The 48,097-nt window shown below is 59.9% G+C and carries 36 protein-coding genes and 2 riboswitches; of the genes, 19 read left to right on the top strand and 17 right to left on the bottom strand.

The genetic code is table 11. The features are described 5' to 3' along the window. Positions 1–843: 843 nt before the first annotated feature. A complete protein-coding gene (gene metH / locus ACRC4F_RS03355; RefSeq protein ID WP_438658078.1) occupies positions 844–4,554 on the bottom strand; it encodes a methionine synthase in 3,711 nt (1,236 codons plus the stop codon). A gap of 155 nt (positions 4,555–4,709) precedes the next feature. Here metH and ACRC4F_RS03350 point away from each other — a divergent pair, with 155 nt between their 5' ends. The 3 genes from ACRC4F_RS03350 (at position 4,710) to nfuA (ending at position 8,869) form a co-directional block, all read left to right on the top strand. After that, positions 4,710–7,007 carry a fatty acid cis/trans isomerase gene (locus ACRC4F_RS03350; RefSeq protein ID WP_438658077.1) on the top strand — a complete coding sequence of 766 codons (2,298 nt, stop codon included), beginning with the start codon at positions 4,710–4,712 and terminating at the stop codon, positions 7,005–7,007. 185 nt (positions 7,008–7,192) lie between these two features. After that, on the top strand, positions 7,193–8,227 hold the full coding sequence (locus ACRC4F_RS03345; RefSeq protein WP_438658076.1) for an acyltransferase family protein: 1,035 nt from the start codon (positions 7,193–7,195) through the stop codon (positions 8,225–8,227). Between the two features lie 57 nt (positions 8,228–8,284). Continuing rightward, positions 8,285–8,869 (top strand): Fe-S biogenesis protein NfuA, encoded by a 585-nt coding sequence (nfuA, locus tag ACRC4F_RS03340; protein WP_007898222.1) that lies wholly within the window; start codon positions 8,285–8,287, stop codon positions 8,867–8,869. A gap of 171 nt (positions 8,870–9,040) precedes the next feature. Here the strand turns inward: nfuA and cobM are convergent, their stop codons facing one another. From cobM to ACRC4F_RS03320, 4 genes are all read right to left on the bottom strand, one after another. After that, positions 9,041–9,787, bottom strand: a complete 747-nt coding sequence (gene cobM, locus ACRC4F_RS03335) for a precorrin-4 C(11)-methyltransferase (RefSeq protein ID WP_438658075.1) — start codon at positions 9,785–9,787, stop codon at positions 9,041–9,043. A 96-nt stretch (positions 9,788–9,883) separates the two neighbouring features. Next, a complete protein-coding gene (locus ACRC4F_RS03330; protein ID WP_438658074.1) occupies positions 9,884–10,297 on the bottom strand; it encodes a cobalamin biosynthesis protein in 414 nt (137 codons plus the stop codon). Then, entirely contained in the window at positions 10,294–10,998 is a 705-nt protein-coding gene (locus tag ACRC4F_RS03325; RefSeq protein ID WP_438658073.1) for a CbtA family protein, read from the bottom strand. The genes ACRC4F_RS03330 and ACRC4F_RS03325 overlap by 4 nt, the downstream gene beginning before the upstream one ends. Positions 10,999–11,009: 11 nt before the next feature. Then, on the bottom strand, positions 11,010–11,201 hold the full coding sequence (locus ACRC4F_RS03320) for a CbtB domain-containing protein (RefSeq protein ID WP_438658072.1): 192 nt from the start codon (positions 11,199–11,201) through the stop codon (positions 11,010–11,012). Positions 11,202–11,320: 119 nt separating this feature from the next. After that, a riboswitch (cobalamin riboswitch) is annotated at positions 11,321–11,548 on the bottom strand. Between the two features lie 266 nt (positions 11,549–11,814). Beyond that, positions 11,815–12,029: riboswitch (cobalamin riboswitch) on the top strand. 98 nt (positions 12,030–12,127) lie between these two features. Between ACRC4F_RS03320 and cobW the strand changes: the two genes are divergently transcribed. The 4 genes from cobW to ACRC4F_RS03300 all read left to right on the top strand — a co-directional run bounded on the left by cobW (position 12,128) and on the right by ACRC4F_RS03300 (position 18,902). Continuing rightward, positions 12,128–13,189 (top strand): cobalamin biosynthesis protein CobW, encoded by a 1,062-nt coding sequence (cobW, locus tag ACRC4F_RS03315; protein WP_438658071.1) that lies wholly within the window; start codon positions 12,128–12,130, stop codon positions 13,187–13,189. A 3-nt stretch (positions 13,190–13,192) separates the two neighbouring features. Then, the gene (gene cobN, locus ACRC4F_RS03310) at positions 13,193–17,086 is read left to right on the top strand and encodes a cobaltochelatase subunit CobN (RefSeq protein WP_438658070.1); all 3,894 of its coding nucleotides are present in this window, start codon (positions 13,193–13,195) and stop codon (positions 17,084–17,086) included. Between the two features lie 152 nt (positions 17,087–17,238). Continuing rightward, the gene (locus ACRC4F_RS03305; RefSeq protein ID WP_438658069.1) at positions 17,239–18,237 is read left to right on the top strand and encodes an ATP-binding protein; all 999 of its coding nucleotides are present in this window, start codon (positions 17,239–17,241) and stop codon (positions 18,235–18,237) included. A gap of 2 nt (positions 18,238–18,239) precedes the next feature. Then, positions 18,240–18,902, top strand: coding sequence for a vWA domain-containing protein (locus ACRC4F_RS03300; protein ID WP_438658079.1), 663 nt, complete (start codon positions 18,240–18,242; stop codon positions 18,900–18,902). 136 nt (positions 18,903–19,038) lie between these two features. Here the strand turns inward: ACRC4F_RS03300 and poxB are convergent, their stop codons facing one another. Next, positions 19,039–20,763 (bottom strand): ubiquinone-dependent pyruvate dehydrogenase, encoded by a 1,725-nt coding sequence (poxB, locus tag ACRC4F_RS03295; RefSeq protein ID WP_438658068.1) that lies wholly within the window; start codon positions 20,761–20,763, stop codon positions 19,039–19,041. Between the two features lie 59 nt (positions 20,764–20,822). After that, entirely contained in the window at positions 20,823–22,061 is a 1,239-nt protein-coding gene (locus tag ACRC4F_RS03290; protein WP_438658067.1) for an NADH:flavin oxidoreductase/NADH oxidase family protein, read from the bottom strand. Between the two features lie 77 nt (positions 22,062–22,138). On the opposite strand from ACRC4F_RS03290, the gene ACRC4F_RS03285 reads away from it, so the two are divergent. Next, complete coding sequence (locus ACRC4F_RS03285; protein ID WP_438658066.1) at positions 22,139–22,543, top strand: MerR family transcriptional regulator; 405 nt, start codon at positions 22,139–22,141, stop codon at positions 22,541–22,543. Here the strand turns inward: ACRC4F_RS03285 and ACRC4F_RS03280 are convergent. Beyond that, a complete protein-coding gene (locus ACRC4F_RS03280; protein WP_438658065.1) occupies positions 22,540–22,797 on the bottom strand; it encodes a DUF2790 domain-containing protein in 258 nt (85 codons plus the stop codon). The two genes, ACRC4F_RS03285 and ACRC4F_RS03280, sit on opposite strands and share 4 nt — an antisense overlap. 63 nt (positions 22,798–22,860) lie before the next feature. Further along, entirely contained in the window at positions 22,861–24,399 is a 1,539-nt protein-coding gene (locus ACRC4F_RS03275) for an MFS transporter (RefSeq protein ID WP_438658064.1), read from the bottom strand. A 164-nt stretch (positions 24,400–24,563) separates the two neighbouring features. On the opposite strand from ACRC4F_RS03275, the gene ACRC4F_RS03270 reads away from it, so the two are divergent. Then, positions 24,564–25,430: a LysR family transcriptional regulator gene (locus ACRC4F_RS03270; RefSeq protein ID WP_438658063.1), complete on the top strand. Its 867-nt coding sequence runs from the start codon at positions 24,564–24,566 to the stop codon at positions 25,428–25,430. Between the two features lie 117 nt (positions 25,431–25,547). On the opposite strand, the gene ACRC4F_RS03265 is transcribed toward ACRC4F_RS03270, so the two are convergent. Further along, positions 25,548–25,991 (bottom strand): thioredoxin family protein, encoded by a 444-nt coding sequence (locus ACRC4F_RS03265; RefSeq protein ID WP_438658062.1) that lies wholly within the window; start codon positions 25,989–25,991, stop codon positions 25,548–25,550. A 67-nt stretch (positions 25,992–26,058) separates the two neighbouring features. After that, positions 26,059–26,478: a hypothetical protein gene (locus tag ACRC4F_RS03260; RefSeq protein ID WP_438658061.1), complete on the bottom strand. Its 420-nt coding sequence runs from the start codon at positions 26,476–26,478 to the stop codon at positions 26,059–26,061. Positions 26,479–26,910: 432 nt separating this feature from the next. On the opposite strand from ACRC4F_RS03260, the gene ACRC4F_RS03255 reads away from it, so the two are divergent. The 8 genes from ACRC4F_RS03255 to ACRC4F_RS03220 all read left to right on the top strand — a co-directional run bounded on the left by ACRC4F_RS03255 (position 26,911) and on the right by ACRC4F_RS03220 (position 33,679). Then, on the top strand, positions 26,911–27,759 hold the full coding sequence (locus tag ACRC4F_RS03255; RefSeq protein ID WP_438658060.1) for a transporter substrate-binding domain-containing protein: 849 nt from the start codon (positions 26,911–26,913) through the stop codon (positions 27,757–27,759). 52 nt (positions 27,760–27,811) lie between these two features. Continuing rightward, positions 27,812–28,474: an amino acid ABC transporter permease gene (locus ACRC4F_RS03250; RefSeq protein ID WP_010460889.1), complete on the top strand. Its 663-nt coding sequence runs from the start codon at positions 27,812–27,814 to the stop codon at positions 28,472–28,474. An 8-nt stretch (positions 28,475–28,482) separates the two neighbouring features. Continuing rightward, entirely contained in the window at positions 28,483–29,145 is a 663-nt protein-coding gene (locus ACRC4F_RS03245) for an amino acid ABC transporter permease (protein WP_438658059.1), read from the top strand. After that, on the top strand, positions 29,142–29,933 hold the full coding sequence (locus ACRC4F_RS03240) for an amino acid ABC transporter ATP-binding protein (protein WP_438658058.1): 792 nt from the start codon (positions 29,142–29,144) through the stop codon (positions 29,931–29,933). The genes ACRC4F_RS03245 and ACRC4F_RS03240 overlap by 4 nt, the downstream gene beginning before the upstream one ends. Before the next feature lie 30 nt (positions 29,934–29,963). Beyond that, positions 29,964–30,353, top strand: a complete 390-nt coding sequence (locus ACRC4F_RS03235; protein WP_438658057.1) for a RidA family protein — start codon at positions 29,964–29,966, stop codon at positions 30,351–30,353. 226 nt (positions 30,354–30,579) lie between these two features. Further along, entirely contained in the window at positions 30,580–31,344 is a 765-nt protein-coding gene (locus ACRC4F_RS03230; protein WP_438658056.1) for an IclR family transcriptional regulator, read from the top strand. Positions 31,345–31,383: 39 nt separating this feature from the next. After that, complete coding sequence (locus ACRC4F_RS03225; protein ID WP_438658055.1) at positions 31,384–32,601, top strand: amino acid deaminase; 1,218 nt, start codon at positions 31,384–31,386, stop codon at positions 32,599–32,601. Positions 32,602–32,743: 142 nt separating this feature from the next. Further along, the gene (locus tag ACRC4F_RS03220; RefSeq protein WP_438658054.1) at positions 32,744–33,679 is read left to right on the top strand and encodes a sugar kinase; all 936 of its coding nucleotides are present in this window, start codon (positions 32,744–32,746) and stop codon (positions 33,677–33,679) included. A gap of 122 nt (positions 33,680–33,801) precedes the next feature. Here ACRC4F_RS03220 and ACRC4F_RS03215 read toward each other — a convergent pair whose 3' ends face one another. Both ACRC4F_RS03215 and ACRC4F_RS03210 read right to left on the bottom strand, forming a co-directional pair. Further along, a complete protein-coding gene (locus tag ACRC4F_RS03215) occupies positions 33,802–34,077 on the bottom strand; it encodes a peptidylprolyl isomerase (RefSeq protein ID WP_007898282.1) in 276 nt (91 codons plus the stop codon). A 53-nt stretch (positions 34,078–34,130) separates the two neighbouring features. Further along, positions 34,131–36,668: a PAS domain-containing protein gene (locus tag ACRC4F_RS03210; RefSeq protein WP_438658053.1), complete on the bottom strand. Its 2,538-nt coding sequence runs from the start codon at positions 36,666–36,668 to the stop codon at positions 34,131–34,133. Between the two features lie 121 nt (positions 36,669–36,789). On the opposite strand from ACRC4F_RS03210, the gene ACRC4F_RS03205 reads away from it, so the two are divergent. Next, complete coding sequence (locus ACRC4F_RS03205; protein WP_438658052.1) at positions 36,790–37,899, top strand: PilT/PilU family type 4a pilus ATPase; 1,110 nt, start codon at positions 36,790–36,792, stop codon at positions 37,897–37,899. A gap of 125 nt (positions 37,900–38,024) precedes the next feature. Then, complete coding sequence (locus ACRC4F_RS03200; protein WP_438658051.1) at positions 38,025–41,897, top strand: hypothetical protein; 3,873 nt, start codon at positions 38,025–38,027, stop codon at positions 41,895–41,897. Positions 41,898–41,903: 6 nt separating this feature from the next. Here ACRC4F_RS03200 and ACRC4F_RS03195 read toward each other — a convergent pair whose 3' ends face one another. The 4 genes from ACRC4F_RS03195 to ACRC4F_RS03180 all read right to left on the bottom strand — a co-directional run bounded on the left by ACRC4F_RS03195 (position 41,904) and on the right by ACRC4F_RS03180 (position 47,913). Next, entirely contained in the window at positions 41,904–43,859 is a 1,956-nt protein-coding gene (locus ACRC4F_RS03195) for an acetoacetate--CoA ligase (protein WP_438658050.1), read from the bottom strand. 178 nt (positions 43,860–44,037) lie between these two features. Beyond that, entirely contained in the window at positions 44,038–44,811 is a 774-nt protein-coding gene (locus ACRC4F_RS03190) for a 3-hydroxybutyrate dehydrogenase (protein ID WP_438658049.1), read from the bottom strand. A 7-nt stretch (positions 44,812–44,818) separates the two neighbouring features. Continuing rightward, positions 44,819–46,210, bottom strand: a complete 1,392-nt coding sequence (locus ACRC4F_RS03185; protein ID WP_438658048.1) for a GntP family permease — start codon at positions 46,208–46,210, stop codon at positions 44,819–44,821. 287 nt (positions 46,211–46,497) lie between these two features. Next, the gene (locus tag ACRC4F_RS03180; protein ID WP_438658047.1) at positions 46,498–47,913 is read right to left on the bottom strand and encodes a sigma-54 interaction domain-containing protein; all 1,416 of its coding nucleotides are present in this window, start codon (positions 47,911–47,913) and stop codon (positions 46,498–46,500) included. Positions 47,914–48,097 lie beyond the last annotated feature (184 nt).

The following is a 48,097-nucleotide window of genomic DNA, read 5'->3' as shown; positions in this document are numbered from 1 at the left end:
TGATTGGGTTGAATGCGGTATTGGTGAACGCCCCAAAACACCTGTGGGAGCTAGCCTGCTAGCGATGGCGCCATAACATTCAACATCTTGGTTGACTGTCACACCGCCATCGCGAGCAGGCTCACTCCCACATTTGATTGGGTTGAATGCGGTATTGGTGAACGCCCCAAAACACCTGTGGGAGCTAGCCTGCTAGCGATGGCGCCATAACATTCAACATCTTCGTTGACTGTCACACCGCCATCGCGAGCAGGCTCACTCCCACTTTTGATTGGGTTGAATGCGGTATTGGTGAACGCCCCAAAACACCTGTGGGAGCTAGCCTGCTAGCGATGGCGCCATAACATTCAACATCTTGGTTGACTGTCACACCGCCATCGCGAGCAGGCTCACTCCCACATTTGATGGGTTGAATGCGGTATTGGTGAACGCCCCAAAACACCTGTGGGAGCTAGCCTGCTCGCGATGGCGCCATAACATCAACAACTTCGTTGACTGTCACACCGCCATCGCGAGCAGGCTCACTTCCACACTTGATCGGGTTGAATGCGGTATTGGTGAACGCCCCAAAACACCTGTGGGAGCTAGCCTGCTAGCGATGGCGCCATAACATTCAACATCTTGGTTGACTGTCACACCGCCATCGCGAGCAGGCTCACTCCCACACTTGATCGGGTTGAATGCGGTATTGGTGAACGCCCCAAAACACCTGTGGGAGCTAGCCTGCTAGCGATGGCGCCATAACATTCAACATCTTCGTTGACTGTCACACCGCCATCGCGAGCAGGCTCACTCCCACAGGGGATCTCTGTTGGCCACAAGTACTGTGGCAAGGAGTCTGGGTTAGTTGTCGTACCCGAGGTTTGGCGCCAGCCAGCGTTCGGTCACGCTTAACTCCTGGCCCTTGCGCGACGTGTAGCTCTGCACCTGGTCCTTGTCGATCTTGCCTACCGCAAAGTATTGCGCTTGCGGGTGGGCGAAGTACCAGCCACTGACCGCTGCAGCCGGGAACATCGCGTAATGCTCGGTGAGGAACACGCCGCTGCGGCCGGCCTGCATCTCGCTGGCTTCAGGGTCGAGCAAGGCAAACAGGGTGCTTTTCTCGGTGTGATCCGGGCAGGCCGGGTAGCCAGGCGCCGGACGGATTCCGGTGTATTGCTCTTTGATCAGCGCCTCGTTGTCGAGGGTCTCGTCCTTGGCATAACCCCAGTGTTCCTTGCGGACCTGTTGGTGCAACCATTCGGCACACGCCTCGGCCAGGCGGTCGGCCAGGGCCTTGACCATGATCGAGTTGTAATCATCGCCAGCGTCTTGATAAGCCTTGGCCACTTCTTCGGCACCGATACCGGCGGTGGTGATAAAGCCACCCACGTAGTCGGTGATTTCGCTGTCCTTCGGCGCAACGAAGTCGGCCAAGGAGAAGTTCGGCTTGCCGTCGGTCTTGATGATCTGCTGGCGCAAGTGATGCAGCTTGGCAATCGGCTTACCGTCATCGCCGTAGACTTCGATGTCATCCTCACGCACCTGATTGGCTGGCCAGAAACCGAACACCGCACGCGCGCTGATGAGTTTCTCGTCGATCAGCTTGGCGAGCATTTCCTGGGCATCGGCGTACAGCGCGGTGGCGGCTTCACCGACCACTTCATCGGTGAGGATGCGCGGGAACTTGCCAGCCAGGTCCCAGGAAATAAAGAACGGCGTCCAGTCGATGTACTCGGCCAGGACTTTCAAGTCGATGTTGTCCAGCACACGGGAACCGGTGAAGGTCGGTTTGACCGGCGCGTAGCTGCTCCAGTCGAACTGCGGCTTCTTCGCGATGGCGGCCGGGTAGCTCAGGCGTTCGGTGCGGGCGCTGCGGTTGGCGGTGCGCTCGCGAACGTCGATGTACTCCAGGCGGGTCTTCTCGACGAACGCCGGTTTCAATTCCTTGGACAGCAACTGCGTCGCCACGCCCACGGCGCGGGAGGCGTCGGTGACGTAGATCACCGCATCGTTGCTGTACTTCGGCTCGATCTTCACCGCCGTGTGTGCCTTGGAGGTGGTCGCGCCACCGATCATCAACGGCAAATGGAAATCCTGACGCTGCATCTCGCGGGCCACGTGGACCATTTCATCCAGCGAAGGCGTGATCAGGCCGGACAGGCCAATGATGTCGCACTTCTGCTCCTTGGCCACCTGCAGGATCTTCTCCGCCGGCACCATCACGCCGAGGTCGACGATGTCATAGCCGTTGCAACCCAGCACCACGCCGACGATGTTCTTGCCGATGTCGTGCACGTCGCCTTTCACCGTGGCCATCAGGATCTTGCCCTTGGCTTCGGGCTTGTCGCCTTTTTCCAGCTCGATGAACGGGATCAAGTGGGCCACGGCCTGCTTCATCACGCGGGCGGATTTCACCACCTGCGGCAGGAACATTTTGCCGGCGCCGAACAGGTCGCCAACGATGTTCATGCCGGACATCAGTGGGCCTTCGATGACTTCGATCGGCCGGGCGAACGACTGACGGGATTCTTCGGTGTCTTCGACAATGTGCGTGGTGATGCCCTTGACCAGCGCATGTTCCAGACGCTTGTTGACCGGCCAGCCGCGCCATTCTTCGGTCTCGGCTTCCTTGACGCTGCCGTCGCCCTTGTACTTGTCGGCAATGGCGAGGAGGGCGTCGGTGCCTTCCGGGGTGCGGTTGAGCACCACGTCTTCCACAGCGTCACGCAGTTCGGCCGGGATCTGGTCGTAGATCTCCAGCTGACCGGCGTTGACGATACCCATGGTCAGTCCGTTGCGGATCGCATAGAGCAGGAACACCGAGTGAATCGCCTCACGCACCGGGTTGTTACCACGGAACGAGAACGACACGTTGGACACGCCGCCCGAGGTCAGCGCGTACGGCAGTTCGTCACGGATGTAGGCGCAGGCGTTGATGAAGTCTACGGCGTAGTTGTTGTGTTCTTCGATGCCGGTGGCCACGGCAAAAATGTTCGGGTCGAAGATGATGTCTTCCGGCGGGAAGCCGACTTCGTTGACCAGAATGTCGTAGGAGCGTTTGCAGATCTCTTTCTTGCGCGCTTCGGTGTCGGCTTGGCCGGCTTCGTCGAACGCCATTACCACGACTGCAGCGCCGTAGCGCTTGCACAGTTTGGCGTGGTGAATGAACTGCTCGACGCCTTCTTTCATGCTGATCGAGTTGACGATGCCCTTGCCCTGAATGCATTTCAGGCCGGCTTCGATCACTTCCCACTTGGAGGAGTCGATCATGATCGGCACGCGGGAGATGTCCGGTTCACCGGCAATCAGATTGAGGAAGGTCACCATCGCCTTCTTCGAATCGAGCATCCCTTCGTCCATGTTGATGTCGATCACCTGGGCGCCGGCTTCGACCTGTTGCAAAGCGACTTCCAGGGCTTCGGTGTAATTGTCTTCACGAATCAGGCGGGCGAACTTGGCGGAACCGGTGATGTTGGTGCGCTCGCCGACGTTGACGAACAGCGAGCTGCGGTCGATGGTGAATGGCTCCAGACCGGAGAGGCGGCAAGCCTTGGGAATGTCCGGAATCTCGCGCGGCGCATAACCGGCCACGGCTTTGGCGATGGCTTCGATGTGGCCCGGTGTGGTGCCGCAGCAGCCACCGACGATGTTGAGAAAGCCGCTTTGGGCGAATTCTTCGATGACTTTGGCGGTTTCCGACGGCAGTTCGTCGTACTCGCCGAATTCGTTCGGCAGGCCGGCGTTCGGGTGCGCCGAGACGTGGGTGCCGGCCTTGTTTGACAGCTCTTCCAGGTACGGACGCAACTCGCTGGCACCGAGGGCGCAGTTCAGGCCGACGGAAATCGGCTTGGCGTGGGCCACCGAGTTCCAGAACGCTTCGGTGGTCTGGCCGGAAAGAGTACGGCCGGAGGCGTCGGTGATGGTGCCGGAAATCATGATCGGCAATTCGACGCCCAGTACTTCGTAAACCCCTTGCACGGCGAAGATCGCGGCTTTGGCGTTCAAGGTGTCGAAAATGGTTTCGATCAGAATCAGGTCGGCACCGCCTTCGATCAGGCCTTTGGTCGCCTCGGTGTAGTTCTCCACCAGCTCATCGAACGTCACGTTGCGGTAGCCGGGGTTGTTCACGTCCGGTGACAGCGAGCAGGTGCGGCTGGTCGGGCCGAGCACGCCGGCGACAAAGCGTGGTTTGTCCGGGTTCTCGAGGGTTTTCGCATCGGCGACCTTGCGCGCCAGGCGGGCACCTTCTACGTTCAGTTCGTAGGCGAGTTCTTCCATGCCGTAATCGGCCATGGAAATCCGGGTGGCGTTGAAGGTGTTGGTTTCCAGAATGTCGGCGCCGGCATCCAGGTAGGCTTTCTCGATGCCACCGATCACGTCCGGGCGCGTCAGCACCAACAGATCGTTGTTGCCTTTGACGTCGCTTGGCCAGTCAGCAAAGCGTTTGCCACGATAATCCTGCTCTTCGAGCTTGTAGCTCTGGATCATCGTGCCCATGCCGCCATCGAGAATCAGAATGCGCTCTTTGAGGGCGTGCTTGAGAGCTTGAAGGCGAACACTGCGATCGGACATTGGGACTACTCGAAAAGACCATGACGAAGGGCCGGGATGATAGCAAACCTGTGCTGTTTTAGAGCATGTCCCGGTTTTGCATGAATATCGCTCATGTTGATGCCAGTGCCGGACCGGTAGAATCGCGGCGTTTTTTCAGGATCAGGACCAGGGACATGTCGTATCGCGTCATCACCAGCATTTTTATGCTGCTTTTAAGCTGGGATGTCGTTGCGCAAGACGCGGCCGTTGCCCCTGCCATTTCCTACAGCCGGGACATTCAGCCGATCTTCACTGAAAAGTGCGTGGCTTGCCATGCCTGCTACGACTCTGCCTGTCAGCTCAATCTGGGCAGCGGCGAAGGCGTAGCGCGTGGTGCGACCAAAACTCCGGTCTACGACGGCGAACGCAGTCAGGCCGCTGCGCCGACCCGGCTGTTTTATGACGCCTTCGGCAAACGCGCCTGGCAGCAGAAGGGCTTCTACTCGGTGCTCGACGCCCAAGGCAGCCAGGCCGCGCTGATGGCGCGAATGCTGGAGCTGGGCCACAAAACGCCGCTGACGCCCAACGCCAAACTGCCGGAAGACATTGTTCTGGGCCTGAACCGGGAAAACATGTGCGCCATGCCGGCAGAGTTCGGCGGCTACGCCAGTACCCACCCGAAAGAAGGCATGCCGCTGGCGGTCACCGGCCTGACCGACCAGCAATACCAGACGCTGCAACGCTGGCTGGCCTCGGGTGCACCCATCGATGAGCAAGGCCTGGTCCCGAGCGCCAAGGAAACCTTGCAGGTGGTGCAGTGGGAAAATCTGCTCAACGCCCCGGGCGCACGGCAAAGTCTGGTGGGCCGCTGGTTGTTCGAGCATTGGTTCCTCGCCCATATCTATTTCAAGGACGGCGAACCGGGGCATTTCTTCCAGTGGGTGCGCTCGCGGACCCCGACCGGGCAGCCTATCGACCTGATCAATACCCGACGTCCGAACGACGATCCAGGCACTCAGGTGTATTACCGTTTGTGGCCGGTGCAAGGCGTGATCGTGCACAAGACCCACATCACCTATCCGCTGAGCGCGGCGAAAATGGCACGCATCAAAAGCCTCTTTTATAACGGCAACTGGCAGGTCGACGCCTTGCCGGGGTACGGGCCGGAACGACGGGCCAATCCGTTCACCACGTTCGAAGCGATCCCGGCGCAGGCGCGTTATCAGTTCATGCTTGATAACGCCGAATACTTCGTGCGCACCTTCATTCGCGGCCCGGTCTGCCGCGGTCAGATCGCCACCGATGTGATCCGCGATAACTTCTGGGCGCTGTTCCAGGCGCCGGAACACGACCTCTATATCACCGACCCGAACTATCGCGGCCAGGCCACGCCGTTGTTGGCCATGCCGGGGCAGAATGACGACGTCGGCAGCGTGCTGAGCCTGTGGCATGACTACCGAAACAAGCGCAATGAGTACGAAGCGCTGCGCCGGGACAACTACGCCGATCTACCTGCGCCGAGTTGGTCGACCCTGTGGGCGGGCAATGACAACGCGCTGCTGAGCATCTTTCGGCATTTCGACAGTGCTTCGGTGAACAAGGGCCTGATCGGCGACGTGCCGCAAACCCTGTGGCTGTTCGACTTTCCACTGCTGGAGCGCACGTATTATCAGTTGGCGGTCAACTTCGACGTGTTCGGCAACGTGTCTCACCAAGCGCAGACGCGGCTGTACTTCGACCTGATCCGCAACGGTGCCGAGCAAAATTTCCTGCGCCTGATGCCGGCCGATTCCCGAGACGATTACCTCGACGATTGGTATCAGAGCGGCGGCCAATTCAAGATGTGGCTGGATTACGAGGCCATCGACAACGACAAGCCGACGGCGCTGAAACTCGACGAGAAAGACCCGAAGCGCGACTTCGCCATGCAGTTGCTGGCCCGTTACGGCGAGCTCAATGCCAGGCCCGATCCGATCAATCGTTGCGAAGGTGCTTATTGCTCGCGGCCGAATATCGACCCGGACTTGCAGAGTGCCGAGCAGGCGCTCAGTCGTCTGACTTCACGCCCGGCGGCGGGTTTGAAGGTCATCGATCAATTGCCGGAAGCGACCATGCTGCGCATCGAAACCGCTGGCGGCAAGCGCGAGGTCTACAGCCTGTTGCGCAACCGCGCGCATAGCAATGTGGCGTTCCTGCTCGGTGAATCGCTGCGCTATCAGCCGGGACTCGATACGTTGACCATTTTCCCGGGTGTGCTCAGCAGCTATCCGAATTTCATGTTCAACATTCCCGCCGACCAGGTGCCGGCGTTCGTCGATGCGATGGAAAATGCCAAGGACGCGCACCGTTTCGAGAAAATCGTCGATCGTTGGGGCATTCGCCGCAGCCATCCGCAGTTCTGGTTTTACTTCCACGACCTGAGTCGCTACCTCCACGAAACCGAGCCGGTGGAAGAGGGCGTGCTGGACATGAACCGGTACGAGAATCTTTGATCGACCTTTAAGGGTGGGCAGGTGTCGGATTTCATAGGCACTGCCAATCCCCTGTGGGAGCGAGCCTGCTCGCGATAGCGGTGTTTCAGGCAAATCAATGTCGACTGACACGCAGCCATCGCGAGCAGGCTCGCTCCCACAGGGGATGTGTGGTGATTTGGAGATTAGCGATCGGAGGGCCGCCCATGTTGATTTCAGTACAGGCACTGCGCGCCATCGCGGCCTGGACGGTGGTCTGCCACCACTTCATGCAGATTTTCTTCGACTTCAAGGCCCGTGGCCCGGTGGGGCAGATGTTCATCGACAAGGGCGCGGTGGGCGTCGACATTTTCTTCGTCATCAGCGGTCTGGTGATCTTCCTGTCCACTGAAGGAAAATCGCTGCCGCCGATGCGGTTTCTGTTGTACCGCCTGTTTCGAATCGTTCCAGCGTACTGGCTCTACACGGTATTGATGGCACTGGTGGTCGTGTTCGCAAAGCCTGTGTTGCCGGACCAGACCGTCGACTGGTCGCATTTCCTGCTGTCGCTGTTGTTTATTCCCACGGAAAATCCCGGCGGCTACGGGATTTATCCGACGCTTAATGTCGGCTGGACGCTGAACTACGAAATGCTCTTTTATGTGCTGTTTGCCTGGGCATTGTTGTTCCGCTTGCAGGTTCGGCTGCTGATCGTAGCGGCGCTGCTGTTTGCGGTGTGCCAGGCGTGGACCGGTTATGGCTGGATCAGCGAGTTTTACCGTTCGGACATTGTTTATGAGTTTCTGCTAGGGATTGCCATCGGCATGGTCTACCGGCGCGGTTGGATCAAGCCCGGTTTCTGGCTGCCTTTGCTGGGGATTGGCGGTGCGTTGCTGGCCATTTATAACCTGGCGCCGCAACCACGTTTCCTGGCCTGGGGCGTGCCCAGCGCGGTACTGGTGATGGCGTGCATGGCGCTGGAACGCTTTTTCGAAAACACCCGGCTGTTCAAAGTGCTTGGCGATTGTTCCTACTCGGTGTACCTGATGCACGTGCTGGTCTTGTCTGCCGGTGGATTTGTCGCACAGCGCTATGGTCTGAATCCCTACGTGATGTTCGCGGTTTGTGCAGCGACTATCGGTCTGGCGTCCTGGGCAAGTTACGAATGGGTAGAAAAACGCAGCTATCTGTGGCTTAAAGCCAGGATTGACGGCGAAACGGATGCTCAACCGGTGACGGCTCTTTCCCGACAAAAATACTAGGACTTTGTGCGGCGCGATGATTGGCGTAAACTGCGCCCAAGCCTGCGAGGAGTTTCCATGACCGCTATTACCATCACCGACGCCGCCCACGATTATCTGGCAGATCTGCTCTCCAAGCAGAATACCCCGGGTATCGGCATCCGCGTCTTTATCACCCAGCCTGGCACCCAGTACGCCGAAACCTGCATTGCTTACTGCAAGCCGGGCGAAGAGAAACCTGAAGACACCGCGTTGGGGCTGAAAAGCTTCACCGCTTACATCGATTCGTTCAGCGAAGCCTTCCTGGACGACGCGGTAGTCGACTACGCCACCGACCGCATGGGCGGCCAGCTGACGATCAAGGCGCCAAACGCCAAAGTCCCGATGGTCAACGCCGACAGCCCGGTCAACGAGCGCATCAACTATTACCTGCAAACCGAGATCAACCCGGGGCTCGCCAGCCACGGCGGTCAGGTCAGCCTGATCGATGTGGTCGAGGACGGCATCGCCGTACTGAAGTTCGGCGGCGGTTGCCAGGGCTGCGGCCAGGCAGACGTCACCCTTCGCGAAGGCATCGAGCGCACCTTGCTTGAGCGCATTCCCGAGCTCAAGGGTGTTCGCGATGTGACTGACCACACGCAGAAAGAAAACGCCTACTACTGAGTAAGGTGTTCGCTGCGTAATGAAAAAACGGCACTGTGGCGAGGGAGCTTGCTCCCGCTCGATTGCGAAGCAATCGCAATACAGCCAATGCATTTTCCGTGATGAATGCGTTGGCTGATGTTGGGACCGCTTCGCGGTCCAGCGGGAGCAAGCTCCCTCGCCACAGGTGCTTTAGGGTCGGTATAGATGCGCATGCCCCGCGCGATACAGCGACGACTCGCTGAACTGATCGCTGCCCAACACCCGACCCACCAAAATCAACGCCGTCCGTCGAAACCCCTTCGCCGCCACCTTCCCGGCAATGTCCGCAATCGTCCCCACCACCCAATCCTGATCCGGCCAGGTCGCTCGGTGAATCACCGCGATCGGGCAATCCGCGCCGTAATGCGGCAGCAACTCGGCAAGGATTTTTTCCAGATGATTGACCCCCAGATGAATCGCCATGGTCGCCCCATGCTGCGCCAGGCTTCCCAGTTCTTCACCGGCCGGCATCACGGTTTTGTCGGCATAACGAGTCAGAATCACACTCTGTGAGACGTCGGGCAGCGTCAGCTCAGCTCCCAAAAGCGCTGCACACGCGGCAGTTGCCGTGACCCCGGGAATGATTTCAAACGCAATCCCGAGTTCGCGCAGATAACGAATCTGCTCGCCAATCGCCCCGTAAAGACTCGGATCGCCCGAATGCACCCGTGCCACGTCCTGGCCGTTGGCATGGGCAGTCTTGATCAGTTCAATGATCTGTTCCAGATGCAACTCGGCGCTGTTGACCACCTGTTCGGCACGATGGCCTTCCAGTACGGCGGCGGGCACTAAAGAGCCGGCATAGATGATAACCGGGCAACTGCGAATCAGTCGTTGGCCTTTGACGGTGATCAGTTCCGGGTCGCCGGGACCTGCGCCAATGAAGTAGACGGTCATCGTCCGTTCCTTTGAAAAAAATCTGTCAGAAAAAGGGCGTGGGCAAGGCTTCAGATGAAGATTGCTCATGATCGAAGGCGGGGATTATCGAGGATCTTATGCCACGCAGGCCAATGCCAAGGTGGCCTGGGCATACTTTTGTCGCGAGATCAGCAATTTTGCCGGGGCCTGGGCCAGTTGTTCGGCGAGGGCCAGGGCGGCACTTTCGGCGACGCCGTAACAGCCGGTGCGTTCGAACGCGATGTCCGAATGATGGCTGAGTTGCGGTTTGTAACCTTGCAATTGCTCGCTGCTGAAATACATCAGCGGTAACGCGAGTTGTTCGGCGAGTTCGACCAGGCCAGGCTCATTACGCTTCAGGTCGATGCTGGCCAGGGCCTTGATCTGGTGAAGTCCGATTTGATGAGCCTGCAATGCCTGGTCGATCAGCGCTCGCAGCGTGCTGACGGGGCAGCCGCGCTGGCAGCCCAGGCCGACCACTAAAGTCGGCGCTGTGCCGGTATCAGTCATGCGTGGTATTGGCCATCGCTCTTGCGACGGAACAACCACGCGCTGATCAGGCCCAGGGCCAGCCAGAACGCGACGTTGGTCAGCTGCGAAGCGATTTTGAACTGCGCTTCCAGGGCTTCTGGAGCCAGCATCGAGTGCACTTCCGGTTGCGGCGCGCCGATCACGTGCGGAACGGCGAGGATCGCCACGCCCAATACCTTCATCAACCAGTGACGGCTGAACACGATCAGCGCGATGCCGACAGCGGTGGAAGCGGCGGTGCCGATCCACCAGAGTTGCCGTTGAGCCAGATCAGCCGCGGCGGTGCCTGGCAACTCAGGCGGCAAGCCAAGGGTCGGCGCCAGCACGAAGGTTGCGTAACCGGCCAGGCCCCAAAGCAGACCCTGCGAAGTTTTGGTCGGTGCTCGCAAGGTGTAGAGACCGGCCAGCATCAAAGCGAAGCCGACGGCCACTACCAGATTGCCGCCCGTGGTCGACAACACGCGCTGCCAGCCGTCTTCCGGTTCCCAGGCTTCGGCATCGTGAGTGTGAGCAGCGACACCGGCGGCGTGTTCGTGAACTTCAACAGCGGCCGGTTCGGATTTTTCGTAGGTTTCGGCCTGCAGAATCAGCGGGGCGACCCAGAAGCTTTGCAGCAGAGTCAGCAACAGGGCGGCCAGCAGCCCGGTGAAACCTGCGGTTTGCGCAATACGCTTGATCATGTCGGCAGGTCTCAATGGCACGGAAAAGCGGAGCTGTGACGGGTGTCGTGCGCGGCGTTGTGCACGGCTTCGATGTGCGAGAAACCGGCGAAATACACCAGGCACGCGCCAAGGATCGATGCGCAAACGGCAGCGGTCAGGCGTTGGGTCAGGGTCGTGGTGGTGCTGGCGGTGCTGTGGCCGGTGCTGCTGATGATCGACATGGCGCTTCCCTCTGGTCTGTCAGCGGGTGAATAGAGCGCATGGAAGACCCCTGCGAGTCGGGCACGCAGAGGTACAACAGCGCCCGCCCACCGCGGGTTTGTTATTCAGTGATCGTAATGGTCACTGTGCGTTGCGGGCCGGTCTCCGGGCTCACGAGGGGCCAAGGCTTGCGCCTGAACCTGCAAGCATCACCTTCCCATGCCGAACTGCTGGCACAGTGGATCTGACGCTTCGCTCGCTTACCGTTGCGGGGGCAGCACCGGACTGACATGGCTTTGAGTAAAGCACATGATTCACCGGTTTCCCGTTTCACCCTGTGAAGGGCACCCGTAACAAGGCGTGTAGGAGAGCATGGGCGAGGGTTTGGCGTCAATTGGCATGGGTTCTCAACTATGAGGTGAGGTGAACTCATGTGGCGAGGGGATTTATTTGTGGCGAGGGGATTTATCCCCGTTCGGCGGCGAAGCCGTCGTAATTTCTGACAACTTGGAGTCGCTAGAAAAATGCAGGGGCCGCTTCGCAGCCCAACGGGGATAAATCCCCTCGCCACAGGTAAGCCCCCCACAGGGGCCGCAATCAGCCCAAGGACATTGACCCGCCCCAAGACGATGCGTAGCCTTGCGCTTTCGAGGTTCTTCGGCGTTTGCCGAAGCTAAGAAGGGAACGCGGTCGATGCCGCGGCTGCCCCCGCAACTGTGAACGGTGATGTTCGCTGCCACGCCACTGCAAACCCTGTCCAACGGGTTCGCGGGAAGGCGCAGCGAATGCCAGGCCAACAAGCCCGGCAAACCGTCAGCCAGGAGACCTGCCTCGACACAGATTCTCACTACAACCGGGCGGGGTGATCCGGTGGCGAACTCTTCCGCGCGCGCCCGTCGCTGCGATTGTCGTCCCGTATGCCCGCCACCTTGCCAAAGGGCATCCGATGAAAACACTGGCCAAACTCCCCGTCACCATCGTTACCGGCTTCCTCGGCTCGGGCAAAACCACCTTGCTGCGGCACATGCTCGACAACGCGCAGGGCCGTCGCATCGCGGTGATCGTCAACGAGTTTGGCGAACTGGGCATCGACGGTGAAATCCTCAAGCAATGCTCCATCGGTTGCACTGAAGAAGAAGCCAACGGCCGCGTCTACGAATTGGCCAACGGCTGCCTGTGCTGCACCGTTCAGGAAGAATTCTTCCCGGTGATGCGCGAACTCGTCGCCCGTCGCGGCGACCTCGACCACATCCTGATCGAAACCTCGGGCCTGGCCCTGCCAAAACCGTTGGTTCAAGCCTTCCAGTGGCCGGAAATCCGCAGCGCCTGCACTGTTGACGCGGTCATCACTGTGGTCGACAGCCCGGCCGTTGCCGCCGGCACCTTCGCCGCGTTCCCGGACCAGGTCGACGCCCAGCGCAAACTCGACCCGAACCTGGACCACGAATCGCCACTGCACGAACTGTTCGCCGACCAACTGGCCAGCGCCGACCTGGTGATCCTCAACAAGGCCGACCTGATCAGCCCTGAAGACCTGGCCCGCGTACGCCTGGAAGTCGCTGAAGAGCTGCCGCCAGCGGTCAAAGTCATCGAAGCTAGCAGCGGCCGCGTGCCACTGGACGTGCTGATCGGCCTCGGTGCCGGTTCCGAAGAACACATCGACAGCCGTCACAGCCATCACGATCACCACCACGAAGGTGAAGACGATCACGATCACGACGCCTTCGATTCCATCTCCATCGAACTGCCACAAGCCGACGAAAGCCTGCTGCTGGACGCGCTGACCCAACTGGTGGTCCAGCACGGCATTCTGCGCGTCAAAGGTTTCGCCGCGATTCCGAACAAGCCGATGCGCCTGCTGATCCAGGGCGTGGGCACGCGTTTCGACAAGCATTTCGACCGTCAGTGGGGCGCCGATGAAGCGCGCACCACGCGTCTGGTATTGATCGGCCAGGAACTGGACGCCGCTCTGCTCGAAGCGCAATTGCGCGCCGCGCTCAGCGTTTAAGCCATGCACCTGCTCAGGACCCAGCCTGGCGGTTTCGTCTCGGATGACAACATCGCCGACCTTGGACAAACCCCCGCCGAGCTGGTGATCCTGTGCAGCGGCGATTCCAGCCTCGCGCTGCTCGCCGAAGCGGCGCAGCAACTGCCCGACGATTACCCCAGCGTGCGCCTGGCCAACCCGATGCAGGTGCAGAATCATGCGTCGGTCGATCTGTATGTCGACGAAGTGCTGCGCCACGCCAAGGTGATCCTGATTTCACTGCACGGCGGCATTGCCTATTGGCGTTACGGTGTCGAGCGTCTGGTGGAGCTGTCCCAGCGCGGCGTGCAACTGATTCTGGTGCCCGGCGATGATCGTCCGGACCCGGAACTCAGCGACCTGAGCACCGTGACCGCCAATGAGCGCGACCGGCTCTGGCAGTTTTTGCGTCAGGGCGGCATGGCCAATGCCCTGGATTTTTTCCGCTGCCTGGCCAACCGCTGGCTGGATCGCGATTACGCCTGGGCCGAGCCGCAAACCCTGCCGCGTACGGCGATTTACCACCCGCACAAAAGCCCCGCTGACCTTCACGATTGGCAGGCCGACTGGCAGGCCGGTCAACCGGTGGCGGCGGTGCTGTTTTACCGCTCGCATCTGCAGGCGGCGAACACTGCGTTCATCGATGTTTTCTGCCAGCGCTTGCAAGCAGCGGGGTTGAACCCTTTGCCGATTGCGCTGGCCAGTTTGAAAGAGCCCGGCTGCCTGACGGTGGTCGAGGACCTGTTGGACGAAGTCGAGGCGGGGGCGATTCTCAACACCACCGGCTTCGCCCAGTCCAGCCCCGAAGCGCCGCATTTGAGACCGTTTCGCCGCAACATTCCGGTGATCCAGGCCATCTGCGCCCAGGACAACGAGCCGGGCTGGCTCGCCAGCGAGCAAGGCCTCGGCCCGCGTGATCTGGCGATGCACATTGCCTTGCCGGAGCTGGACGGGCGAATCATCAGCCGGCCAATCAGTTTCAAGGACCTGGCGTGGCGCAGCGAGCGCAGTCAGTCGGACGTGGTGTGCTATCGGGCGCAGCCGGAACGCATGGATTTTGTTGCCGAACTGGCGCGGCGCTGGATAGATCTGGCGCGTGTGCCGAACAGTGAAAAACGCATCGCGCTGATTCTCGCTAACTACCCGACCCGTGACGGGCGCATAGGCAATGGCGTGGGGCTCGACACCCCGGCCGCCGCGCTGAACATCCTGCGTGCGCTACTCACCGAAGGTTATCCGTTGCCCGCCGAATTACCGGAAAGCGGCACGGCGTTGATTCAACAATTGCTCGGTGGCGTCAGTAACGACCTCGACACGATCGACCAGCGTCCTTGTCAGCAAAGCCTGGCGCTCGACGACTATCAGCAGATGTTCGACGCGTTGCCTGAAGCCAATCAGCAAGCCGTGCTGGAGCGCTGGGGCACGCCCGACAGCGATCCGATGTACCGTGACGGACGCATGATGATCGCCGGGCTGCGCTTTGGCCTGACCTTCGTCGGCATTCAACCGGCGCGGGGTTATCAGGTGGACCCGAGCGCGGTGTATCACGACCCGGACCTGGTGCCGCCCCACGGCTACTTGGCGTTCTACTTCTGGCTGCGCAACACCTATGGCGCTCACGGCGTGATTCACGTCGGCAAGCACGGCAACCTTGAATGGTTGCCGGGTAAAGGCGTCGGGCTCTCCGAAAACTGCTGGCCGGACGCGCTGCTCGGGCCGCTGCCGAATATCTATCCGTTTATCGTCAACGACCCGGGCGAGGGCGCCCAGGCCAAGCGCCGCACCCAGGCGGTGATCATCGATCACCTGATGCCGCCGCTGACCCGCGCCGAAACCTACGGCCCTTTGCGCAACCTCGAACTGCTGGCCGACGAGTATTACGAAGCGCAATTGCTCGATCCGCGCCGCGCCCGGGAGTTGCAGCGCGACATCCTGCAACTGGTGCGCGACACGCACATCGACCGTGAACTGCAACTGGACGAAAAGCTCAACAGCGACGCCGATGCGGCGATCTGGTTGCCTCGACTGGACACGTATCTTTGCGACTTGAAAGAGTCGCAGATTCGCGATGGCCTGCACATTTTTGGCGAGTCGCCGACCGGGCGCTTGCGCATTGATACCTTGCTCGCACTGTTGCGCATTCCCCGTGGCGATGGTCGTGGGGCGCAGTCAAGTCTGTTGCGCGCATTGGCCAAGGCGTTCGAGCTGGGGTTTGATCCGCTGGATTGCGCGTTGGCCGAACCGTGGGTCGGACCGCGTCCTGAGGCGTTGTTGTCGATCAGCGATGAAGTCTGGCGCACTGCCGGTGACACACGCGAACGGCTGGAATTGTTCGCCGCCCAACTGATCTCGCGGACGTTGAATGCCAACCCCGAGCTCTGTGGGAGCGAGATTTTGTGGCGAGGGGATTTATCCCCGTTGGACTGCACAGCAGTCCCATTTTTTGGGGCCGCTTCGCGACCCAACGGGGATAAATCCCCTCACCACAAAAGCTCGCTCTCACAGGAGGCACGCTGGTCTGAGGTTAACGCCATCCTCGACAGCCTGCGCGAAGTGGTCGCCCCGCGCCTGGACGCCTGTGGCCCCGCAGAAATGCGCGGCCTGCTCGACGCCCTGAGCGGCCGTTTTGTCCCCGCCGGCCCCAGCGGCGCACCGAGTCGCGGTCGTCTGGACGTGCTGCCGACCGGGCGTAATTTCTACTCGGTAGATGTGCGCAACTTGCCGACCACCACGGCGTGGCGCATCGGTTTCCAGTCGGCGAACCTGATTCTCGAGCGGCATTTGCAGGACCACGGCGATCACCTGCGTCAGCTCGGCCTGTCCGTCTGGGGCACCGCGACCATGCGCACCGGCGGCGACGACATCGCCCAAGCCATGGCGCTGATGGGCGTGCGTCCGGTCTGGGCCACCGGCAGCCAACGGGTCGACGACTTTGAAATCCTGCCACTGAGCTTGCTCGACCGTCCGCGAGTCGACGTGACCTTGCGCGTGTCAGGATTCTTCCGAGATGCCTTCGCCAACCTGATCCGCCTGTTCGACGCCGCCGTGCAAGCCGTCGCCGCACTCGACGAGCCGGATGACCTCAACCCGCTGGCCGCCAAGGTGCGTGCCGAACGTGAAGCGTTGATGCAATCGGGCCTGGATGAAGAAGCAGCCAGGCGTCAGGCCGGTTGGCGAATTTTCGGTGCCAAACCCGGTGCTTATGGCGCCGGCGTGCAGGGCGCCATCGACGGTCGCCTGTGGCAAAGCCGCGAAGATCTGGCCGAGGTTTACCTGAACTGGGGCGGCTACGCTTACGGCGGGTCTGATGAAGGCACCGTCGCCCGCGAACAATTCGCACAGCGTTTGAGCCAGGTTCAGGCGGTGCTGCAAAACCAGGACAACCGCGAGCATGACTTGCTCGATTCCAACGACTATTACCAATTCCAGGGCGGCATGCTCGCCGCCGTTGAAAGCCTCAGCGGTGAAGCGGCGGCCAGTTACCATGGCGATCACAGTCAGCCGGACTTGCCGAAGATCCGCACCTTGAAGGAGGAGCTGAACCGGGTGATCCGCTCGCGCGCGGCCAATCCGAAGTGGATCGACGGCGTGAAGCGTCACGGCTATAAAGGTGCGTTCGAACTGGCAGCGACGGTGGATAATCTGTTCGCCTTCGACGCCACGACGCAGCTGATCGACGATCATCAATATGCGTTGCTGGCGGATGCGTATTTGCTCGATCCGGCGACCCGGGACTTTGTGCGTGAGCATAATCCCCATGCACTACGCGACATGACCGAGCGGATGCTTGAGGCGCAGCAGCGCGGAATGTGGCAGGAACCGGGCGCGTATCGCGAGGCGCTGGAAAACCTGTTGCTGGATATAGAAGAAGACAGCTGATGCGCCGCAAACCCCTGTAGGAGTGAGCCTGCTCGCGATAGCATTCGTTCAGCTGACAAAGATGTTGTTTGAAATGCCGCTATCGCGAGCAGGCTCGCTCCCACAGGGATCGAGGTGTTTTTGATTTCACCGACCATGACCGAGATGTAAAAATGACCGACACCCCGCATTTCCCGCTCTCCGCCGTGGTCGGCGCTGACGATCTGAAGCTCGCCCTCTACCTGACCGCCATCGACCCGAAAATCGGCGGCGTATTGATCGAAGGCCCGCGCGGCATGGCCAAATCCACCTTGGCCCGTGGTCTCGCGGATCTACTCGCCAGCGGCCAATTCGTCACGCTGCCCCTCGGCGCCACCGAAGAACGGCTGGTCGGCACCCTCGACCTCGATGCCGCCCTGAGCGAAGGCCGCGCACAGTTTTCCCCCGGTGTATTGGCCAAGGCCGACGGCGGCGTGCTGTACGTCGATGAAGTCAATCTGCTGCCCGATCACCTCGTCGACCTGTTGCTCGACGTGGCCGCCAGCGGCACCAACCTGATCGAGCGCGACGGCATTTCCCATCGGCATTCGGCGAAGTTTGTATTGATCGGCACCATGAACCCGGAAGAGGGTGAGCTGCGGCCGCAACTGCTCGACCGTTTTGGCCTGAACGTCGCCCTCAGCGGCCATACCGTACCGGCCGAACGTGGCCAGATCATCCGCCGGCGCCTGGATTTCGACAGCGATCCCCAGCGCTTTTGCGCAGAATGGGAAGGTCAGCAGCAGTCGCTGCGTGAACGCTGCCAGAAGGCGCGCAGCCTGTTGGCGAGCATTCCCCTGGATGATGACGCACTGGCGCGGATTACCGAGCGTTGTTTTGCCGCCGGTGTCGATGGCTTGCGCGCCGATCTGGTCTGGTTGCGTGCGGCCCGTGCCCACGCCGCATGGCGAGGGGCGAGCACCATTGCCGAGGAAGATATCGACGCGGTCGCCGAGTTCGCCCTGCGTCATCGTCGTCGCGAGCAATCGCCACCGGCGCCGCAACACAATCAATCACCTTCGGCGCAGCCTTCCAGCCCAAGTGAAGGCCAGGGGCAGTGGGGTGAAATGCCGGCCCAGGCGTTACCGGTCGGTGCCCGACGTGAAGTGCCGAGCTGGCCAAAAAAGCCTTAGGCATTCGCCCTCGATCTGACGCGGGGGCGAATGCCAGACCCCTCGCTGGACAGCTGGATAACGGTAAACAAGGCAAGCGTCACGCCGCGCGCAGCGGCTCGATCAATTGGCCCGGCACCTTGCTCAATGGCCGTCCTCGTCAACACAAAGATGTGCTGTTTCATTTGCGTACCCGATCCGCCCATGAGCTGTGGCTAGTGATCGTCGACGCATCGGCTTCGACCCGCCGACATCAGGCGCTCAGTGATGCCAAGGGCTTGCTCGCGCAAGTGTTCGACGATGCCTATCGCCAACGCGCGCGTCTGGCTTTGCTGACCGCCAGCGGTCCGGCGCCGAAGTGGCAGGTGCAAGGCTTGAAAGCGTCGGCGGGTTTGCGTGACTGGCTCAATGGCCTGGGCGCGGGCGGCGGTACGCCGCTTTTGGCGGCGCTGGGCGAAGCGGGGCGTTGGCTGGCGGCACGGCAAAAACGCTTTCCCGCGGAACAGCAAAGGCTGTTGCTGCTGACCGATGGGCGATTGAAGGAATGGCCGGGATTACCGGCGCTGGATTGCCCAGGGTTATTGATTGATATCGAGCGCGGGCCGATTCGGTTGGGTCGGGCCAGACAGATGGCGGCGGAGCTGCAAGCGGATTATCGGCACATTGACGAGCTGGTTTCTGGCTGACAACTGGGTTGTCTGCAAAGGCCCCATCGTCGGAACGCCGCCCGGAGCAGGCTCGCTCCCACATTGGATCTCCTTATGACGAAGATCCCTGTGGGAGCTAGCCTGCTAGCGATGGGGGCGACACAGTTTCAGCGCGTCAGCGAAACAGATTCGTGCGCGCCAACTCGATCACCTCATCCCCACGCCCGCTCATCACCGCTTTGAGCATGTACAAACTGAACCCTTTGGCCTGTTCCAGCTTGATCGTCGGCGGCATCGCCAGTTCCTGAGTCGCCGTCACCACATCCACCAGCACCGGGCCGTCATGGGCCAGCGCCCGGCGCAAGGCCGGTTCCAGCGCCTCGGATTCCTCGACACGAATCCCCAGAATCCCCATGGCATTGGCCATCGCCGCGAAGTCTGGATTGTGCAGGTCCGTGCCGGTATCCAGCAGGCCGCTGGACTTCATTTCCATGGCCACGAAGCCGAGCGAGGCATTGTCGTAGACGATGATTTTCACCGGCAGCTTCAGTTGCGCCAGCGAGATGAAATCCCCCATCAGCATGCTGAAACCACCGTCGCCGGACAGCGAAATCACCTGCCGCCCGGGAAACGCCGCTTGCGCGCCAATGGCCTGGGGCATCGCGTTCGCCATGGAGCCGTGATTGAACGAGCCGAGCAACCGGCGCTGGCCGTTCATTTTCAGATAGCGCGCAGCCCACACTGTCGGCGTGCCTACATCGGCGGTGAAGATCGCGTCGTCATCGGCCAGTTCACTGAGCAGGCGAGTAAGGTATTGCGGGTGGATCGGCCGGCCCGGCGCCGACGGTTGAGCCAGGTCATCCAGGCCCTGACGCGCCTTTTGGTAGTGCTTGAGGGATGACTCCAGAAAGCTGCGGTCGCCCCGATACGGCAGGCGCGGCAGCAACGCAGCGAGGGTTTCGCCGACATCGGCGGCGATGCCCAGATCCAGCGCGGTGCGCCGGCCGAGGGCTTGCGGGTCGTGGTCGATCTGGATGATGGTCGCGTCGGTGGGGTAGAACTGGCGATAGGGGAAGTCAGTGCCGAGCATCACCAGCGTGTCGCAGTTGAGCATCGCATGGTAACCGGAGCTGAAGCCGATCAGCCCGGTCATGCCGACGTCGAACGGATTGTCCCACTCCACGTGCTCCTTGCCGCGCAACGCATGCACCACCGGCGCGCCGAGGGCGTCGGCCAGTGCCACCACCTGATCGTGGGCGCCCGCGCAGCCGGCGCCACACATCAGTGTCACGGCTTTGCTCTGGCTCAGTAATTCGACCAGCCGATCGAGGTCTTGAGGCGCGGGCAGGGTGCGGGGTTTTGAAAGCGCCGGCCAGGGCTTGAGATTGTCTTCGACTTCTTGCAGCGCCACGTCGCCGGGAATCACCACCACCGCGACACCGCGATTGAGGATGGCACTGCGCATCGCTCGATGCAGCACCTGGGGCATCTGCGCTGGGCTGCTCACCAGTTCGACGAAGTGACTGCACTCCTTGAACAGTTCCTGCGGGTGGGTTTCCTGAAAGTAATTCAAGCCCACTTCCGAAGACGGAATCTGCGCAGCGATGGCCAACACCGGCACATGGTTTTTGTGGCAATCGAACAACCCGTTGATCAAGTGCAGATTACCCGGCCCGCAACTGCCGGCGCACACCGCCAGTTGCCCGGTGACCGCCGCGTCGGCACCGGCGGCGAATGCGGCGACTTCCTCGTGGCGCACGTGCATCCACTCGATGCTGTCCATGGTGCGCAAGGCCTCGGTCAGGCCGTTGAGGCTGTCGCCGGTCAGGCCCCAAATGCGTTTGACGCCGGCCTGTTCAAGGGTGGTTGCCAGTTGCTGGGCAAGGGTGATTTTCGCCATGGGGTGCTCCAGTAATTGTCCTCAGGGTTAGAAGAGGACAACGCTGTGGCGACCATGACTCACCCGGATGTGCGATTACTTGCCATCGCCTGCCGGTACTGCCGTGTGCGCCGGGCGATGTACAGCTGATCAACAATCAACGCCCATAGCGCCGACACCTTTGGCCGGGTCTTGCGCCCACGGCTCAGGCGATGCAGCTGGAATTTCACCACGGCCATGCTCGCCAGCGCGGCCAAAGGTTTGCGTTTCCAGCGGATCGGCGGCAATTGCGGGTGGCTGTTCTGGCCTTCGCGCCAGCGCTTGACCAGTAGCGGTTCGATGGCCAGCGCCGTGCCGATACCGGCCATGGCGATGCCGTTGTCGAGCACCTGTTCGACGATGGCCAGGCGTCGGATGCCGCCGGTCACCATCACCGGCATGCTCGCGACGCTGGCCAGTTCGCCGGCCATTTCCAGAAAGTACGCCTCCCGGGCCAGGGTCCTGCCGTCGCGGGCTTCGCCTTGCATGGCCGGTGCTTCGTAGCTGCCGCCGGAGAGTTCCAGCAGATCGATTTTCTGGTCGTTGAGCCAAAGGATCACCTGCCGGGCGTCGTCGGCGTCGAAACCGCCGCGCTGGAAGTCCGCCGAGTTGAGTTTTACCGCGACACAAAACTGTGGCGACACGGCTTGGCGGATGGCGCTGACCACGGCCAGCAGCAGACGGGCGCGATTCTCCAGGGAACCGCCCCAACGGTCCGTGCGGCGATTGGTCAAGGGCGAGAGAAACTGGCTGAGCAGGTAGCCGTGCGCCGCATGAATCTGCACACCGGTGAAACCGGCCTTTTCCGCCAGGGCCGCGCTGGTGGCGAAGCGTTGGATAACCTCGGCAATATCGCTTTCCGACATCGGTTTGGGTTCAGCGAACATCTTGGAAAAGGTACCCAGATCCAGCGCCACGGCCGAGGGCGCCCAGGCTTGCTGGCCGAGGTTGGCCATAGTCTGGCGGCCGGGATGATTTAGCTGCATCCAGAAATGCGCGCCACCGGACCGGCCGATGGTTGCCCACTGACGGAACTGCTCAAGATGCCGTTCGTCCTCCAGCACGACGCCCGCAGGGCCGGTCATGGCGCGGCGATCGATCATCACGTTGCCGGTCAGCAACAGGCCGGTTTCGCCCTCGGCCCAGGCCTGATACAGCTGAAACAGCGCGCTGGACGGCGCTTGTCCGGTGTCCGCGAGGTTCTCTTCCATCGCGGCTTTGGCGATGCGATTGCCGAGTGTCTGGCCGTTGGGCAATTTCAGCGTTTGGAAGGGCGACATGCTTGACTCCTCATCAGTGATGAGCAGAGGCTAAGCTTAAAGTTAACTTTAATGTCAAGCAGGCAAATGAGGCCCAGATGAAGATTGGTGAATTGGCGCAGTTGAGCGGGTTGAACGCGTCGCGCATTCGGTTTTACGAGGCTCAGGGGCTGATCCGGCAAGTGGAACGCCTGGCCAACGGCTATCGGCGTTACCCGCCGCAAGTCCTGCAAACCCTGAAGATCATCCAGTGCGCCCAGCAGGCCGGGTTCAGCCTTGAAGAATTGAAACTGTTGTTGCCGGACACGGTGACAGGCGAGTTCAAGCACGATGAACTGGTGGCGAGCCTAGGGCGCAAAGTCGAACAGATCGAAGCGATGCAACTGCACCTGGCTCAGAACAAGGCGCAGTTGCTGGGTTTGATCGAGAACATCCAGGCACGGCCCGAAGGGATGGCCTGCGGTGAGAATGCCGAGCGGGTGCTGGCGTCGATCAAGCATTAATTTTGACCGAGGCAGTTTTCGCCAAAAGCCTGGTAACGCAGGACATGGGTGGTGCCCGCGGTATCAATGTAGGTCATCTCTCGAGGGAGGGGGCCGCAACCATCGCTGCTGGTCATGTTGAGCACTTTGGCGATATCGAGGTGCGTCGAATACTTGTAGTTCTCGACTTTCGGCGTGCTGGAGTTGTCGACGGAAGCGGCCGCTGCAACACCGCTCAGACTGATGAAAAACAGGGCGGACAGAATGCGTTTCATGATGGGGCTCTCGTAGTGGCTACTGAACGATTTCAGTGGCAGTACGACGAGCCCCGTCGGGGTTTATTCCAGGCCCAGGGCAAAACTTTTTTGCGCGGGGATAGGATTGCGCATCAGCGTGCCGACCACTAATGCTCCCAGCAAGGCCAGCAAACCCGCAACCAAAAGCAGCAGGCTGAAGCCGCCGACGAAGGCCTGACGCGCCAGCGGTTCGACCAACGTACGCGCCGTTTCCGGAAGCAGGCTCATCGCCGCCGACATGTCTCCGGCGACCACCCGCGAGGCAATGCCCTTGGCCTGTCCGAGCCATTGCGCGTCTTGCGCCGACAGGCTGGTGCGCAACAGTAATTCGGTATGGCTGGACAACAATGCACCGAAGACGCCGATGGCCAGTACGATGGCGCTGAAACGCATGGTGGTGCTCATGCCCGAGGCCATGCCGGTACGCTCGCGGGGTACGCAGGCCATGATGTTTTTCTGCGTGTCGCCATTGAGCAGGCCGGCCCCGGCACCCGTCACGGCGATGGCCAGTGCGAAGGGCAGGTAGCCGCCGCTGCTGACCGCCCAGGCGCTGAGCAGATTGCCGCTGCCGACCAGGGTCAAACCCGCCGCCATCAGCGTTGCAGGGGCAAATCGATGGGCCAGTCGAGCGCCGATGCGCGGGCAAATCAACATGGTCACGGCAAACGGCAACATCCCCAGCCCCGACGCGATGGCCGAGAAGCCCAGACCGTTTTGCAGGTAGAACGGCAGCAGCGTCATCATCACCTGGGCGCAACCGGCGTAGGCAAACATGCCGAGCAGGGCGCCGATGAAACGCGGATGCCGGAACAATTGCAGGTCGACCATCGGCCGTTGCTGCAGCCGCTCAATCAGCACAAACAATCCCAGCAGCAGGGCGCCACCGATGAGCCGGGCGTAGGTGAGCGGATTGCTCCAGCCGATGCGGTTGGCCTCGATCAAGCCCCAGATCAGGCACAGCAAGCTCGCGCTGAATGCCAGGCTACCCCAGGGATCAAGGCGCGCAGACTGAGTGTTCCTGGATTCCGGCACGGCGCGCCAGACCATGAACATCAAGAACGCGCCCACCGGCAGGTTGAGATAGAAGATCCAGCGCCAGCCGACATATTCGGTAATCAGACCGCCGACCGTCGGTGCGGCGGTCATCGCCACGCCCATGCACGCACCCCAGAACGCCCAGGCCTTGGCCCGTTCGACTTCATCGTGAAAGGTATGGCCGATGGCGGCCAGCGCCGAGGTCAGCAACAACGCCGCGCCGACGCCCTTGATCGCCCGCGCGATGTCGAGGAACAACGCCGTCGGCGCAGCGCCGCAACCGATGGAGGCGAGGATGAAAATGCCCAGGCCACAGAGCATGGTTTTCTGCCGGCCAAAGCGATCGGCGATGCTGCCGGCGGGCAGCAACAAGGCCGCGAACGCCAGCATGTAAGCACTGACCACCCATTCAATGTCGGCAAAGTTCGCGCCCAGGTCCCGGGCGATGGTCGGCAGGGTCACGGCGACGATGTTGGTGTCGAGCACGATCAGCGAGCAGACGCCGGAGGCTGTCAGCAGGGTCAGACGAGGACTGACCCGGCTCATGGCGTGATTGCCTTTTGGGCAAGATCGTTGTCCGCCGCGGCGAAAAGGGGTTTGACGTGCATGACGTTGGCTCTCTACTGTGATTGGCAATGAGCTTATCGCGATCGATTACAGGCTTTATTAGCCTGGTATCGGGATTTCATTACCTTTGAGCTAATGCACCCATGGACATACGGCATTTCCGCTACTTTCTGGCCGTTGCCCGGCAAGGCAACTTCACCCGCGCCGCCGAACAGCTCGGTATCGCACCGCCGACCCTGACTCGGCAGATCCAGGACATGGAGAACGAACTCGGCACGCGACTGTTCGTGCGCCAGACCCGTGAGGTCAGCCTGACCGAGGCCGGTGCCGCGTTAATGATCGAGGCCGAGGCGACGGTGCGGCAATTCGAATACGCCCAGCACAATGCCAAGCGGGCCGGACGCGGCGATATCGGTCATATCGAACTCGGCTACGTGGCATCGGCGGTGTACTCGGGGTTGCTGCAAAAACAGGTGCAGGCCTTCAGTCGCGAGTGTCCGGACGTCAGCCTGAATGTTCGGGAAAGCCCCATGGCGTCATTGCCCGCCATGGTGGTCGAGGGGCGATTCGACATTGGTTATGTCCGTTCACCCATGACCCTGCCTGACGGCCTGGAGGCCATTCGCCTGGACTCGGAAGGCTTTGTGCTGGCGTTGTCCACCGAGTCCTGGCTGTGTCGTTTGCCGGACATCAGTCCGGAGCATCTGCAGAACGAGACATTCATCCTGCCGGAACAAATCAGCGGCACCTTGCAAGTCGCGGCCGAAGGCGGGTTCGCACCGAAACTGGGTGCGCAGCCGGGCGGCCTGGTGGCGGTGATTGCGCTGGTGTCGTTGGGGCAGGGCGTGGCAGTCGTGCCTGAGTCGGTGGTCGGGCATGTCGGTTCGCCCGGTGTGGTGTACCGGGCGATCAAGGGCTGCGAGGCGACGTCATGGTTATCATTGATTCACCGGCGGTTCGAGAAGTCGGCGGCGGTGGTCAGGTACATCGAGCAGGTCAAAAATCGCTAACGGCAAAAGCATCGCGAGCAGGCTCGCTCCCACAGGGATCTTATGAACACTGGCGATCCAATGTGGGAGCGGGCTTGCTCGCGAAGGCGATCTATCAAACACAACAAGTGCCGCTGGTTACCAACAAACCCGCCGATTCAGCCGCTCAGCGGCGCGAGGCACAGTGCACAGCCTGCTCAAGGTCCTTTGCAACCACATCCGATCGTGCACCGGTTTACGCTTCACCCTTGCTGGTTTCACCTTGCCAATGTGGCTGGCGAAAACCTCCTTCAACGTTTCCTCAGTCCCAATCCCCTTTAGCTTCTTCACCAGTTTCCCATCCTTGTAAAACAGCACAGTCGGTGTCCCGGTGACGTTCGAGTGTCGAGGCGATTCAGCCGTGTCCAGCATGTAGATATCCGCGTGATGCCGATAGGCCTCGGCGATCTGACGAAAGATCGGCCCGGCCCAATCGCACGCCGGACAATGCTGACTGCCGAAGTACAAAATCACTGGACGCCAGGTTTTCAGGGCTTTGCGGTAGACCGGGGCCAGCGCTTTATGAGCGGTTAGCGAGCTCATTGGAATAACCTTATTCAACTAAAGGACTCAGCTTTGATGGGAGTGCCCCCCCTGTTGCTCATCATTTCTATAAAGGAGTGAGAGCGACATCATCAAAAAACGCGCCGAACTTGTCTGGGACACCATCGTTTGCGAGCAATGTGACAATTATCTCGTTGGTACCCGCAGGCACTTTGACAATCTGTTCTTCATTTGCCCACGGATCGCCGCCACCGACTCGGAGGTGAACGGTTTGCTGCGAAGGCAGCATCTCCAGTGTTGCTTGCGCCCCAAAACCTTTGTCCGCTTTCATGCGCGCGGAAAACTTGAAGTTACCAGCCACGTTGGACTTGATGCGTTGAGTAATCAGAGCCTTCCAGTGCAAGTGACAGAAACCCTCTTCAAAACTGACTTTCGCTGGCGAGTTATGTGTCCAACTCGTACCGTCTTCCGAGAAATTGCCATTGCGCACTAAATTGAAATTGCTCTTTTCAGATTGTTGGGACATTTGGAATCTCCTGTAAGTGGTATTTCATAATGTCGGTGCTCCATCACGTGAACGGCGTCCGGGTAACCGTGGAAGGATTGAGCGCTGATACAAGCGAAGCTACAACTGTCAGATCTGACAGGTAAAGTCGAAATCCAGACGAACGGTCCAATCTCGGAACCGGTAAGTCCTCGTCATGCACGCACGTTTTCAGGTGGGGACAACGCACCCAAATGTGGCCTTGTTACCCAGCCTGTTGCTTGGGGTAGCGCTTCCAGACGAACCTCACAATCAACCCATCCAACTCGACGATTCGCTATCCAGTTGAATTCGTTACCTTTCCCAACCCCTATGATTAAGCGTCGAACCTGTGGCACACTTTCTGCTGTCTATTCCGCTGTTACATACCAATGTCCGGTATAGCGGAATAAATATCACCCTGGAGTGCTTGCCATGCATCGCCGACCTTCCTTGTTTAAAGCGTGTATTTTTCTTGTCGCAGCTTCGGCTGCTGCCATGGGCGTGGCCCAGGCGGCGGACGGCAAGCTCGATAGCGTGCTGGCCCGCGGGAAACTGATTGTGGGCACGGGCAGTACCAATGCGCCGTGGCACTTCCAGGGAGCGGATGGCAAGTTGCAGGGGTTTGATATCGATATCGGGAAGATGATTGCCAAGGGGTTGTTCAACGATCCGACCAAGGTCGAGTTCGTGGTGCAGTCCTCCGATGCGCGGATTCCCAACCTGCTGACCGACAAGGTCGACATCAGTTGCCAGTTCATCACTGTGACCGCCAGCCGTGCGCAACAAGTGGCGTTCACCCTGCCGTACTACCGCGAAGGCGTCGGCCTGCTGTTGCCAGCCAACAGCAAGTACAAGGAAATCGAAGACCTCAAGGCCGCCAACGACAGCGTGACCGTGGCGGTGCTGCAGAACGTGTACGCCGAAGAGCTGGTGCATCAAGCCTTGCCTAACGCCAAGGTCGATCAGTACGACAGCGTTGATCTGATGTATCAGGCCGTGAACTCCGGCCGTGCCGACGCCGCCGCTACCGATCAGTCCTCGGTGAAATACCTGATGGTGCAGAACCCTGGCCGCTATCGCAGCCCGACTTACGCCTGGAGCCCGCAGACCTACGCCTGCGCGGTCAAACGCGGCGATCAGGACTGGCTGAATTTCGTCAACACCACCCTGCATGAAGCCATGACCGGCGTTGAGTTCCCGACTTACGCGGCGTCCTTCAAGCAGTGGTTCGGTGTTGATCTGCCGACCCCAGCCATCGGTTTTCCTGTCGAATTCAAATGATCCCGTGAGAGCGGGGCGGTGATGAATCGCCCCGTTCAAGGTACTGCTGACCATGAACTATCAGTTGAACTTTGCCGCCGTGTGGCGCGATTTCGACACCTTGCTGGCGGGGCTCGGTCTGGGCCTTGAGCTGGCGCTGGTGTCGATCGCCATCGGCTGCGTGATCGGCCTGATGATGGCGTTTGCTTTGCTGTCAAAGCACCGCGCCTTGCGGGTGCTGGCGTCGGTGTATGTGACGGTGGTCCGTAATACACCGATTCTGGTGTTGATTCTGTTGATCTACTTCGCGTTGCCAAGCCTGGGGATCCGTCTGGACAAGATTCCGTCGTTCATCATCACGCTGTCGCTGTATGCCGGGGCGTACCTGACTGAAGTGTTCCGCGGCGGCTTGTTGAGCATCCCGAAAGGACAACGTGAAGCCGGCCTGGCGATCGGTCTTGGCGAGTGGCAGGTCAAGGCCTACGTCACGGTGCCGGTGATGCTGCGCAATGTGCTGCCGGCCTTGTCGAACAACTTCATTTCGCTGTTCAAGGACACCTCGCTGGCCGCTGCGATTGCGGTGCCGGAGCTGACCTATTACGCGCGCAAGATCAATGTCGAGAGCTACCGGGTGATTGAAACCTGGCTGGTGACCACAGCGCTCTATGTTGCGGCCTGTTACCTCATTGCCATGATGCTGCGTTACCTCGAGCAGCGTCTGGCGATCCGCCGATAGGAGGCCCCATGTACGAATCACCCAGTTGGCTGCATGAATTATGGGTCGCCCGCGAAGTGTTGTGGCAAGGCTTTATCACCAGTGTGCAGGTCTCGGCGCTGGCGATTTTGCTGGGCACGCTGGTCGGCATTGTTGCCGGCCTGGTACTGACCTACGGCAAGTTCTGGATGCGTGCGCCGTTTCGGTTCTACGTCGACATTATTCGCGGCACGCCGGTGTTTGTGCTGGTGTTGGCTTGCTTTTACATGGCGCCCGCGTTGGGCTGGCAGATCAGTGCATTCCAGGCCGGCGCATTGGGGCTGACGCTGTTTTGCGGCTCACATGTCGCGGAGATTGTGCGCGGTGCGCTGCAAGCGTTGCCCAGCGGCCAAATGGAAGCGAGCAAGGCGATTGGCCTGACGTTTTATCAATCCCTCGGTTACGTGCTGTTGCCCCAGGCATTGCGGCAGATCCTGCCAACCTGGGTCAACTCGTCCACCGAGATCGTCAAGGCCTCGACCTTGCTGTCGGTCATTGGTGTGGCGGAATTGCTGCTCAGTACGCAGCAGATCATCGCCCGCACCTTCATGACGCTGGAGTTTTACCTGTTCGCCGGATTTCTGTTTTTCGTCATCAACTACGCCATCGAACTACTCGGCCGGCACATTGAAAAGCGGGTGGCCTTGCCATGACTCAACCTCAAGTTTCGACGCAAAACCAGGCCCTGCTGGACATTCGCGGCCTGCATAAACAATACGGCAAGCTTGAAGTGCTCAAGGGCGTCGACCTGACCATGCAGCGCGGCAACGTCGTCACGCTGATCGGCTCCAGCGGTTCGGGCAAGACCACGCTGCTGCGTTGCGTGAACATGCTCGAAGAATTCCAGGGCGGGCAGATCATGCTCGATGGCGAGTCCATCGGTTATGACGAGGTCAACGGCAAGCGCGTGCGTCACCCGGAAAAAGTCATCGCCCGCCATCGCGCCATGACCGGCATGGCGTTCCAGCAGTTCAACCTGTTCCCGCACCTGACCGCGTTGCAAAACGTCACCCTTGGCTTGCTCAAGGTGAAAAAACTGCACAAGGACGAGGCCGTGGCGCTGGCGGAAAAATGGCTGGAGCGGGTCGGTTTGCTGGAGCGCCGTGATCACTACCCCGGTCAGTTGTCCGGCGGTCAGCAACAGCGCGTGGCGATTGCCCGGGCCATTGCGATGAACCCGAGCCTGATGCTGTTCGACGAAGTGACCTCGGCCCTCGACCCGGAACTGGTCGGCGAAGTCCTGAGCGTGATCAAGGGCCTGGCCGACGAAGGCATGACCATGTTGCTGGTCACCCACGAGATGCGTTTTGCCTTCGAGGTTTCGGACAAAATCGTATTCATGAATCAGGGGCGCATCGAAGAGCAGGGGCCTCCCAAGGAGCTGTTCGAGCGCCCGCAATCACCGCGTCTGGCTGAGTTTCTCAAGAACACGCGGTTTTGACTTTTATCTTTTCAATCAGGAGAAACATTCATGAGCATTACTCGTTACGGCACCGGCAGCAGCGCCGCTGGCGGTACGCCTCGTCCTTTCGCCCGCGCCGTTGAAGCCGATGGCTGGCTGCACGTTTCTGGCCAGGTGCCGGCGAAGGATGGCGAGATCATTGTTGGCGGCATCGTCGAGCAGACCCATCAGACCATGAAGAACCTGATCGCGATTCTCGAAGAGGCCGGTTATGGCCTGGAAGACGTGGTGCGAGCCGGGGTTTGGTTGGACGATCCGCGGGATTTCACCAGTTTCAACAAGGTCTTCTCCGAATACTTCAAACCCGAACATGCCCCGGCCCGGGCCTGTGTGCAGGCGAACATGATGGTCGACTGCAAGGTCGAGATCGACTGCATCGCGTACAAGAAAAAGGCCTGAGATTTGCGGTGAGCTGAGGAGCGCCCTCACCCTAACCCTCTCCCGGAGGGAGAGGGGACTGTTCTATATCGATGCAAGTTTTGAGGTCAGACAAAAATATTTGCATCGATGCGAACAGGCTCCCTCTCCCCTCTGGGGAGAGGGCGGGGGGTGAGGGGTGGATCTGACTGACACCACCACCTCGGCCAGTTAATATCCCGGCCACTTTGAATGGGAACCTGAAGAAATGACCGAAGACACCATCAAGCGCCGGGCTCGCGGTCTGGACCGGGCGTTCGATATCCTCGATTTCCTCAAGGAAGTCGGCAAACCGCTGCGCCCGAATGAAATCGCCAGCGGCATCGACAGCCCAAAGTCCACGATCTACGAACTGGTCGCTTCGCTACTGGAACGACGCATTCTCGAACCCGTGGGCAAGGACGGTCACGTTTACCTCGGCCGTCAGCTGTACTTCCTCGGGCAAGCGCATTTGCGCCATTTCGACCTGACCCGCGAGGCTGATCACGCCCTGCAGGAGATCGTCAGCCAGACCCATGAAACCGCGCAGATGTGCCTGCTCAACGGCCGCAAATACACCGTGGCGTTGATGAAAGAGGGGGAGCGGCATTTCCGCATATCATCGGACATCGGCGAAAACGCTCCCATTCCCTGGACTGCATCCGGGCGACTGCTGCTGGCGCATTTGAGCGACCAGGAGATCATCGACCTGATCGACCACGACGACTTCATCCTGCCCGACGGCGAACGCCTGCCGCTTGAGCAGTTTCTCAAGGAAATCCGTCAGGCCGGTATCGATGGCTTTTTCTCTTTCGATAGCGTCGCCGACACCTTTACCCATTGCTTCGCCGCTCCGGTCAAAGACCCCGGTGGCGTGGCGATTGCGACCCTGTGCATCGTCGCCCCGCGGGACGACGCCAAGAACAACTATAACGACTATCGCCGGGTACTGATCAACAGCGCCAATAGCCTGGCCCGGCGTATCAACGAATAACAGCGGCTGGCTGCAGCCGCGACTGTGAGGAGTTCGACCATGTCTACTGCCCAACATACTGCCGCCGTGGAAAAGGGCTTTGCCCAGACCGGCGCCAACCTGGTACGCGACGTCAGCCTGCCTGCGCTGGTGCTGCACCGCGAAGCGCTGGAACACAACATTCGCTGGATGCAGACGTTTGTCAGCAACAGCGGCGCTGAACTCGCGCCTCATGGCAAAACCAGCATGACCCCTGCGCTGTTCCGCCGCCAACTGGACGCCGGCGCCTGGGGCATCACCCTGGCCAGCGCCACGCAAACCCGCGCAGCCTACGCCCATGGCGTGCGTCGGGTGCTGATGGCCAATCAATTGGTCGGTACGCCGAACATGGCGCTGATCGCCGACCTGCTGGCCGACCCGACCTTCGATTTCCATTGCATGGTCGATCACCCGGACAACGTCGCGGACCTGGGCGCGTATTTCGCCTCGCGCGGTGTGCGCCTGAACGTGATGATCGAGTACGGCGTGGTCGGCGGCCGTTGTGGTTGCCGCACGGAAGATGAAGTCATCGCACTGGCCAAAGCCATCAATGCGCAACCGGCGTTGGCGCTGACCGGCATCGAAGGTTACGAAGGCGTGATCCATGGTGATCATGCAGTCACGGGCATCCGCGCATTCGCGGGATCTCTGGTGCGTCTGGCCGTGCAGTTGCAGGACAGCGGCGCCTTTGCGATTCCCAAGCCGATCATCACCGCCTCGGGTTCGGCCTGGTACGACTTGATTGCCGAGGAATTCGAAGCGCAGAACGCCGGCGGACGTTTCCTCAGCGTGTTACGCCCCGGCAGCTACGTGGCTCACGACCATGGCATCTACAAAGAAGCGCAATGCTGCGTGCTCGACCGTCGCAGTGATTTGCACGAAGGCCTGCGCCCGGCGCTGGAAGTCTGGGCGCATGTGCAATCGTTGCCGGAGCCGGGGTTTGCGGTGATTGCCCTGGGTAAGCGCGATGTGGCTTATGACGCTGGCTTGCCGGTGCCGCTGTTGCGTTACAAGGCTGGAGTGATCCCGGCGAATGGCGACGATGTCAGTGCCTGCAAAGTGACGGCGGTGATGGACCAGCATGCGTTCATGACGGTCGCGCCGGGGGTTGAGTTGCGAGTGGGCGATATCATTTCGTTCGGCACTTCGCACCCGTGCCTGACGTTCGACAAGTGGCGCACGGGGTGTCTGGTGGATGAGCAGCTGAACGTCATCGAAACCATGGAAACCTGTTTCTAAGGCTTGAGACCGAGGTGCGGCCATCGCGAGCAGCCTCGCTCCCACATTGGATATTCAGTGTTCACAAGATTCCTGTGGGAGCGAGCCTGCTCGCGATGGCATCCGCCCAGACAACATCGCAACACCAGAGACCACAAAAACAATGAACACCATCAACACCCTCGGCCCCAACACCCCGCGCATCGCCCTGATCGGCGAGTGCATGATCGAGCTGCAGCAACGCGCCGACGGCACGCTGCAACAAAGTTTCGGCGGCGATACCCTGAACACCGCGGTCTACCTGTCTCGGGAATTGGGCGCGAGCGGCGTCGTCGATTACGTCACCGCGCTGGGCGATGACAGTTTCAGCGATGCCATGTGCCAAACCTGGGCCGACGAGAACATCGGTCTGGGCATGGTCCAGCGCTTGCCCGGTCGCCTGCCCGGTTTGTACTGCATCCAGACCGATGCTGCCGGCGAGCGGCGTTTCCTGTATTGGCGCAACGAAGCGGCCGTCCGCGACTGCTTCACCACCCCGGCCGCCGCGCCGATCCTGGCCGCGCTGCCGGATTACGACGTGCTGTATTTCAGTGGCATCACCTTGGCGGTGCTCGGCGTACAAGGTCGGGAGAAGCTGCTGGAAACCCTGATCGAAGCCCGGCAGCGAGATGCGCGGATCGTCTTCGACAATAACTACCGGCCACGTTTGTGGGCCTCAGTCGAAGAGGCGCGGACGGCTTATCGAAGCGTCTTGCCCTATGTCGATCTGGCGTTGTTGACCGTTGATGACGAGCAGGCGCTGTTTCATTTTTCCGATTGCGAGGCGGTATTCGCCGCTTACGAGCAGATTGGCACTCCGGAAGTGGTACTCAAACGCGGGGCCGAGGCGTGCCTGATTCACTGTGACGGTGAGTCGTTCGAGGTGCCGGCGCAGAAGGTCGAGCGAGTGGTGGACACGACGGCGGCGGGGGATTCGTTCAGTGCGGCGTATCTCGCCAGTCGGCTCAAGGGCGGGAGCGCGGTCGAGGCGGCTGAAGCGGGGCATCGGTTGGCGAGTCGGGTGATTCAAGTGCCAGGAGCACTGATCCCCAAAAGTTGATGCAACCTCTGTGGCGAGGGGATTTATCCCCGTTGGGTCGCGTAGCGGCCCCAAAAGATGGGACTGCTGCGCAGTCCAACGGGGATAAATCCCCTCACCACGGGGGCCTCAAGCCAACCCGATCAATCCCGGTAAAATACCTGCACCAGGTGATACCCGAACTTGCTCTTGATCGGCCCATGCACCACCCGCAGCGGTTTTTTGAAGATCACCGCATCGATCACGCCGACCATTTGCCCGGGCCGCACTTCACCGAGGTCGCCGCCGCGTTTGCCGGACGGGCAGGTCGAGTACTTCTTGGCCAGCACATCAAAAGCTTCGCCCTTGGCGATGCGTTGTTTGAGCTGCTCGGCTTCTTCCGAGGTTTTCACCAGAATATGGCGGGCTTGAGCTTTCATGGGGGCTTACCTTGCAACGGTCGTGACAGCGGGGCGCGCGATTATGCCTCAACTCACTCCGGTTGGCCGATCATCGTGCGAATCTTGTTGGCCAACAGGTCGATGGAAAACGGTTTGGCGACCATGTCCATGCCTTCCTCCAGAAAACCTTGGCGTTCGGCGGCTTTCTCCGCGTAACCGGTCATGAACAGCACCTTGAGTTCGGGGCGGTGCTGGCGAGCGATCTCCGCCAGTTGTCGACCGTTCATACCGGGCAAGCCCACGTCAGTCACCAGCAGATCGACCCGCAGGTCGGATTCCAGCAAGGGCAGGGCGGTCTTGGCGTCTTCGGCTTCGTGGGCGTGATAACCCAGCTCGTTGAGCAGGTCGAGCACCAGCATGCGTACCGCCGGGTCGTCTTCCACCAGCACTACGGTTTCACCGGCAATCGCTGGCGGCGCTTCGCCCGTCAACGGCAGCAACACGTTTTCCGGCTCTGTGGCGCGCAGACGAGGCAAGTACAAACGAACGCTGGTGCCTTTGCCCGGCAAACTGAACAGGCTGACATGCCCGCCGGATTGCTGGGCGAACCCATAAATCATCGACAATCCCAGCCCGGTGCCCTGGCCGATCGGTTTGGTGGTGAAGAACGGGTCGAAGGCCTTGGCCAGCACCGAGGGCGTCATGCCGCTGCCGTTATCACTGACGGCAACCATCACGTAATCCCCGGCCTTGACCGGTTCCAGCGTGGTGATGTCGCTGCCGTCCAGGTAAACGTTGGCCGTTTCAATCAGCAATTCGCCGCCATCGGGCATGGCGTCCCGGGCGTTGATCACCAGGTTGAGCAAGGCGTTTTCCAGTTGACTGACGTCGGTACTCACCGGCCACACCTCGTCGGCCAGCAGCAGTTTGAGCTCGATGTGATCGCCCTTGGTGCGGCTGAGCAAGTCTTCCAGGGAGTGCACCAGCTCATTGGCGTTCAGCGGCTTGCGATCCAGCGACTGACGCCGGGAGAACGCCAGCAAGCGATGGGTCAGGGCCGCGGCGCGATTGGCCGAGGACACCGCAGCTTCGGTGAAACGACCAATCTCGGCTGCGCGCCCGTCGGCGATATAGCGTTGCATCAGGTCAAGGCTGCCGATGATCCCGGTCAGCATATTGTTGAAGTCGTGAGCGATGCCGCCGGTGAGTTGCCCGACCGCTTCCATCTTCTGCGCGTGGCGCAAGGCGTCTTCTGCGCGCTCACGCTCGAACATCTCGTTCTGCAGCCGCTGGTTGGCTTCGGCCAATTGCTGGGTGCGGGCGGCGACCCGTTCCTCAAGGGTTTCGTTGAGATTGCGCAGGGCTTCTTCGGTTTGTTTACGCTCGGTTTCGTCGATCACGAAGATGTAGAAACCATTTACCGCTCCATCAGCGCCGTGGCGCGGCAAGTAATTCATCAGGGCATGGCGGATGCTCCCATCGCGGTGGGGAGCATCAATACTGAAACAGCAGGCCTTGCCGGCCAGCGCCTCGGTGATGTGCTCGGCGCGCAGGGCATAGGCGTCCGGGCCCAACACTTCAAGAATGGTGCGCCCGTACAGTTCCTGGGGTGTCAGGCCGTACCAGTCCAGGTACGCGGCGTTGTTCAGGCGAAACCGCTGTTCGCGGTCGACGTAACTGATCAGGATCGGCATGGCGTTGATGATCAGTTGCAGCTCGGTCTGACTCTGACGCAAGGCCTGCTCGGTGTGTTTGCGCTCGGTGAGGTCCAGTGCGGCGCCGAGGAAACGGATCGGCCGGCCATGGTGGTCCTTGTAGCAACGCCCCCGGGCGAATATCCAGCGCAACTGGCCGTCGGGTTGCAGCAAGCGATATTCCTCGGCGTACTCGGTGCCGTGGGTGATGCAGTGTTTGATGCTGCGGGCGATCGTTCCGCGGTCTTCCGGGTGCACGCCGTGGAGGTAATCGCTGATCGGCAACTGGCTGGCCATGGCCGGGTCGATGCCATGCAACTGGGCGAAATGCGCGTCGGCGATGAAGCGGTCTTCACCGATGTCCCAATCCCAGGTACCGACGGCATCGGTGGCTGCCAGCGCCAGTTGCAGGCGCTGCTCGGTTTCGTGCTGGGCCTTGAGGCTGGCGGCTGAACGCTGTTCGAGTTCCAGCGCGATGCGGCGGCGTTCATTGGTCTCGATGGCGGTGACCAGGATGCCGGCGACCTGAGCGTTTTCATCGCGGATCGGGCTGTAGGTCAAGTCCAGCCAGAAGTCGGAATCACCCTCGTCGCGTTGCAAGGTAAAGCGTTGTTCGCTGTAGGTTCGCACCTGGCCTTGTAGGACGGCGCTGTAAATGGGGTCGGTAAAGTCCTGGAGTTCTGGCCAGATCTGGTGCGTCGGTTGTCCGAAAGCGTGTGGGTGTTTGCTGCCGGCGAGCAGGGCGAAGCCGTCGTTGTAGATCTGCGTGAGCTGCGGCCCCCACAGCAACAGCATCGGCATCGGTGAATGAATCACGATGTCCACGGCGGTGCGCAGGCTCTGTGGCCAGGTACTGGCAGCGCCCAGCGGGGTGCGTGTCCAGTCCAGTCTGGCGATCAAGGCCTGGGCATCGCTGCCCGTCGGTGTTGCGTTCATCAAGTTGTCCTGCGTTCAAGTCGGTGTGGCGGCGTCTACTATCCTTGCAGGGCGGTAGACGCTGGATGACCCGCCATGGGTCATTATTTTTTCATTGAATGCTTCGCGGGTGCTTTTTGCCATGGAAATCGATGCGCTGTTGCGGATACTGGCTGATCGGAATGGATCCGATCTTTATTTTTCCACCGGTGCACCACCCAGTGCCCGATTTGACGGCGTGCTCAAACCCCTGACCGATCAGCCGTTCAAACCGGGAGAAGTCGCGGCGATTGCCGAGTCCATCATGGACGCCGAACAGCGTCTGGAGTTCGATCGGGAACTGGAGATGAACCTGGCGATCTCTTTGGCCGGTGTCGGGCGCTTTCGGGTCAATATCTTCAAACAACGCAACAATGTGTCGATCGTGGCGCGCAACATCAAACTCGACATTCCGCGATTCGAGGACCTCAAGTTACCCGCGGTGCTGCTCGAAACCGTGATGCTCAAGCAAGGACTGATACTGTTCGTGGGCGCCACCGATTCCGGCAAGTCTACCTCACTCGCGGCGCTGATCGATTACCGCAACCGTCACAGCGCCGGCCACATCGTCACCATTGAAGACCCGATCGAGTACATCCACCGTCACAAAAAGTCGATCATCAACCAGCGCGAGGTCGGCGTCGATACCCGCAGTTTTCATGCCGCGTTGAAAAATACCCTGCGTCAGGCACCGGACGTGGTGCTGATCGGCGAAATCCGTGATCGCGAAACCATGGAGCATGCGCTGGCGTTTGCCGATACTGGCCATCTGGTGATCTCCACGTTGCACGCGCACAACGCCAATCAGGCGCTGGACCGCATCATCAATTTCTTTCCTGAAGAGCGTCATACCCAGCTGCTGCACGACCTGGGCAACAACCTCAAGGCATTCGTGTCCCAACGATTGGTGCGTACACTTGACGGGCAGCGCAGGGCGGCAGTGGAAGTGATGTTGGGAACACCGACGATTGGTGACTTGATAAGGAGCAATGAACTGGACGAACTTAAAAACATCATGGAAAAGTCCGCAGAGTCAGGGATGCAGACTTTCGATGGCGCACTGTATGCACTGGTGGTGGAAGGCGTGATCAGTGAGGAAGAGGCGCTAAAACATGCGGACTCGCTGAGTAATCTGAAACTGCGTCTCAAACTTTATGGAAGTGGAACATCTACTGTTAGTGCACCCGGTGGTGACTGGGGCTTGATGGATTGATGTGTTGGTAAGGTCAGTGGTTGTGAAATGTTGTCTTATGAATTTTTGCTGTTTAGTTATTCGTGGATGAGTAAGGATTCGCATCCGTTTAATTAATCAGCGAATTTAGTTCATAAGGTTGTTTTATGTCTGTGAAGTTAAAATATAAAACCTGTCCGATGTCCGGGGCGGTTTCCGAGTTGCAATATCAGTGGTTAAAGGCCGACGCTGCTGAGCGACAGATGGTAGTGGGTTTATTGAAAAGTGTCTTCGAGGATCAAGAGGATGAAGGGCCCTACAATTGGCAAGGTTATGAATTTGAGTTGGCAAAAGGGTCTTCGCTTTATGAACTACACATGCCTGGCCGAGTGGCTTGGAACACCTTGGCCAATTACACGGTGGTGATGGATGAGCTCCGTCGCCATCGCCCCGAGAACATGGCGGCAACTCGTATTAATGACACCGGCCGCCTGGAAATATACAGGTCAGAAACGACGGTGTGGGAACCCGTTGATGTGAATGTCGCCCAGGGATCCCACTACTACAAGAAGTTGGTGGTGATCGGGGATATCGCCAAACAGGCCGGTGGTTATATCTATACTGAGGACTTTGTTTATGTGGATCAATGGCTGAAGTTTCATGGGCTGGCCGTCCCGAAGAATGCAAGTGAAACCCGAAACCTTATCAGGCTATTCGAATTTGATCCGGAAGTTGATGAGCTGGGTAACTATTGGGGGCAACTTGTTGCAGATGATCCGTCGTTAGTCGTATTGTCGGCTGAACAACACGCAGCCATTCAGCAGGCCACTGCCAAACTTATAGGCAGGAACACGAAACTGCTCGACAAGCTTTACCGCGATACGGGTCGCGTCATTGCAACGCCGGATAATGCCGACGAGCGAATTGTTCAGTTGGTCAAACATCCGGTGGCTCAGGCTTGTGCCAGAAAACTCATCGAGGAGTTGGGCTGGTTCGGTGCGCAATCCGGGCAAGGTGCCACTTCTATCGACCTCCAGCAACTATTGATAACGACTGTCTTACTGGACCTTTATCCGTCGTTCGCCAGTTCTCGCAACCACAAGAATATCGGTGGGTTCGCCTTGTATGCCCCGGACAACGTCGAGCGGTCGCCGGCCATTGTGCGCGAGAATCTGCAGGCTTTTCTCTATACCAAAGGCTGGGTTGATCCTGCGGTGGCGCCGCTGGCCTCGCACTTGCTGCTGGCGGAAATCGCGCCGGAATTTCTGGTCAGAGGCGTTCCATCTTCGTTGACACTGGGCTCTGTTGCCTGGGTGTGCTTCTGCCGGGGTGTTGCGCTGGTGGAAGCGGTCAAAAAAGGTGCATCGCGGGTGCTGACCTACGCTCAGATTATGGCGTACGCCGAACTGGAACCTGTCAGCACGCCGCTGTCTCGCCTGTGGGACCTGGCAATGATCGATCCGATCATTGACTGGGCGCTGATCAATGGCGTGGTCAGTTCAAGCGAACTCACGCAAGCGACGACGCAAACCACAGAGCGGGCAATTGCCGCCTTTGAGGCGTTCACAGAGCAGTTCACCCATTTGGCACGGGTGTATTCCGTTCCCATGCCCGACAGGAAAACCATTGCACGGGAAGCGTTGCAACGAGCAGCCCCCGATTGTGATTTCCTCGACAATAAAGTTATTTACCAGCATCCGGGCCTGGGTGCATCGCCCACCGCCATGTCCATGGTCGAGCTGCATATGTCTGGTGACCTGCATTTGTCACATCATCAGACGAATCGCCAGTGGGATCTGCGTGCTGTTTTCCCCGACAGCGTTATTTCAAAAACGCCTGATTTGCACTCCGGTGTAACCAATTACAAACGGCCCACCTACTATGATCCTTCCGTCGTCAGCATTTATCGCCGTTTTCCAGGGCTGCGGACTCTGACGCCCAACATCACTGAATTCCATCGCCAACTGCACGATTATCTTGGCAATTTGAACAAAGCGCTCGTGACCAATATCACATTGGCGCTTGCACATATGCTTCCCCATGATCTGGAAGCCTTCCTGAAAGGAAAAATCACCTTCTTCACCATTCGCCCTCAGGCGACAGAGACAGAGACTTACTTCACAGCATTGCCGGTGCCTGTTTATACGACTTACGAAACCCAGCGAAACAAGGATGCTGTCAGGGGCCGCTTTGGCATCGTAATGTGTGCTACGTACGCAAACACGGTGGTGTGTTATGAGTTGTTTGCCTTGCGCGGTGAGCTGCGGAAAAACAACGCTCTCGGTGCGCTCATCACCGCGACTGGAAAATTGCAGGCTGCCGCCAGAATGGATTTCAACGGCGACCTGAATGCGCCAGTGGTCCCCACACCTCTCGAATCTCTGCCACTCACCCTTGACGAGTACATCGACGGGGCTATGGCAGAGAGTTACGCCAGCAGCATGGCGATTATTGACAAGCTGGGTGAATTGTCTGAGCCAACGTCTGTGGTTGCGCGGCAGCAGAGTACTTACAGGAACTTTGGCAATCCGCAGCTTGTGCGAATCGCCGAGTTCATTCTGAACAATCATCCGTTCAGGACTTTTGGCGAAATTGAGTCAATGGCCACTGAACCGACAGCGCTCGAAAGCGAACGTAAAAAGGGCGAGGAAACTGCGGATTACATAGTGAATCTGGTGGTTCCTTTCAAAAAATGCATCGAGGATTTATCTTCCGGTGAGCACAACAAGGTGGTCGACGGCGTCTATGGATGCGTCATGGACGCTATTGCTGTGGGAGGTGCCTTTGTGGGGGTAGGTGCCAAAGCACTGAGCATCTCGTCGAAGGCTGTTGCCCTGTCCTCCAAAGCTACGCGCCTGACCAGGCTTGCCTTCGTGACATCCGTTTCCCTGTTCAATCCCGTGGATGACGTGCCGACGGTGTTTTATGGTGCAGGAAAACTCATCCATAAAGGCGCATTACGTCTGAGCAGGCAGGCTGAAGAGCTCCTTGCTCTGGCGAAGTCACAGTTGGGCAGACTCCATGGCAGTCATAAATCCTATGATCTGGTCCGCGCAGCCAATAATGCCCATTCCGGGATGGGAAGCTGGCAGCCCCGCGGCGCAATCGGTGATCCGCTCACGGTGGTGGCGGCACGCAACAATTTCCAATGGTATGCCCTCGACCGCCTCGGCAAGCCCTGGGGGCCGAAACTGGACAACTTTGCCTTTGTCTCCCCTGTCCTGTTGCCGCGGGCTCCCAAGACATTGCCTGTCAGCTATACCGGCCAGTTCATTGAACAAAGCTTGCCGCGGGCCCGTACGAAAATCGAAAACGCGATCAATGCCTTGACCCGGAGTGACTTTGAGGCGGAACGCCGTTCAGTCGCCAAGCTGCTGCTGGGAAGCGACTCGGACGATGTCGTTAATCGGTTTTTGAATTATCTGAGAGCGGTCAGGGCAGACTTCGCGGGTGTTTCGCTCAGTAACTTTCTACTCGACCCGCTCAAGCATACTCAACACCTTGCCGCTTTCGACAAGAGCGCCTATCAGCAATGGAAAAGTGCAACCGGGCAATCCGGCACGAAGTTCATTGAGATCTATACCCCCAATCTCAACAGGCACTTCGTCGGGCTGGGCTTCAACCATGACGTCGTGGCTGACGACTTGATCCATGAGCTGTTTCACGGACCTGCGCAGATCGGTGATGTCTGTTATGCCCGCGACGCCGGCGGTGTTGACGGTGGACAGTCGCTGGACATCGCTGCGTTGCTGAACCTTGCGTCCGGGCAACTGGCTGTTACCGATGAGGGCAATGCCCGCCATGCCAGCTCCAAAGCCCTTGAAAACGCTGACTCGCTGGCTGTGGCCACTTCACTGTTGGGCCAGCTGCATACGGACAAGGTTGGCTACGAACGCAACATGACTACCCTGCGGCGCGCACTGGCAGCCAGTCCCGATAGCGCAATCGATTCTCCGGTTCTGATCACGCTGAACAACCCGCAGATGACTGCTCAGTCGCCTGCACATGGCACCGGCAGGCCCGGTGCGATCGTTCAGTAAGACCGTTTAATAAGCCAGTTCCGGCCGATCCCGAAATTGCTCCAGCGCCTCGGGATTGGCCAATGCATCGGTGTTTTTCACCTTCTGCCCGTGCACCACATTGCGCACGGCCAGCTCAACAACCTTGCCGCTGATGGTCCGAGGAATGTCGGTCACTGCGACAATCTTCGCCGGTACATGCCGGGGCGTGGTGTTGGCGCGGATGACCTGGCGAATCTGCTGCTGCAAGGCTTCATCCAGCTCGACGCCGTCGCGTAACTTCACGAACAGCACCACCCGCACATCGTCCTGCCATTGCTGACCGATGGCCACGCTGTCCAGCACCTGCGGGACTTTCTCCACCTGACGATAGATTTCCGCCGTGCCGATGCGTACGCCGCCGGGGTTGAGCACCGCGTCCGAGCGGCCGTGGATCATCATTGCGCCGTGGTGCAATTGCTCGGCGTAATCGCCCTGGGACCAAACGCCGGGGAACTGACTGAAATAGGAAGCGTGCAGCTTCTCTTGCTGCGGGTCGTTCCAGAAGCCGATGGGCATCGCCGGGAAGTGCCGGGTGCAGACCAGTTCACCTTTTTCGCCGATCACAGGCTTGCCGTCGTCGTTCCAGACTTCCACCGCCATGCCCAGGCTCTTGCCCTGGATTTCGCCACGGCGCACGGGCTCAAAAGGGTTGCTGTTCACAAAGCATGAAACGATGTCGGTGCCGCCGGACATCGAGGCCAGGCACAGCTCACTCTTGAAATCGCGATAGACAAAATCGTAGCTCTGCGGTGAAAGCGCGGAACCGGTGCAAAGCAGGGTCTTCAGGCTGCTCAGGTCATGGCTTTCGCGGGGTTTGACGCCGTTGGTTTCCAGGGTCGCAAGGAATTTGGGACTGGTGCCGAAGACGCTGATGCGTTCATCGTCGATCAGGTCGATCAAGCGCTGAGGCTCTGGATGAAACGGCGAGCCGTCGTACAGCACCACCGCGCTGCCCACGGCCAGGGCCGAAACCAGCCAGTTCCACATCATCCAGCCACAGGTGGTGTAGTAGAACAACCGGTCGCCGGGGCCGAGATCGCAATGCAGTCCGTGTTCCTTGACGTGTTGCAGCAGCACGCCGCCGGTGCTGTGGATAATGCATTTCGGCACGCCGGTGGTGCCGCTGGAATAGAGGATGTACAGCGGATGGGCGAAAGGCACCGGGACGAAATCCGGCTCGCCGCCGATGTCGTAGAAATCATCCCACAGTGTGACGTTGGCCCGCGTGTGGAAATGCTCGATGTGCGCCTGTGGCCGGGCATACGGCACGACGATCAACTGCTGCAAGGACGGCAGGCGTTCGAGGATTTCATTGACCTTGGCGGTCTGGTCGATGTCCTTGCCGGCATAGCGGTAACCGGCGCAGGTGATCAGTACTTTCGGCTCGATCTGGCCGAAGCGGTCGATGACGCCTTGGGTGCCGAAGTCCGGTGACGAGCAGGACCAGATCGCCCCCAGGCTGGTGGTGCCGAGCATGGCCACCAGGGTTTGCCAGGTGTTGGGCATGCACGCAGCGACGCGGTCGCCGAGGCCGACGCCGGCAGCTTTCAGACTGTTTTGAAAACCGGCGACATGCTCGGCCAGTTCGCCCCAGGTCAGGTGTTCACGCTGGCCGTTCTCGCCAATGGCGATGACCGCTATGGCATCGTCGCGACGGCGCAGCAGGTGTTCGGCGAAGTTCAGGCTGGCGCCCGGGAACCACTGGGCGCTGGGCATTTGTGGGCCTTCCACCAGCACTGCGTCCGGTTGATCATGGAAACGGATGTCGAAGAAGTCGACGATCGCCTGCCAGAATGCGACCCGCTGATCGATGGACCATTGGTGCAGGGCAGGGTAGTCGTCGAGGTGGACTTTGTGCCGCTTGATAATGAAGCGCCGGAAGGCGTCCATGCGGGTATTGCTGATGCGCTCGGCGCTGGGTTGCCACAGGATGTCGGACATGGCTTGCCTCTTTTTTCTTATGCGTACACACAGGCTACTGTGGAGCAGGCTTCTGTGGCGAGGGAGCTTGCTCCCGTTCGGCTGCGCAGCAGTCGCATGTGTTTCAAAGCGACCACTTTTTGGGGCGGCTTCGCCACCCAGCGGGAGCAAGCTCCCTCGCCACAGGGGTGTTGAATGATTACTGCGCCAACCACCCACCATCAATATTCCACGCCGCGCCACGCACCTGGCTACCGGCCTCACTGCACAGGAACAACACCAGCTCACCCAATTGCGGCGGGGTGACGAATTCCAGCGACGGCTGTTTCTCCGCCAGCAAATCATGCTGCGCCTGTTGCGCCTCGACCCCGGTGGCGATGCGATCATCAATCTGCTTCTGCACCAGCGGCGTCAACACCCAACCCGGACAAATGGCGTTGCAGGTGACATTCGTCGTAGCCGTTTCCAGCCCGACCACCTTGGTCAAACCGATCACGCCATGCTTGGCCGCCACGTACGCAGCTTTACCTACCGAACCGACCTGACCGTGCACCGAGGCGATGTTGATGATTCGCCCCCAACCCTTGGCGCGCATGCACGGCAGGCTCAAACGGGTGCTGTGGAACACCGACGACAGGTTGATCGCAATGATCGAATCCCAGCGCTCCACCGGGAACTCTTCCACCGGCGCCACGTGCTGGATGCCGGCGTTGTTCACCAGAATATCCACGCCACCGAACTCACGCTCGGCATAGGCGATCATGTCGGCGATCTGCGCTGGATCGCTGACGTCGGCCGGATGATGACCAACCTTGCCACCGAATTGCTCTACTTCGGCAATGACCTTGGACGCATCGCCGAAACCGTTGAGGATCAGATTGGCGCCAGCCTTGGCCAGGCTCAGGGCGATGCCCAGGCCAATGCCGCTGGTGGAACCGGTGACCAGTGCGGTCTTGCCCGAAAGAGTCGTCATGAATACCTCACACAATGCCAGTGGCGTAGAAAGTACCGATCACCACAAAAACCGCCAGGGTCTTGATCAGCGTAATACAGAAAATGTCTTTGTAGGCTTCGCGGTGGGTCAGGCCCGTGACTGCCAGCAAGGTAATCACCGCGCCGTTGTGCGGCAGGGTGTCCATGCCGCCACTGGCCATCGCGGCCACCCGGTGCAGGACTTCCAGCGGGATGTTGGCAGCATGGGCCGCGGCGATAAAGTCATTGGCCATGGCCGCCAGCGCAATGCTCATGCCGCCCGAAGCAGATCCGGTGATACCGGCCAGCAAAGTTACGGTAATCGCTTCATTGACCAGCGGATTGGGAATGCTCTTGAGCCAGTCGGCCAGCACCAGGAAACCCGGCAAGGAGGCAATCACCGCACCAAAACCGTATTCAGATGCGGTGTTCATCGCCGCCAGCAACGAACCGCTGACCGCACTTCGACTGCCCTCGGCCAGCTTGCCGCGAATCGCCTGGAAGCCGAACACCAGCACCATGATGATGCCCACCAGCAAGGCGGCCTGAACCGCCCAGATCGCCGTGAGCTTGGCGATTTCGGTGGTTACCGGCGCGGCCATGCCTGGCAGCGCAAGGCTGTGGGTCTTGCCGTACCACTGCGGAATCCACTGGGTAAACAGCAGGTTCATGATCCCCACCGCCAGCAGCGGCGACAGGGCGATCCACGGGTTTGGCAGTTTGATGTCGGGCGCGGTTTCCGGCTCGTTGCGCAGTTCGGTGCCATAGCCTTCACCGCTAAGCAGAGCCTTGTTGCGCTGACGCTGCAGAAACAGCATGCCGGCGCAGACCACGAAGATCGAGCCGATCAAACCCAACCACGGCGCCGCCCACGCGGTGGTGTTGAAGAAGGTGCTGGGAATGATGTTCTGGATCTGCGGGGTGCCGGGCAGGGCGTCCATGGTGAACGAGAATGCACCGAGGGCGATGGTCGCCGGAATCAGCCGCTTGGGGATGTTGCTCTGGCGGAACATTTCAGCAGCAAACGGGTAGACCGCAAACACCACCACAAACAGCGAAACACCGCCGTAAGTGAGCAGGGCGCAGACCAGCACGATCACCAGCATGGCTTGGCGAGTGCCGAGCAGCCGAATCGCTGCCGCGACGATGGAGCGCGAGAAACCCGACAGCTCGATCAGCTTGCCGAACACTGCGCCGAGCAGGAACACCGGGAAATACAGTTTGATGAAACCGACCATTTTTTCCATGAACACCCCGGTGAAGGCTGGGGCGACGGCGGAAGGGTCGGTGAGCAGAACAGCGCCGAGGGCGGCAATCGGGGCGAAGAGAATAACGCTGTAGCCACGGTAGGCCGCGAGCATCAGCAGCGTGAGGGCTGCCAAGGCAATGATCACACTCATGGTGTGTCTCCTGGATTGTTATTTTTGTAGGGTGAGTCTTTTGTGGGAGAGGGCTTTAGCGAGATTCGTGCCAGACACTTAAGTCATTGAAATATAACGATATATGTCATTTTTAATAGCCGTTGTTGATAAATTTGTCTCTGATGTGAGACTTGCGTGGGTTGCAATGGCCTCATCGCGAGCAGGCTCGCTCCCACAGGGGGACCGAGTTACCTCGAAGAATGCGGTCCAATGTGGGAGCGAGCCTGCTCGCGATGGCCTATCTACCAATAGAGATTTATGTCTCTTTATGGAGACTCGGCTATCCCCAGAGCGACCATCTTCTTATACAAAGTCGACCGTCCCAGCCCCAACCGCGCCGCCGCTTCAATCACCTTGCCCCCGCATTGCGCCAGGGCCGACTCAATCAACTGCCGGTCAAACCGCTCCCGCGCTTCGCTGAACGTCTCATGCGCAATCGCCTCGATCATTCGTGGCGCCGCACGTTCAACCGGCGTAAACGTACCGATCGCCGCGCGGATATCTGCGGCATTCAACACCAGGTCATCACTGAGCAACGCCGCGCGTTCCAGCACATTGCGCAGTTCGCGGATATTCCCTGGCCAGGCGTGTTGCCCCAGCAATTCCAGCGCTTCGGTGTTCAACTCATGCTGACTGCGCAGTTCTTCGAGGATCGCTTCGCTGAGCGCCGGCAAGTCGTCGAGGCGATCACGCAGGGGCGGCACGTTGATCGGCAGCACGTTGAGTCGGTAATACAAGTCTGCGCGAAATTCGCCGCGCTTGATCGCCGCTTCCAGGTCCGTGGAGGTGGCCGCAATCACGCGCACATCGCTCTGAATCACTTCATTGGAACCGACCGGCTCGAACTCCTTTTCCTGCAACACGCGCAGCAACTTGCTTTGCAGCGGCAGTGGCATGTCGCCGATTTCATCGAGAAACAGCGTGCCGCCCTGAGCGATCTGCAATTTACCGATCCGGCCCTTGCGATCGGCGCCGGTGAAGGCACCGGGCGCGGTGCCGAAGAACTCGGCTTCCAGCAACGCTTCGGGGATCGCCGCACTGTTGATGCTGACGAAGGCTTTGTGCGCACGCGGCGAAGCACCGTGGATCGCCTGAGCCAGCAGCTCTTTGCCGGTGCCGGTTTCGCCGAGTAGCAAAACAGGGGATTCCGCGCTGGCACTGCGTCGGGCACGGCGTTTGACTTCGAGGCTGGCGGCGCTGGTGCCGATGAAGTGCGCGAAGTTGTACTTGGTCTGCCGCGACCGCAGCAGCGAGCGGGTGGACGCCAGTTCTTCCTGCATGCTCATGTAGCGCTTGAACATCGGCGAGAGGCTGCGCAATTCGTCGAACAGCGCAAACCCGATGGCGCCGATCACCACGCCGGCGTCGTCGTGAATCGGCAGGCGCATCACCACCAATGGTTCTTTGGGGGTGTCTTGCATATCGAGCAGGATCGGCCGACCGGTGCGCACCACCTCGCGCAACAGACTACCCGGGATCACACTTTCGCAGGCCTTGCCGATCGCCACTTCCGCCGATTCCAGGCCGAAACGCCGGGCATAGCGCTCATTCATCCAGACGATGTTTGCATCGCGGTCGACAATCACCGTGCCTTCGCTGGACTGCTCGATGATCTCGAACAACGAACGGATCGCCAGCAAGCGAACGCGCTGATAGTCCTTGAGGCTTTCGGTGGTGTTCATAGAGGTCAGATCCGGAATATGTATTGTCGTGGAGGGCCCTATCGCTAGCAGGCTAGCTGTGATCTCTCTGTAGGTTGTTCACTCGGGGCTTTTCCGGGAAATTGGAGGTGCGAACCAAACCAAGTACCTGGAGGCCCCGAGTGAACACTCATAAAAATGCCCGATTAACCGTTTCTGGTCGAGC

This window comes from Pseudomonas sp., from assembly GCF_051660785.1.
In the GTDB taxonomy this organism is placed as follows: Bacteria; Pseudomonadota; Gammaproteobacteria; order Pseudomonadales; family Pseudomonadaceae; genus Aquipseudomonas.
Note: the sequence above shows the minus strand (reverse complement) of the source record. Positions and strands in the feature narration are given on the sequence as shown.

What these genes read in the sequence shown, in the direction of transcription:
- ACRC4F_RS03305 (WP_438658069.1), top strand. Translation starts at nt 17,239, where the DNA reads ATGACCGACACCCCGCATTTCCCGCTCTCCGCCGTGGTCGGCGCTGAC.
- ACRC4F_RS03205 (WP_438658052.1), top strand. Translation starts at nt 36,790, where the DNA reads ATGGAAATCGATGCGCTGTTGCGGATACTGGCTGATCGGAATGGATCC.
- ACRC4F_RS03210 (WP_438658053.1), bottom strand. Translation starts at nt 36,668, where the DNA reads ATGAACGCAACACCGACGGGCAGCGATGCCCAGGCCTTGATCGCCAGA.
- ACRC4F_RS03195 (WP_438658050.1), bottom strand. Translation starts at nt 43,859, where the DNA reads ATGTCCGACATCCTGTGGCAACCCAGCGCCGAGCGCATCAGCAATACC.
- ACRC4F_RS03230 (WP_438658056.1), top strand. Translation starts at nt 30,580, where the DNA reads ATGACCGAAGACACCATCAAGCGCCGGGCTCGCGGTCTGGACCGGGCG.
- cobM (WP_438658075.1), bottom strand. Translation starts at nt 9,787, where the DNA reads ATGACCGTCTACTTCATTGGCGCAGGTCCCGGCGACCCGGAACTGATC.
- ACRC4F_RS03260 (WP_438658061.1), bottom strand. Translation starts at nt 26,478, where the DNA reads ATGTCCCAACAATCTGAAAAGAGCAATTTCAATTTAGTGCGCAATGGC.
- ACRC4F_RS03240 (WP_438658058.1), top strand. Translation starts at nt 29,142, where the DNA reads ATGACTCAACCTCAAGTTTCGACGCAAAACCAGGCCCTGCTGGACATT.
- ACRC4F_RS03285 (WP_438658066.1), top strand. Translation starts at nt 22,139, where the DNA reads ATGAAGATTGGTGAATTGGCGCAGTTGAGCGGGTTGAACGCGTCGCGC.
- ACRC4F_RS03320 (WP_438658072.1), bottom strand. Translation starts at nt 11,201, where the DNA reads ATGTCGATCATCAGCAGCACCGGCCACAGCACCGCCAGCACCACCACG.
- ACRC4F_RS03225 (WP_438658055.1), top strand. Translation starts at nt 31,384, where the DNA reads ATGTCTACTGCCCAACATACTGCCGCCGTGGAAAAGGGCTTTGCCCAG.
- ACRC4F_RS03180 (WP_438658047.1), bottom strand. Translation starts at nt 47,913, where the DNA reads ATGAACACCACCGAAAGCCTCAAGGACTATCAGCGCGTTCGCTTGCTG.
- poxB (WP_438658068.1), bottom strand. Translation starts at nt 20,763, where the DNA reads ATGGCGAAAATCACCCTTGCCCAGCAACTGGCAACCACCCTTGAACAG.
- ACRC4F_RS03235 (WP_438658057.1), top strand. Translation starts at nt 29,964, where the DNA reads ATGAGCATTACTCGTTACGGCACCGGCAGCAGCGCCGCTGGCGGTACG.
- cobN (WP_438658070.1), top strand. Translation starts at nt 13,193, where the DNA reads ATGCACCTGCTCAGGACCCAGCCTGGCGGTTTCGTCTCGGATGACAAC.
- metH (WP_438658078.1), bottom strand. Translation starts at nt 4,554, where the DNA reads ATGTCCGATCGCAGTGTTCGCCTTCAAGCTCTCAAGCACGCCCTCAAA.
- ACRC4F_RS03245 (WP_438658059.1), top strand. Translation starts at nt 28,483, where the DNA reads ATGTACGAATCACCCAGTTGGCTGCATGAATTATGGGTCGCCCGCGAA.
- ACRC4F_RS03190 (WP_438658049.1), bottom strand. Translation starts at nt 44,811, where the DNA reads ATGACGACTCTTTCGGGCAAGACCGCACTGGTCACCGGTTCCACCAGC.
- ACRC4F_RS03200 (WP_438658051.1), top strand. Translation starts at nt 38,025, where the DNA reads ATGTCTGTGAAGTTAAAATATAAAACCTGTCCGATGTCCGGGGCGGTT.
- ACRC4F_RS03330 (WP_438658074.1), bottom strand. Translation starts at nt 10,297, where the DNA reads ATGACTGATACCGGCACAGCGCCGACTTTAGTGGTCGGCCTGGGCTGC.
- ACRC4F_RS03345 (WP_438658076.1), top strand. Translation starts at nt 7,193, where the DNA reads ATGTTGATTTCAGTACAGGCACTGCGCGCCATCGCGGCCTGGACGGTG.
- ACRC4F_RS03215 (WP_007898282.1), bottom strand. Translation starts at nt 34,077, where the DNA reads ATGAAAGCTCAAGCCCGCCATATTCTGGTGAAAACCTCGGAAGAAGCC.
- ACRC4F_RS03325 (WP_438658073.1), bottom strand. Translation starts at nt 10,998, where the DNA reads ATGATCAAGCGTATTGCGCAAACCGCAGGTTTCACCGGGCTGCTGGCC.
- cobW (WP_438658071.1), top strand. Translation starts at nt 12,128, where the DNA reads ATGAAAACACTGGCCAAACTCCCCGTCACCATCGTTACCGGCTTCCTC.
- ACRC4F_RS03255 (WP_438658060.1), top strand. Translation starts at nt 26,911, where the DNA reads ATGCATCGCCGACCTTCCTTGTTTAAAGCGTGTATTTTTCTTGTCGCA.
- nfuA (WP_007898222.1), top strand. Translation starts at nt 8,285, where the DNA reads ATGACCGCTATTACCATCACCGACGCCGCCCACGATTATCTGGCAGAT.
- ACRC4F_RS03280 (WP_438658065.1), bottom strand. Translation starts at nt 22,797, where the DNA reads ATGAAACGCATTCTGTCCGCCCTGTTTTTCATCAGTCTGAGCGGTGTT.
- ACRC4F_RS03265 (WP_438658062.1), bottom strand. Translation starts at nt 25,991, where the DNA reads ATGAGCTCGCTAACCGCTCATAAAGCGCTGGCCCCGGTCTACCGCAAA.
- ACRC4F_RS03350 (WP_438658077.1), top strand. Translation starts at nt 4,710, where the DNA reads ATGTCGTATCGCGTCATCACCAGCATTTTTATGCTGCTTTTAAGCTGG.
- ACRC4F_RS03220 (WP_438658054.1), top strand. Translation starts at nt 32,744, where the DNA reads ATGAACACCATCAACACCCTCGGCCCCAACACCCCGCGCATCGCCCTG.
- ACRC4F_RS03275 (WP_438658064.1), bottom strand. Translation starts at nt 24,399, where the DNA reads ATGAGCCGGGTCAGTCCTCGTCTGACCCTGCTGACAGCCTCCGGCGTC.
- ACRC4F_RS03250 (WP_010460889.1), top strand. Translation starts at nt 27,812, where the DNA reads ATGAACTATCAGTTGAACTTTGCCGCCGTGTGGCGCGATTTCGACACC.
- ACRC4F_RS03185 (WP_438658048.1), bottom strand. Translation starts at nt 46,210, where the DNA reads ATGAGTGTGATCATTGCCTTGGCAGCCCTCACGCTGCTGATGCTCGCG.
- ACRC4F_RS03290 (WP_438658067.1), bottom strand. Translation starts at nt 22,061, where the DNA reads ATGTCGCCCTTCCAAACGCTGAAATTGCCCAACGGCCAGACACTCGGC.
- ACRC4F_RS03270 (WP_438658063.1), top strand. Translation starts at nt 24,564, where the DNA reads ATGGACATACGGCATTTCCGCTACTTTCTGGCCGTTGCCCGGCAAGGC.